57 protein-coding genes and 1 tRNA gene (2 of these 58 running past the window's edge) are annotated in these 55,791 nt (G+C 63.5%); 31 read left to right on the top strand and 27 right to left on the bottom strand.

The window, feature by feature from the left end; all coding sequences use genetic code 11:
- The 4 genes in view from CGLAUT_RS01095 to CGLAUT_RS01080 are tightly spaced (at most 32 nt apart) and all read left to right on the top strand, a layout consistent with a single transcriptional unit that may run on beyond the window.
- Window positions 1-398, top strand: partial view of a long-chain-fatty-acid--CoA ligase gene (locus CGLAUT_RS01095; RefSeq protein ID WP_095659102.1) — the 3' end only. 1,300 nt of this gene lie to the left of the window's left edge; 398 of the gene's 1,698 nt are visible here — the last part of the coding sequence; its start codon lies beyond the left edge, outside the window; it ends in the stop codon at window positions 396-398.
- A 32-nt stretch (window positions 399-430) separates the two neighbouring features.
- A complete protein-coding gene (locus tag CGLAUT_RS01090; protein ID WP_095659101.1) occupies window positions 431-2,149 on the top strand; it encodes a long-chain-fatty-acid--CoA ligase in 1,719 nt (572 codons plus the stop codon).
- Window positions 2,150-2,158: 9 nt separating this feature from the next.
- The gene (locus CGLAUT_RS01085; protein WP_095659100.1) at window positions 2,159-2,488 is read left to right on the top strand and encodes a nucleotidyltransferase family protein; all 330 of its coding nucleotides are present in this window, start codon (window positions 2,159-2,161) and stop codon (window positions 2,486-2,488) included.
- Window positions 2,485-2,817: a HepT-like ribonuclease domain-containing protein gene (locus CGLAUT_RS01080; protein WP_095659099.1), complete on the top strand. Its 333-nt coding sequence runs from the start codon at window positions 2,485-2,487 to the stop codon at window positions 2,815-2,817. Before CGLAUT_RS01085 ends, CGLAUT_RS01080 begins: the two co-directional genes overlap by 4 nt.
- Here the strand turns inward: CGLAUT_RS01080 and CGLAUT_RS01075 are convergent.
- A complete protein-coding gene (locus tag CGLAUT_RS01075; RefSeq protein WP_290185757.1) occupies window positions 2,794-3,837 on the bottom strand; it encodes a UDP-N-acetylmuramate dehydrogenase in 1,044 nt (347 codons plus the stop codon). The two genes, CGLAUT_RS01080 and CGLAUT_RS01075, sit on opposite strands and share 24 nt — an antisense overlap.
- A 15-nt stretch (window positions 3,838-3,852) precedes the next feature.
- Between CGLAUT_RS01075 and CGLAUT_RS01070 the strand changes: the two genes are divergently transcribed.
- From CGLAUT_RS01070 to CGLAUT_RS01060, 3 genes are read left to right on the top strand one after another with little or no spacing between them, the layout of a single operon-like run.
- Window positions 3,853-4,344 carry a DUF2505 domain-containing protein gene (locus CGLAUT_RS01070; protein ID WP_290185755.1) on the top strand — a complete coding sequence of 164 codons (492 nt, stop codon included), beginning with the start codon at window positions 3,853-3,855 and terminating at the stop codon, window positions 4,342-4,344.
- Window positions 4,345-4,353: 9 nt separating this feature from the next.
- On the top strand, window positions 4,354-5,166 hold the full coding sequence (locus CGLAUT_RS01065; protein WP_290185753.1) for a class I SAM-dependent methyltransferase: 813 nt from the start codon (window positions 4,354-4,356) through the stop codon (window positions 5,164-5,166).
- Between the two features lie 5 nt (window positions 5,167-5,171).
- The gene (locus tag CGLAUT_RS01060; protein WP_290185751.1) at window positions 5,172-5,957 is read left to right on the top strand and encodes an LmeA family phospholipid-binding protein; all 786 of its coding nucleotides are present in this window, start codon (window positions 5,172-5,174) and stop codon (window positions 5,955-5,957) included.
- On the opposite strand, the gene CGLAUT_RS01055 is transcribed toward CGLAUT_RS01060, so the two are convergent.
- The 7 genes from CGLAUT_RS01055 to CGLAUT_RS01025 all read right to left on the bottom strand — a co-directional run bounded on the left by CGLAUT_RS01055 (window position 5,945) and on the right by CGLAUT_RS01025 (window position 12,323).
- Entirely contained in the window at window positions 5,945-6,259 is a 315-nt protein-coding gene (locus CGLAUT_RS01055) for a DUF2516 family protein (protein ID WP_095659094.1), read from the bottom strand. The genes CGLAUT_RS01060 and CGLAUT_RS01055 overlap by 13 nt on opposite strands.
- 14 nt (window positions 6,260-6,273) lie before the next feature.
- Complete coding sequence (locus CGLAUT_RS01050) at window positions 6,274-6,873, bottom strand: CGLAU_01105 family protein (protein WP_290185750.1); 600 nt, start codon at window positions 6,871-6,873, stop codon at window positions 6,274-6,276.
- Window positions 6,874-6,889: 16 nt separating this feature from the next.
- Complete coding sequence (locus CGLAUT_RS01045; RefSeq protein ID WP_290185749.1) at window positions 6,890-8,170, bottom strand: DUF445 domain-containing protein; 1,281 nt, start codon at window positions 8,168-8,170, stop codon at window positions 6,890-6,892.
- A gap of 91 nt (window positions 8,171-8,261) precedes the next feature.
- A complete protein-coding gene (locus CGLAUT_RS01040) occupies window positions 8,262-8,633 on the bottom strand; it encodes a hypothetical protein (protein WP_290185748.1) in 372 nt (123 codons plus the stop codon).
- Window positions 8,634-8,704: 71 nt separating this feature from the next.
- A complete protein-coding gene (locus tag CGLAUT_RS01035; protein ID WP_095659090.1) occupies window positions 8,705-9,454 on the bottom strand; it encodes a succinate dehydrogenase/fumarate reductase iron-sulfur subunit in 750 nt (249 codons plus the stop codon).
- A complete protein-coding gene (locus CGLAUT_RS01030; RefSeq protein WP_095659089.1) occupies window positions 9,454-11,526 on the bottom strand; it encodes a fumarate reductase/succinate dehydrogenase flavoprotein subunit in 2,073 nt (690 codons plus the stop codon). The genes CGLAUT_RS01035 and CGLAUT_RS01030 overlap by 1 nt, the downstream gene beginning before the upstream one ends.
- Window positions 11,527-11,549: 23 nt before the next feature.
- Complete coding sequence (locus CGLAUT_RS01025; protein WP_095659088.1) at window positions 11,550-12,323, bottom strand: succinate dehydrogenase cytochrome b subunit; 774 nt, start codon at window positions 12,321-12,323, stop codon at window positions 11,550-11,552.
- Window positions 12,324-12,599: 276 nt separating this feature from the next.
- Here CGLAUT_RS01025 and CGLAUT_RS01020 point away from each other — a divergent pair, with 276 nt between their 5' ends.
- Both CGLAUT_RS01020 and CGLAUT_RS01015 read left to right on the top strand, forming a co-directional pair.
- The gene (locus tag CGLAUT_RS01020) at window positions 12,600-13,064 is read left to right on the top strand and encodes an SRPBCC family protein (RefSeq protein ID WP_095659087.1); all 465 of its coding nucleotides are present in this window, start codon (window positions 12,600-12,602) and stop codon (window positions 13,062-13,064) included.
- Window positions 13,065-13,225: 161 nt separating this feature from the next.
- The gene (locus CGLAUT_RS01015; RefSeq protein ID WP_290185746.1) at window positions 13,226-14,095 is read left to right on the top strand and encodes an NAD(P)H-binding protein; all 870 of its coding nucleotides are present in this window, start codon (window positions 13,226-13,228) and stop codon (window positions 14,093-14,095) included.
- Between the two features lie 221 nt (window positions 14,096-14,316).
- On the opposite strand, the gene lpdA is transcribed toward CGLAUT_RS01015, so the two are convergent.
- On the bottom strand, window positions 14,317-15,729 hold the full coding sequence (gene lpdA / locus CGLAUT_RS01010) for a dihydrolipoyl dehydrogenase (RefSeq protein ID WP_198304963.1): 1,413 nt from the start codon (window positions 15,727-15,729) through the stop codon (window positions 14,317-14,319).
- Window positions 15,730-15,816: 87 nt separating this feature from the next.
- On the opposite strand from lpdA, the gene CGLAUT_RS01005 reads away from it, so the two are divergent.
- From CGLAUT_RS01005 to CGLAUT_RS00945, 13 genes are all read left to right on the top strand, one after another.
- Entirely contained in the window at window positions 15,817-17,217 is a 1,401-nt protein-coding gene (locus CGLAUT_RS01005) for an alpha/beta hydrolase (protein ID WP_232507140.1), read from the top strand.
- Between the two features lie 189 nt (window positions 17,218-17,406).
- Window positions 17,407-18,558, top strand: a complete 1,152-nt coding sequence (locus CGLAUT_RS01000) for an alpha/beta hydrolase (protein ID WP_290185743.1) — start codon at window positions 17,407-17,409, stop codon at window positions 18,556-18,558.
- A complete protein-coding gene (locus CGLAUT_RS00995) occupies window positions 18,555-20,507 on the top strand; it encodes a prolyl oligopeptidase family serine peptidase (RefSeq protein WP_290185741.1) in 1,953 nt (650 codons plus the stop codon). Before CGLAUT_RS01000 ends, CGLAUT_RS00995 begins: the two co-directional genes overlap by 4 nt.
- Window positions 20,508-20,592: 85 nt before the next feature.
- Window positions 20,593-22,089, top strand: a complete 1,497-nt coding sequence (locus CGLAUT_RS00990) for an HNH endonuclease signature motif containing protein (RefSeq protein WP_095659083.1) — start codon at window positions 20,593-20,595, stop codon at window positions 22,087-22,089.
- A gap of 213 nt (window positions 22,090-22,302) precedes the next feature.
- Window positions 22,303-23,556: a M1 family metallopeptidase gene (locus tag CGLAUT_RS00985; RefSeq protein ID WP_290185739.1), complete on the top strand. Its 1,254-nt coding sequence runs from the start codon at window positions 22,303-22,305 to the stop codon at window positions 23,554-23,556.
- Window positions 23,553-24,770 carry a hypothetical protein gene (locus tag CGLAUT_RS00980; RefSeq protein ID WP_290185737.1) on the top strand — a complete coding sequence of 406 codons (1,218 nt, stop codon included), beginning with the start codon at window positions 23,553-23,555 and terminating at the stop codon, window positions 24,768-24,770. Before CGLAUT_RS00985 ends, CGLAUT_RS00980 begins: the two co-directional genes overlap by 4 nt.
- 28 nt (window positions 24,771-24,798) lie before the next feature.
- Window positions 24,799-25,797, top strand: coding sequence for a dTDP-glucose 4,6-dehydratase (rfbB, locus tag CGLAUT_RS00975; RefSeq protein ID WP_290185735.1), 999 nt, complete (start codon window positions 24,799-24,801; stop codon window positions 25,795-25,797).
- Between the two features lie 10 nt (window positions 25,798-25,807).
- Window positions 25,808-27,142 carry a sugar nucleotide-binding protein gene (locus CGLAUT_RS00970; RefSeq protein ID WP_290185734.1) on the top strand — a complete coding sequence of 445 codons (1,335 nt, stop codon included), beginning with the start codon at window positions 25,808-25,810 and terminating at the stop codon, window positions 27,140-27,142.
- Between the two features lie 78 nt (window positions 27,143-27,220).
- The gene (locus CGLAUT_RS00965) at window positions 27,221-27,583 is read left to right on the top strand and encodes a hypothetical protein (RefSeq protein WP_290185732.1); all 363 of its coding nucleotides are present in this window, start codon (window positions 27,221-27,223) and stop codon (window positions 27,581-27,583) included.
- A 4-nt stretch (window positions 27,584-27,587) separates the two neighbouring features.
- Window positions 27,588-28,472, top strand: a complete 885-nt coding sequence (gene rfbA / locus CGLAUT_RS00960; protein ID WP_095659079.1) for a glucose-1-phosphate thymidylyltransferase RfbA — start codon at window positions 27,588-27,590, stop codon at window positions 28,470-28,472.
- Window positions 28,473-28,477: 5 nt separating this feature from the next.
- The gene (locus CGLAUT_RS00955; protein ID WP_095659078.1) at window positions 28,478-29,290 is read left to right on the top strand and encodes a glycosyltransferase; all 813 of its coding nucleotides are present in this window, start codon (window positions 28,478-28,480) and stop codon (window positions 29,288-29,290) included.
- A gap of 11 nt (window positions 29,291-29,301) precedes the next feature.
- Window positions 29,302-30,003 (top strand): polyprenyl-phospho-N-acetylgalactosaminyl synthase PpgS, encoded by a 702-nt coding sequence (gene ppgS, locus CGLAUT_RS00950; RefSeq protein WP_095659077.1) that lies wholly within the window; start codon window positions 29,302-29,304, stop codon window positions 30,001-30,003.
- Window positions 30,000-30,353: a DUF2304 domain-containing protein gene (locus tag CGLAUT_RS00945; protein ID WP_095659076.1), complete on the top strand. Its 354-nt coding sequence runs from the start codon at window positions 30,000-30,002 to the stop codon at window positions 30,351-30,353. Before ppgS ends, CGLAUT_RS00945 begins: the two co-directional genes overlap by 4 nt.
- A gap of 10 nt (window positions 30,354-30,363) precedes the next feature.
- Here CGLAUT_RS00945 and CGLAUT_RS00940 read toward each other — a convergent pair whose 3' ends face one another.
- Window positions 30,364-31,212: a GDSL-type esterase/lipase family protein gene (locus CGLAUT_RS00940; protein ID WP_095659075.1), complete on the bottom strand. Its 849-nt coding sequence runs from the start codon at window positions 31,210-31,212 to the stop codon at window positions 30,364-30,366.
- A 141-nt stretch (window positions 31,213-31,353) separates the two neighbouring features.
- Here CGLAUT_RS00940 and CGLAUT_RS00935 point away from each other — a divergent pair, with 141 nt between their 5' ends.
- On the top strand, window positions 31,354-33,003 hold the full coding sequence (locus tag CGLAUT_RS00935; RefSeq protein WP_290185727.1) for an AMP-binding protein: 1,650 nt from the start codon (window positions 31,354-31,356) through the stop codon (window positions 33,001-33,003).
- Window positions 33,004-33,092: 89 nt separating this feature from the next.
- Here CGLAUT_RS00935 and CGLAUT_RS00930 read toward each other — a convergent pair.
- Together CGLAUT_RS00930 and CGLAUT_RS00925 are read right to left on the bottom strand one after the other, a co-directional pair.
- Window positions 33,093-33,165, bottom strand: a tRNA-Thr gene (locus tag CGLAUT_RS00930).
- Window positions 33,166-33,248: 83 nt separating this feature from the next.
- Window positions 33,249-34,469 (bottom strand): DNA polymerase III subunit delta', encoded by a 1,221-nt coding sequence (locus CGLAUT_RS00925; protein WP_290185725.1) that lies wholly within the window; start codon window positions 34,467-34,469, stop codon window positions 33,249-33,251.
- A gap of 37 nt (window positions 34,470-34,506) precedes the next feature.
- Between CGLAUT_RS00925 and CGLAUT_RS00920 the strand changes: the two genes are divergently transcribed.
- Window positions 34,507-36,033, top strand: coding sequence for an adenylate/guanylate cyclase domain-containing protein (locus CGLAUT_RS00920; protein ID WP_290185723.1), 1,527 nt, complete (start codon window positions 34,507-34,509; stop codon window positions 36,031-36,033).
- A 4-nt stretch (window positions 36,034-36,037) separates the two neighbouring features.
- On the opposite strand, the gene topA is transcribed toward CGLAUT_RS00920, so the two are convergent.
- Window positions 36,038-38,878, bottom strand: coding sequence for a type I DNA topoisomerase (gene topA, locus CGLAUT_RS00915; RefSeq protein WP_290185722.1), 2,841 nt, complete (start codon window positions 38,876-38,878; stop codon window positions 36,038-36,040).
- 158 nt (window positions 38,879-39,036) lie between these two features.
- Between topA and CGLAUT_RS00910 the strand changes: the two genes are divergently transcribed.
- Together CGLAUT_RS00910 and CGLAUT_RS00905 are read left to right on the top strand one after the other, a co-directional pair.
- Window positions 39,037-39,675: a DedA family protein gene (locus tag CGLAUT_RS00910; protein WP_290185720.1), complete on the top strand. Its 639-nt coding sequence runs from the start codon at window positions 39,037-39,039 to the stop codon at window positions 39,673-39,675.
- A 59-nt stretch (window positions 39,676-39,734) separates the two neighbouring features.
- Window positions 39,735-40,706: a YwqG family protein gene (locus CGLAUT_RS00905; RefSeq protein ID WP_290185719.1), complete on the top strand. Its 972-nt coding sequence runs from the start codon at window positions 39,735-39,737 to the stop codon at window positions 40,704-40,706.
- Between the two features lie 59 nt (window positions 40,707-40,765).
- Here CGLAUT_RS00905 and CGLAUT_RS00900 read toward each other — a convergent pair whose 3' ends face one another.
- On the bottom strand, window positions 40,766-40,969 hold the full coding sequence (locus tag CGLAUT_RS00900) for a cold-shock protein (RefSeq protein WP_042409175.1): 204 nt from the start codon (window positions 40,967-40,969) through the stop codon (window positions 40,766-40,768).
- A gap of 154 nt (window positions 40,970-41,123) precedes the next feature.
- Between CGLAUT_RS00900 and CGLAUT_RS00895 the strand changes: the two genes are divergently transcribed.
- Complete coding sequence (locus CGLAUT_RS00895; protein ID WP_290185715.1) at window positions 41,124-43,475, top strand: DEAD/DEAH box helicase; 2,352 nt, start codon at window positions 41,124-41,126, stop codon at window positions 43,473-43,475.
- Here the strand turns inward: CGLAUT_RS00895 and CGLAUT_RS00890 are convergent.
- The 7 genes from CGLAUT_RS00890 to ssd form a co-directional block, all read right to left on the bottom strand.
- Window positions 43,472-43,765 (bottom strand): Rv3654c family TadE-like protein, encoded by a 294-nt coding sequence (locus CGLAUT_RS00890; protein ID WP_095659066.1) that lies wholly within the window; start codon window positions 43,763-43,765, stop codon window positions 43,472-43,474. The two genes, CGLAUT_RS00895 and CGLAUT_RS00890, sit on opposite strands and share 4 nt — an antisense overlap.
- Complete coding sequence (locus CGLAUT_RS00885; protein ID WP_095659065.1) at window positions 43,766-44,035, bottom strand: hypothetical protein; 270 nt, start codon at window positions 44,033-44,035, stop codon at window positions 43,766-43,768. It abuts the gene before it with no gap.
- Window positions 44,036-44,203: a DUF4244 domain-containing protein gene (locus CGLAUT_RS00880; protein ID WP_095660957.1), complete on the bottom strand. Its 168-nt coding sequence runs from the start codon at window positions 44,201-44,203 to the stop codon at window positions 44,036-44,038.
- A 126-nt stretch (window positions 44,204-44,329) separates the two neighbouring features.
- Complete coding sequence (locus tag CGLAUT_RS00875; RefSeq protein WP_095659064.1) at window positions 44,330-44,890, bottom strand: type II secretion system F family protein; 561 nt, start codon at window positions 44,888-44,890, stop codon at window positions 44,330-44,332.
- Window positions 44,887-45,657 (bottom strand): type II secretion system F family protein, encoded by a 771-nt coding sequence (locus tag CGLAUT_RS00870; RefSeq protein WP_095659063.1) that lies wholly within the window; start codon window positions 45,655-45,657, stop codon window positions 44,887-44,889. The genes CGLAUT_RS00875 and CGLAUT_RS00870 overlap by 4 nt, the downstream gene beginning before the upstream one ends.
- On the bottom strand, window positions 45,657-46,793 hold the full coding sequence (locus tag CGLAUT_RS00865) for a TadA family conjugal transfer-associated ATPase (RefSeq protein WP_095659062.1): 1,137 nt from the start codon (window positions 46,791-46,793) through the stop codon (window positions 45,657-45,659). Before CGLAUT_RS00865 ends, CGLAUT_RS00870 begins: the two co-directional genes overlap by 1 nt.
- Complete coding sequence (gene ssd, locus CGLAUT_RS00860) at window positions 46,790-47,818, bottom strand: septum site-determining protein Ssd (protein ID WP_290185711.1); 1,029 nt, start codon at window positions 47,816-47,818, stop codon at window positions 46,790-46,792. Before ssd ends, CGLAUT_RS00865 begins: the two co-directional genes overlap by 4 nt.
- Window positions 47,819-47,940: 122 nt before the next feature.
- On the opposite strand from ssd, the gene CGLAUT_RS00855 reads away from it, so the two are divergent.
- The 3 genes from CGLAUT_RS00855 (at window position 47,941) to CGLAUT_RS00845 (ending at window position 50,337) form a co-directional block, all read left to right on the top strand.
- A complete protein-coding gene (locus CGLAUT_RS00855; protein ID WP_290185709.1) occupies window positions 47,941-48,744 on the top strand; it encodes an HAD family hydrolase in 804 nt (267 codons plus the stop codon).
- Window positions 48,745-48,919: 175 nt separating this feature from the next.
- The gene (locus tag CGLAUT_RS00850; protein WP_095659059.1) at window positions 48,920-49,516 is read left to right on the top strand and encodes a phage holin family protein; all 597 of its coding nucleotides are present in this window, start codon (window positions 48,920-48,922) and stop codon (window positions 49,514-49,516) included.
- Between the two features lie 74 nt (window positions 49,517-49,590).
- Entirely contained in the window at window positions 49,591-50,337 is a 747-nt protein-coding gene (locus CGLAUT_RS00845) for an alpha/beta fold hydrolase (RefSeq protein ID WP_232507136.1), read from the top strand.
- On the opposite strand, the gene CGLAUT_RS00840 is transcribed toward CGLAUT_RS00845, so the two are convergent.
- From CGLAUT_RS00840 to nth, 4 genes are all read right to left on the bottom strand, one after another.
- Complete coding sequence (locus CGLAUT_RS00840) at window positions 50,318-51,523, bottom strand: MarP family serine protease (RefSeq protein WP_290185706.1); 1,206 nt, start codon at window positions 51,521-51,523, stop codon at window positions 50,318-50,320. The genes CGLAUT_RS00845 and CGLAUT_RS00840 overlap by 20 nt on opposite strands.
- 75 nt (window positions 51,524-51,598) lie before the next feature.
- Entirely contained in the window at window positions 51,599-52,324 is a 726-nt protein-coding gene (locus CGLAUT_RS00835) for an NUDIX hydrolase (protein WP_095659057.1), read from the bottom strand.
- Window positions 52,324-52,914 (bottom strand): TlpA family protein disulfide reductase, encoded by a 591-nt coding sequence (locus CGLAUT_RS00830; protein WP_095659056.1) that lies wholly within the window; start codon window positions 52,912-52,914, stop codon window positions 52,324-52,326. Before CGLAUT_RS00830 ends, CGLAUT_RS00835 begins: the two co-directional genes overlap by 1 nt.
- 6 nt (window positions 52,915-52,920) lie before the next feature.
- Window positions 52,921-53,775 (bottom strand): endonuclease III, encoded by an 855-nt coding sequence (nth, locus tag CGLAUT_RS00825; RefSeq protein ID WP_095660955.1) that lies wholly within the window; start codon window positions 53,773-53,775, stop codon window positions 52,921-52,923.
- Between the two features lie 311 nt (window positions 53,776-54,086).
- Between nth and glxR the strand changes: the two genes are divergently transcribed.
- Window positions 54,087-54,770 (top strand): CRP-like cAMP-activated global transcriptional regulator GlxR, encoded by a 684-nt coding sequence (glxR, locus tag CGLAUT_RS00820; protein ID WP_095659055.1) that lies wholly within the window; start codon window positions 54,087-54,089, stop codon window positions 54,768-54,770.
- A 34-nt stretch (window positions 54,771-54,804) separates the two neighbouring features.
- Here the strand turns inward: glxR and CGLAUT_RS00815 are convergent, their stop codons facing one another.
- Window positions 54,805-55,617: an MBL fold metallo-hydrolase gene (locus tag CGLAUT_RS00815; RefSeq protein ID WP_095659054.1), complete on the bottom strand. Its 813-nt coding sequence runs from the start codon at window positions 55,615-55,617 to the stop codon at window positions 54,805-54,807.
- Between the two features lie 10 nt (window positions 55,618-55,627).
- Window positions 55,628-55,791, bottom strand: partial view of a RidA family protein gene (locus CGLAUT_RS00810; protein WP_095659053.1) — the 3' end only. The gene runs 307 nt beyond the window's last position; only the last 164 of its 471 coding nucleotides appear in the window; its start codon lies beyond the right edge, outside the window; the stop codon is at window positions 55,628-55,630.

The raw sequence follows: 55,791 nt of genomic DNA, 5'->3' as shown, positions 1-55,791 counted from the left end.
ACGAAGACTGGTTCCGCACCGGCGACATGGCCGTGATGGAACCCGACGGCTACGTCCGGTTGGTCGCCCGCATCAAGGAGATCATCATCACCGGCGGCTTCAACGTTTACCCGGACGAAGTCGAGGGGGTCATGCGCCAGCACCCGGATGTCACCGATATCGCAGTGGTTGGGCGCCCGCGTAACGACGGCTCGGAGGACGTCGTCGCCTGCGTCACCCTCCGCGACGGTGCCATCCTGGACCCGGATGGGCTCAAAGATTTCGCGCGCCAGCGGCTCACCCGCTACAAGGTGCCGCGTACCTTCTACCACTTCGAGGAGCTTGAGCGGGACCAGACCGGCAAGATCCGCCGCCGCGAGGTGCGTGACGCGCTCGCGAAGGACCTTACGCAAGCGTAGGTTTCAGCGTTGTATGGCGTAGTGTGGGGCGCATGACTGCGCCCGACCCGAACGTGACCCAACCCTGGCTGGAGTACTACTCCGAGTGGACAAAACCGCCGCTGACCTACGGCGATCGCACCCTGCCGCAAATGTACGAGGAGAATCTCTCCCGCAATGCGAACAAGCCCGCAACGCGCTTCTTCGGCCGCTCACTGACCTACGCAGAGCTGGACAAAGACATACGCCGCGCGGCAGCCGGCCTGAAGGCCTTCGGCGTTCGCCCGGGCGACCGCGTCACCATCATGCTGCCAAACTGCCCGCAGCACGTGGTCGCCTACTACGCAGTGCACATGCTTGGCGCCGTCGTGGTCGAGCACAACCCGCTCTACACCGCCAACGAGCTGCGCCCGCAGTTCAAGGACCACGCAGCCCGCATCGCCATCGTCTGGGACAAGACGGCAAGCACACTTGAACAGTTGCGCGGGGACACACCGCTGGAAACCCTCGTCAGCGTGAACATGACCAAGGCTATGCCGCGCCTGCAGCAACTCGCTCTGCGCATCCCGTTCGGCAAGCTGCGCGAGGCTCGCGAGGCCCTCACTGGACAGGCACGCAACACCGTTCCGTGGGAGGCGTTGATCAGCACCGCCATTGGCGGCGACGGTGATGACATCGCCGCCCCGGATTCCATCACCCCGGATTCCCCCGCGCTCATCCTCTACACCTCCGGCACGACCGGGGCGCCGAAGGGCGCGGTGCTCACCCACACCAACCTCATCGCGAACCCCGTGCAGGGCGCGGCGTGGGTCAAGGAACTGCAGACCGAGAACCAGCGCATGCTAGCTACCCTGCCGTTCTTCCACGCCTACGGTCTCGCCTTTTCGCTCACCCTGCCCGTACTCATCGGCTCGGAGCTCATCCTGCTTCCGTCGCCGCAAATGGACTTGGTGATGAAGGCGCTGAAGAACGACAACCCGACCTTCGTCCCTGGCGTGCCCACGCTGTTCGAGCGCATCGTCAGCACCGCGAAGGAGCAGAACGTCGACCTGTCGAAGGTGCAGATCGGCTTCTCCGGAGCCTCCTCGCTGCCGGCGAAGGTCATCGAGGACTGGGAGGACCTCACCGGCGGTTACCTCGTCGAGGGCTACGGCCTCACCGAGACTGGCCCGATCCTGATCGGCAACCCGCGCTCCGCGGATCGCCGCCCGGGCTACATCGGCATTCCGTTCCCGGACACCGAGATCCGCATCGTGAACCCCGAGAATCCGGACGAGCTCATGCCCTACGGCGAGGCAGGTGAGATCATCGCCCGCGGCCCGCAGGTCTTCGCCGGCTACCTCAACAACGACGAGGCCACCGAGAAGGCGTTCCACAACGGCTGGTTCCGCACCGGTGACATGGGCGTGATGGAAGAAGACGGCTTTATCAAGCTGGTCAGCCGCATCAAGGAGCTCATCATCACCGGCGGTTTCAACGTCTACCCGGCCGAGGTAGAGGACGTTATGCGCCGCCACCCGGATATCACCGAAGTCGCAGTCGTTGGCCGGCCCCGCGAGGACGGTTCCGAAGACGTCGTTGCCTGCGTCGTGCTCGAGGACGGTGCCGCCCTCGACCCAGACGGTCTCAAGGAATTCGCTCGCGAGAATCTCACTCGCTACAAGGTCCCGCGCACCTTCTACCACTTCGAGGAGCTCAACCGCGACCAGATGGGCAAGGTCCGCCGCCGCGAGGTCCGCGACTCCCTCCTCGCTCGCCTCGCCGAGCACTAAGCTTGAAGCATGATGCGCACGCAATTGAGCCCTGAATCCCGCGCCTCGAGGGAGCTCGTTCGTGCGCACCGCAGCGAGCTTGAGAAGCTTCTAGAGAAGTACCAAGCGCAGAATCCAAAGTTCTGCGGCTCCGTTGCGCGGGGGACCGCTGACAGCGAATCGGACATCGACATCATCGTGCAGATGGATCCTTCGCTAGGCAACGTATTGATGCGCGCTTCGGGACTCATGGAGGAGACTCGCAAACTACTGGGCCGCGACGATATTGACATTTTTCCGGAGCAGCTGCTCAAGCCCGAAGTAGCTCGATCCGTCCAGGAAGATGCGGTGGACGTGTGAGTAGGGATACGCCGAGTAGGGTGCGGGACGCGCTGGACGCGATTGAGAAGTGCTGTAACTATTCTCAGCTGGCGAAAACCGACCCAAGGCTCACTGCTATGGCAGAGGATGCCATCGAACGTAACCTTCAAGTACTTGGGGAGTCCTTAAACCATTTGCCAACGGAAGTTACTGATCAGTTCCCAGAAGTACCGTGGGCTCAGATTAGAGGCTTCCGAAACTTGTTGGTCCACCAGTACTTCATCATCGATACCTCAATCATCGAGGACATCGTTGCCAACCATTTGCCCCTATTAGAGGACGCGCTACGGCAGGTTGTTCAGCCCTAAAGCCACCCACACCGGCTCGGGGTGCAGCTCAACACCAAATTGCTTATCGACGCCCTCTTGGACCCGCCTCGCCAGAGCCACAATGTCGTCGGCGGTGGCGTGTCCACGGTTGGTCAGGGCGAGCGTGTGCTTCGTCGATAACCGTGCTGGAGCCTCTTCCCCCGGGAACCCCTTGGGGAAGCCGGCGCGCTCAATGAGCCACGCTGCCGAGAGCTTCTCCATTGCCTCTTTGGTGCCGTCACCGCCGGCAACCGCGAAGCGGGGCATGTTCTCCTCACCGACCTTGGCCTCGATCTCATCGGCCAAAGCGGTAGGCACGACAGGGTTGGTGAAGAACGATCCGGCCGACCAGGTGTCGTGGTCCGCCTCGTCGAGCACCATGCCCTTTGCCCGGCGCGTCTCCAGCACGGACTTGCGGGCCTCCGCCAGCGAGACCTGCTCGCCGCCAAGGTGGCGCAGTGGGATGGACAGCTCGGTCGGCGTGAGCTGAAGCTCGATTTCGAGCACGACGGCGCGGGAGGTGAACTTCAGGTTGGAGTAGCGGTACGCCAGATCCAGCGCAGAGGCGGGTACCCACTCGTCGGCGCCAGTCTCGCGGTTGTAAAGACGCACGCGGGTGAGCACGTCCGAGATCTCGGAGCCGTAGGCACCCACGTTCTGGACCGGGGTGGCACCGGCCGAACCGGGGATGCCTGAGAGCGCTTCGATGCCGCCAAGCCCGTGCTCAACGGCGAACACCACAACATCGTCCCAGGTGGTGCCTGCCGAGGCGCGCAACAGGCCGTCGACAAGCGAAATGCCCTCATTGCGCACGAGCACTGCCGTGAGGTCGAGGGGACCCTCCGCAACCACCAAGTTCGACCCTCCGCCGACGACGAGGAGTGGCTGGCGATCGGCGTCGAGCTGCGCGACGGTTGCGGCGAGTTCCTCGGCCGTGGTGCAGCTGGTGGTCTCGCGCGGGGTGCCGCCAACGCGCAGCGTGGTCAGGGAGGCGAATGATGAGTCTTGCACCTTCACCAAGGTAGTCTGTTGGGCATGACTGTACGTAGCGAAACCACCGTTACCATCAACCACCCTGCCGAGAAGGTCGCCGAGGCTTACGCCTCCGAGGCGTACTGGGCCCACATTGCGGAGACCCTCTCCCCCGAACCCGGCCAGCTACACGAGTTCACTGGCGACACGGCGACCCTGTTCGAGATTCTGCCGAAGTCGATCATGCCGGAGGCAGCGCAGGCACTGATCTCGCAGGACCTGAAGCTCAAGCGCGTGGTGAACATTGGCAAGCTTGCCGGCGGCTCGGCGACCCACACCTTCACCGGCGACGTGAAGGGCACCCCGGTGGACTTCTCCGGTGAAATCGCGCAGTCCTCCGACGGCGAGACCACTACCCTTACCTACGACAACGAGGTCAAGGTGGACATCCCGTTTATGGGTGCTGCACTGGAGCCGAAGGTGGCCGAGGCGCTTGAGGAGATTGTGTCGAACGAGGCCAAGCTCACCGAGCAGTGGATCTCTGACAACCTCTAGGTAATCGGTGTGCCGCACCACCACAATCTGCGTTCGCAGGCTGGCGCGGGAAGGCCGTACGGCGTAATCACCCGCGGTACGACCGGTTACAACCGCCTGCGGCGCTCAGACCGATGGACCCGCTTTCACCCGCGGGTCATTTCTCTTTTGCGGGGCGTTTCAGCACCGTTGGCTATCGACGTTGGCTACGGCGCCTCCCACACCACCACCGTGGAATGGGCGCGGTGGCTGCGCCAGGTCAACCCGGCTACCGAGGTGGTGGGATTGGAGATTGCCCCAGAGCGCGTACTCGATCCGCGCGACGGAGTGCGGTTCGAGCTTGGCGGGTTCGAGCTAGCCGGATACTCGCCGCATTTGGTGCGCGCGTTCAACGTGCTGCGGCAATACGACGTGGCAGAGGTTGCCGACGCCTGGGAAGCAGTGACGTCGCGGCTGGCGCCAAGGGGGCTCTTTGTTGAGGGCACCTGCGACGAGCTGGGAAGGCGCGCGGCGTGGGTGCTGCTGGATGCAAACGGGCCGCAAACGCTAACGCTGTCATGGGACCCCCACGACGTGGAAAAGCCGAGCGATATTGCAGAGCGCCTGCCCAAGGTGCTGATCCACCGTAACGTGCCCGGGGAGCGGATCCACGCGCTCCTGCAGGACGCGGATGCTGCATGGGCCGGAGCCGCCGGATGGGCACCGCACGGGCCGCGGGTGCGCTGGCGCGAGGCACACGCCGAGTTGGTTCGGCAGGGCTGGCCACTCGAGCCGCAACGGCGCAGGCTGCGCGACAATTCGCTCACGGTAGATTGGGAGGCCGTCGCCCCAACCGTACACTAGAGCGCATGCAAACCGTTTGGAAGGTCGTTGTCGGCGTGCTCGCCGCCCTGCTCGTGCTCCTGCTTCTCGCTGAGGCGGGTTTGCGAATGTACCTGGCAAATCAGATCACTGCAGGCTTTGCCCAGGACGCAAGTGCCACGGCGGCGGACACTGCGGAGCCGGATGTTTCCTTCGGCGCGCAGCCGGTCACCCTCGGACTGCTGAACGGCCGGCTTCCGCATGTGACGGTGAACGCCCCGTCGACCCTGCTTGTCAACGGCGATCAGATCACCGGCAACCCCGCCGCCACCGTCGACATGGACAACGTGAAGGTCAACGATGGCGAAGCGATCGCAGAGACCTTCACTATGACCACGGAGCTGCCAAACGACTTCCTGCGCGCGATGATCAATCAGGAGATCCAAGGCCAGATTGGCGAAAACCGTTGGCTCAACAACGTCATCACCGTCTCCGAGGTGAGCACCAACCCGGAGGCCGGCACGTTCACGATCGAGTTCACCTCCGGCGCAGCCGGCATCGAGCTGCGACCGTTGAATGAGAACGGCCAGCTCGCCTTCGAGGCCGCCAGCACGCAGCTATTCGGGTTCACCCTCCCCGACGAAGTCGCCGTCGCGCTGAGCGATGCCATGGCCGAAGGCATGCGCCAAGAAGTCACCGGGTCGCTGCAGGTGCGCGACATGACTGTCTTGCCGGGAGGGCTGCAGGTTGCCATGACCGGCAATAACGTCAACTTCGAGGAATTGCAGCAGGGCGCGCCCGCAACGCAGGCGCTGCCCGCCTACCAGCCGTAGTTGCCGCGCAGAATGTTGTTGATCTGCGGGCGGACATCAAAGAAGTAGATTCCCACCGCCACCGCGGCGAACCAGGCGATGAACGGCAGACGCAGCAGCAGCGCAATAGTCGACACCGCCAGGATCGCCACCCACGCCATCTTCGACTGTCGGCCGGCCGCCTCGAACGCGTCGGGGCGCGTCATTGCAGCCATCACCACGCCGGCGATACCGGCTACCCCGACCGCCAGAAACATCAACCACTGCGCGTACGCAGGGATGCTCGTGATCAGCCTGATCGTTTCCAGCGTGGTGGAATCCATGGGGTTTCAGCCGCCTACTTCTCGGTCTTCTCGGTGTCAGTCTCGACGATTTCACCGTCGATGATATCGGCCTGCGTCGCAGCCTCCGTATTCGGAGTGTCCGCGCCGGAGAACTGGGACTGCACGCGCTCCACCATCTGGTCGAAGCGGGCACGCAGATCGGCGACAACGTTGCCGTCCGCACTGCTATCCAGCTTGTCCAGCTGGTCATTGAAGGATGCGCGGATGTCCGCCACGGTGCTGCTCAGCTTTGCCTTGGAGTCCTCGGTGAACTGCAGGTCGCGCTCGCGCAGGGAGTTGAACACCTTCTCCGCCTCGTTGGTGAAGTTGGTGGCGATGGAACGCACCTCACCCTCGGTGGATGCAGCGTTCATGGTCTCGCGCGCGCTGTCTGTCGCGGTCTTGAAACGCTCCGGCAAATCCTCGGCGAACTTGCCAATCGCGGCGCCCAGTGCGGAACCGGCAGCGAGCAGTGCGTCGCCGGCCTCGCGCAGGTTCTGGCGGGCCTCCTTCGGCTCGGCCTCGGAGTTGGTTCCCGCCTCGGACTTCGGCGCGTCCACCGCATCCTCGTCGTAGTTGCCGGTCACGTCGTGCTTCGGGGTGTAATCGGACATTGCTGCCTCCTTAAAGTTAAAAGAACAGAAGTTGAGACACAGTGTAAATAACTAAGCCCGCCAGTGCACCGACGATCGTGCCGTTCAAGCGGATGAACTGCAGGTCTTTGCCCACCATGAGTTCGATTTTGTCCGCGGCCTCGTCGCCGTCCCACCGCTGAATCGTCTCGGCGATGATGCCCACGATCTGGTCGGCCCCGTTCTCCGCTGCAAAGAACACGGCCTTCTCCAGGTTTCGCTCGGCGGTCACGCGTACCTCAGGGTCGTCGACAAGCTTGCGGCCCCATTCAGCAATCGAAGCAGTTGCTTTGCGACGGATGGTGGAATCGGCGTCCAACGCGGCGTCGATAAGCGATTGCGAGAGTTGCTCCCACATGCCTGAAGCTGCGGAGACCACCGCATCCGAACCCATGATGTCCGCCTTGAGCTCCTCGACCCGTGTGATCATCTCACCGTCGAACTGGAGGTCTTGGGCGAACTTGTTGATGGTGCGGCGGATCGCGAGGCGCGCCTCGTGGTTCGGCCGAGTGTCCACCTCGCGCATGAAGTCGACGAGCTCGCGGTAGACGCGCTCGCCTACGAGATCCCTGGCGAACTGCGGGGCCCAGCGCGGCATCCGCTCATCGATAGCGGTGACGATGCTGTCCTCCATGTCACCGAGCTTCTTGCGGGCCCAGGCGATGATGTCATCGACGATGGGCTCGATCTTGCCGTCGGCGATGAAGCCTTCAAGCATGCGTCCGAGCGGCGGACCCCAGGTCGGTTGCCCTACTCGGTCGATGACTTGAGTGTTGATGAAGGCTTCGGCGTCTTTCGGGTCGATGCCTTCAACCATGCGGGCAGTGAACTTGCCTGCCTCTTCGCTCACGCGTGCGGCGTTGTCCGGCTGTGCCAGCCAGCCGCCGAGCCTCGCCGGAATCTCGGCCTGCATGGCCTTTTCTGTGATCGTTTGGGCGTTGAGGAAGTTCTCGCTGACGAATTCGCTCAGCGCATCCGCGACGTGATCCTTCTTTCGCGGAATGATTGCGGTGTGCGGGATCGGAATACCCATCGGGTGGCGGAACAGGGCGGTGACCGCGAACCAGTCCGCGAGACCGCCCACCATGCCGGCCTCTGCGGCTGCGCGCACGTAGCCCACCCACAATGGTGCGGTGCCCTTGGACTGCCACCAGGAGCAGGCGAGGAAGAGGACCGCCATGACACCGAGCAGGCTGGTGACAAAGATCTTATGGTTGCGCAGCGTTGCGCGGCGCTCAGCTTCGTTCGCCGGCGTTGGCATGGGGGGTCGGTGAGCCATGAGTCCGATTAAAGCAGGTGGGTCCAACAAGAAAAATCTCCCGGCCGCGCGCGCGGTGCGAGGCGGGGAGATTAACCGAAGCGGCGGGAAGCTAGTTCACGCGGCCAGTCTGCTTGCGGTAGTTCTTGTAGTCCTTGCGGCCGATGGACAGCAGGATAAATGCGAGCACCAGGGTGATGGCCATCTCGGCACCGCCGAGGATCATCAGGATCCGGGACGCATCCTCGGTCTGTGCACCCCAGCCAACAATGTGCGCACCAGCACCCCACACGAGGATGCCAAGGCCGAAGAGCGAGGCCAGGATCAGGCCCATGGAAACCCACGTGGTCTTGCGCGACAGGGAGGAGTGCGGGGCACCCAGGGAAACCGGGTCGTAGCCCTCAATGTAGGAGTCGTGGAGCTGGGTCTGGTAGCCCGGGAACGACTCCGACTGGATATCTGCAACCGCGTTCTGGGAAGCCATGGTGTATTCCTTCAGTTTCCTAGTGTGTCCTGGGATATTTCTCTCTACCGCAAACTATACGCTGCGCCGGGTTACGCGTCGCCGCCGCGGGTGGATGCGCGGAAGCGCTCCGCGTTGACCGCGCCGACGGCGTCGAGCGGGATGCCAGCCGGGCAAACGTCGGCGCACTCGCCGTAGAGCGAGCAGTGGCCGAAGTTGGTTTCCAGCTCGTCGACCATCTTGCGGGCACGGCGTGCGCGCTCCTGCTTGCCCAGCGGCAGCAGCTTGAGGTGCTTGAGCTTGGCGCCGGTGAACAGGTGCGCAGCACCGTTCGGGCAGGCGGCAACGCAGGCGCCGCAGCCGATGCAGGCCGCGTAGTCAAGCGCGAGCTCGGCATCGTGGTGGTTGACGTGCAGGGTGTCAGCGTCCGGCGCGGTACCGGCGTTGACGGAGACGTAGCCGCCCTGCTGCATCACGCGGTCGAGCGCAGAACGGTCAACGGCGAGGTCCTTGATCACCGGGAACGCGCCGGAACGGAACGGCTCGATCTTCAGCGTATCGCCGTCCTTGTAGTTGAACAGGCGCTGCAGGCACGCGGTGGTGTTCTGGCCAGCGCCGTGCGGGCGGCCGTTCACGGTCAGGCCACAGGTGCCGCAGATGCCCTCGCGGCAGTCGTGCGCAAAGGTGAACGGCTCCTTGCCAGCCTCGACGTAGGAGTTGTTGACGTGGTCGAGCAGCTCCAGAATCGACATCTGCTCCACGGCGTCATCGACCTGGACGGTCTCAAAGTGTCCGTCAGTATCGGGTCCGGCCTGACGCCAGATCTCAAGTGTCAGTTTCATTACTTGTAGTTCCTTGCCTGAAGCGGGATCGAATCGAAGTACAGGGGTTCTGCGTGGCGGATGAACTCGCCGTCTCCTGCCGGCTCCCACGCCGACACGAAGCACCAGTTCTCATCGTCGCGCTCTGCCTCACCGTCGTCGGTGAGGTGGTCGGTGCGGTAGTGAGCACCGCACGACTCGTCGCGGTCGAGGCCGTCGACACACATGAGCTCGCCCAGGTTGATGTAGTCGAGCAGTCGGATTGCCGCCTCGAGGGTCTGGTTCATGTCGTTCGGCGAACCCGGGATGTGCAGGTTGGTCCAGAATTCGTTGCGCAGCGCGCGGATCTTCTCGATGCCCTCCTGCAAGCCCTCCGGGGTACGGGCCACACCACAGTGCTCGTAGAGGATCTCGCCGAGCTTCTCGTGGTAGTACTCCGGGCCGTGCGGATCTGGACCGTCGATGCGCATCAAGCGCTCGATCATGTCCTGGGTGCGGGTGACTGCCTCGTGCACCTCCGGCGCCTCAAGCGGGAGCTGCTCCTCGCCGAGGTGGTTCGCCAGGAAGTTCGGGATGGTAAACGGCAGGGTGAACCAGCCGTCCACGGACGCGGACAGCAGCGAGTTCGCACCGAGACGGTTTGCGCCGTGGTAAGTCCAGGAGCACTCACCGGCAGCGAACAGACCGTCGATGGAGGTCATCTCATTGAAGTCGGTCCACAGGCCGCCCATGGTGAAGTGGACGGTCGGTGCAATACGCATCGGCGCCTTGTACGGGTCCTCACCAGTGGAGTCCTCGTACATCTCGAAGAGGTTGGAGTAGCGCTCGCGGATAGTGTCTTCACCGAGGCGCTCGATGGCGTCGGTGAAGTCCAGGTACGCGGAGTTCTTCAGCGGGCCCACGCCGTAGCCGGCGATGAGCTGCTGTGAGATTGCGCGGGAGGCCACGTCGCGGGGCACGAGGTTACCGAACGCCGGGTAGCGACGCTCCAGGAAGTAGTCGCGCTCCTCCTCCGGGATCTGCAGTGGGTCGCGGTCGTCGCCCTTTTCCTTCGGGGTCCAGATGCGGCCGTCGTTACGCAGCGACTCGGACATCAGCGTCGTCTTTGCCTGCCACTTGGCGTTGACCGGCAGGCCGGTCGGGTGGAACTGCACGAAGCACGGCGACGCCAGGTAGGCACCGCGCTCGTAGGCGCGCATCATTGCCGATGCGTTCGAGTTCTTCGCCAAAGTGGTCTTGTGGTACACGTTGCCGTACCCGCCGGTGGCGAGGATGACAGCGTGGCCGGTGAACGGGGTGATCTCACCGGTGATGAGGTTACGGGTGACGATGCCCTTGCAGCGCTTCTTCCCGTCCTCTTCCGTGACAATCAGGTCCATCAGGTCGTTGTGGGTGAAGATCTCAACGTTGCCCAGGTGGATCTGACGCTGCAGTGCCGACGCGGTGGACAGCTGCAGCTGCTGGCCTGTTTGGCCACGAGTGTAGTAGGTACGAGACACCTGAACACCACCGAAGGAACGGGTAGCCAAGGTGCCGCCGTACTCGCGTGCGAAAGGAGCGCCGATGGCGTTCATGTGGTCGATCACGCGCACGGACTCAATTGCCAGACGCCAGCAGTCGGACTCGCGGCAGCGGTAGTCGCCACCCTTCACGGTGTCCTTGGTGTGGCGGTAGGCGCCGTCGTTATCCACCTTCTTGCCGCGGGCGGAGTTGACGCCACCCTGCGCGGCGATGGAGTGCGCACGGCGCGGCGCGTCGTGGTAGGTGAAGGCCTTGACGTTGTAGCCCAGTTCGCCGAGTGCGGCAGCAGCTGCGCCGCCGGAGAGACCGGTGCCCACGACGATGACAGTGAACTTGCGGCGGTTGAGCGGCGACACCAGCTGCATGTGGTCCTTCTGCCACTCCCACATGTCGCGCATGCGAACCTCGTCGCGGTTCGGCTCTGCGCTGGCAAGGATCTCGCCTAGGGTCACGCCGGAAACAGCGGACTCAGGCTGACGGAATTCCGCCTTGACGCCGGCACCCTGGGAAGCGGTAGCTGCCTGCTGCTCAGCGCCGGAGGAACCCGTGTTTGGGTTAATAGAGGTAGTCATAATTTTTCTCCTAGTTCAGCCTTCTACCGGGCGAAGTCCGGCACCCAGCCGAGTGCAATGGCGATAGGCATCACGATGTTGCCAACCACAACGATGAGCGGGAGGACGTATGCGAGCACGATCATAAGGCCGCGGCCGCGCTCACCGAGCCAGCCAAGGTCGGACACTGCAAGGTACACACCGTGGGTCAGGTGCAGGGCGAGAGCGACCATGGCCAGCACGTAGAACAGGGTCACAAACCAACGCTCAGGCGCGAAGGTGTTCAGCAGGTTGTGACGCACCGCGCCGTGGATGAAGTCGTCAGCAGCGACTACCTCGCCGAAGGTCATGTCCAGCAGGTGGAAGATGAGGAACAGCAGCAGGATGACGCCGGTGGCCAGCATCCAGCGGGTGGCGGTGGACTGCCAGCCGCCCATGAGGTTGGTGCGCTTGAACTTGCCGCGCGAGCGCGACGAACGTGCGCGCAGAGCAAAGGCGCCCCAAATGTGCAACGCCAGGCAAGCGAGCAGGATGATGCGCAGGATCCACAGGAAACCTTCGCGCGGGAACAGCGGCTCACCGATCGTGCGCAGGAACTCGCCGTACTCGTCGATCGGCGCCGTGCCGTCGGCGTTGAGCGGCATGAAGATTTTCAGGTTGCCCACCATGTGGCCAAGCACGAACAGGCCGAAAATCAGGCCGGTGATGGCCATGGTGAGCTTGATAGCCCAGGTCGGGAAAGACGGCCGCTCGCGCAGCGCCTCTTCAGTGATTTTTCCGTGACGAATGGATTCACGGTTAGCGTTTTGAACAGTCATGGCACCTCCAGTGTCGCTCTTACTCTAAGGAAGCGATCCGCTCTACACCTACTTTCTCGAGGTCGTTACAACCGCGTCTTCAGGCCCGCTTCGCTACGCCGGTGAACAGATAGGCAACTCTCAGCCGGTTGTTAGGGCATTTCGCAAATTGGCCCCCGCGGTGTGATCTTGAACACCCTGTGGGAAGCTGACCCCAATCTGTGTCATCCTTTCGGTGGTAAGTAGGCCCTAACCAGGCAAAGACGATGTCGGCGATTTCTCTGTATCGTGGGGCGCATGGCTATCACCAAAGAAACGCAGAACTCCGCAACCCGTCAGATCGATGCTCCTGCAAAGGAGATCTTCGACATCCTTTCCAACCCGCAGCGCCACAACGAGACCGATGATTCCGGCATGGTCGTCTCGACGGATCACGGCGAGCGCATTAAGGCCGTCGGCGACACCTTCACCATGAACATGACGAAGGAAGACGGCGATTACCAGACCAACAACGAGGTCTTTGCATTCCAGGAAGACCGTGTCATCGGTTGGAAGAACACCGAGAACACCACCGCAGACGTGAAGGTCGGCGCCAAGTGGCTCTACGAGCTCGAGCCGATCGACGCAGACAACACCACCGTCAAGCTCACATACCAGCGCGATGAGCTCGAGGAGAACCTGCTCGGCATGACCGAAAAGTTCGACGATGACTTCCTCGCCAAGTCGCTGGACAAGCTCGCCGAGGCAGTTTCGGGGAGCTAATTCGCTTTACGACGATTGCGTCGTACTCGGCCGGCCTTCGGGCCGGTTTCTTAGGTTGAGTAGCAGGATGTGTGTCTGATCATCACGGTCCGAGTTGCTCCGCCCCGTCAAGTTCGGGCTTGAAGATCCCAACTGGCGACTGTGATCGAAAGGAAGTACCCGTGCGAATCGCTGTGACAACGCCCCAGGGACACGTCGGCAAGCATGTGACCACAATGTTAATCAGGGCAGGTCTCCGTCCGGTGTTGTTAGCTCGCAACCCAGAGAAGATTCCCTCCAATATTGCTCAGTTTTCTGAGGTTCGCCAGGCCGATTCCCTTGATGTTCAGCAGGTCGCTGCGGCTACTAAGGACGTGGACTCGATTTACTGGGTGAACCCGAGTCCGGTTTCGGCTGATCCCCTAGGTGAACATGCTAAAGCTGCAGAAGCCTTAGTGAATGCTGTTGCAACCAACCGCATTGGCCGGGAGGTCTTCCAGAGCAGTGTCGGAGCGGAAAAACGTAAAGGCGTCGGAGAGATCGATGGTTTAGCGCATACCGAAGTAGTTCTCGGCAGTCTAGATACTGACGTGACTATCTTACGTTGTGGATACTTCTTTACGAATCTTCTACTGGACGTTGAATCGGTCCGCGCTGGACTACTATCCACGATTATGCCGCTTGATCAGGCACATCCGTGGGTGGCTCCGCGGGACATTGCAGAGGTTGCCGTCCATACCCTGCTGAACCCGGATTGGCATGGCCATAGAGTGCAGGCGGTCCATGGCCCTGAAGACATGTCGTGGAACGATGTGGCGAGCATTGTTTCGGAAGGTGTGGGGCATGAAGTGTCAGTGCAGCGCATTAGTGATAGCGAGATGCGCCAGCGGCTGTTCTCGGTAGGTATGCCGGAACAAATGGTTGATGCTGTGATGGGTATGAGTATTGGAGTACGTGATGAGTTTCAGCCTGAGCAACCAAGAACCATCGTGACATCCACTCCGACAAGGCTGTCGGGGTGGGTTAGGGACGAGCTGGTGCCAATCCTCTAGCATTCCTCTTGACGTGCGCACTGTTCGACGAGTCCATCCACTCGGCTCTTTCTAGCTGGCGGCCTCTAGGACCGCAGATTCGAACCGTTCTTGCTCATCACCATCGCTAACACCGGTAACACGTCGACCTGTGGCTTTAAACCGGCTTTTTTCATGCCTCATCCATTGAAAAACCGCCCCAAGCCAATCGGCTTGAAGCGGTTGTTCGAGAAACCCGTGGGTTACAGGTTGATCATGTGGCCTTCGACGCCGTGCGCGATCTCCTTGAGCACCTCGGACAGGGTCGGGTGGATGTGGATCGAGCGTGCGATCTCACCAGCGGTGAGGTCGAAGCGCTGTGCGAGCACGACCTCCGGCAGGAGCTCGGACACGTTGGCACCGACGAGGTGGCAGCCGAGGATCTCACCGAACTCGGCGTCGGCAATGAGCTTGCCGAAGCCCGCAGTTTCGTTGAGGCCGACAGCCTTACCGTTCGCCGTGAACGGGAAGGTGGCAACCTTGATGTCGCGATCCGGCCACTTCTCCTTGGCCTGCTCCTCGGTGTAGCCCATGGAGGCGACCTGCGGGTTACAGAAGGTGGCGCGCGGGGTCATCATGTAGTCCTCGATCTCGAGGGTTTCAGCATCCGCGATGGTCTCCGCGGCAATGATGCCCTGTGCCTCAGCCACGTGCGCGAGCTGCAGCTTCGCGGTCACGTCGCCGATGGCGTAGATATGGTCGACGTTGGTGCGCATGCGGTCATCGATCGCGATGGCGCCCCGGTCGGTGAGCTCCACACCGGTGTTCTCTAGGCCATAGCCCTCGACGCGCGGGGCGAAACCGACGGAGATCATGACACGGTCGACAGTGAGGGTCTGGGTGTCGCCGGAGTCGTTCTTTTTTACGTCGACTTCCACCGAGTCCCCGTTGTCGCGCACCGCGGTAGTGGCGTGGCCGGTGAGCAGCTTCACGCCGAGCTTCTTGTAGCGCTTCGCAATCTCCTTGGACACATCTGCATCCTCGTTCGGCAGGACGCGGTCCATGTACTCCACCACGGTGACGTCAACGCCGTAGTTCGACAGCACGTAGGCGAACTCCATGCCGATCGCACCCGCGCCGACGATGACCATCTTTTCCGGCGCCTCTGGGTTGAGGATCTGCTCTTCGTAAGACACAACGTTGTCGGACAGCTCAATGCCCGGCAGGGTACGCACCACAGAACCGGTTGCGATGATGCAGTCGTCGAAAGTGACGGTCATGCCCTTGTCGTCGCCGTCAGTAATCTCAATGGTCTTAGCGTCCTTGAACTCGCCCAGGCCGTTGATCTCCTGGATCTTGTTCTTCTTCATCAGGTAGTGGACGCCACCGACGATCTTCTCGGAGACTTTGCGGGAACGCTTGTGGGCATCCGTGAAGTCGAACTCCACATCGCCCTTAATGCCGAAGGTCTTTGCCTCGTGGTTGAAGATCTCGGCCACTTCAGCATTTTTAATCAGCGACTTGGAGGGAATACAGCCCACGTTAAGGCAGACACCGCCCCAGTACTTCTTCTCAATCACGGCAACCTTCTTGCCGAGCTGAGCTGCGCGGATTGCGGCGACATAACCACCCGGGCCAGCGCCGAGGACAACAACTTCAAAATGTTCTTTACTCACGCCCCATAGGATACGTGCGTCCCGTCGTTTAGGTGCAGGCAATTAGGTACGGAATAGATTTCTAGACCATCTGGCATTATGTACGCCATGAAGATCACGCGCCCAGCCCTAATCACCGCGACCGCACTGACAGTGGCCGCAGCTGCGATACCGTTCGGTGCCCAGGCTGACGAGTCAACGACCACTGCCGCAACCGCCTCCGCGATAGCTTCTGCTACTCCCTCTGCGGCGAAAACCGCAGCGACGACGACGGTGACACAGACGGTTGAGGTCGCGGCGACTCCCGAGGTTGCCCCGGAGGTCGACGCGATTGGTTCCATCCCGGACGGTGATCAGGCGGGGTTGCCCAAGGTGATCGACACTGCGCTGCGGCCTGAAGCCTCCGGTCCTGAGCTGCAAAATATGCCGGGGGCAAACGCCCCGAAAGCAGATCGGGCCTCGACCCCGCAGAACGTGAAGCCGCTCACCGAGGCGCCGAAAATGTACGGCCAAACAAAAGACGGCAAAAAGCGCGACCAGGGTTGGTACGAATGGATCACCAAGCTTCCCGGCGGTGAGGCGGTGTCGGTGTACTCCGAATCGATGGGCCGCGACATCCCCGTTGCGCTCATCCGCGCGACAGATGCCAACGGCAACCCGATTGCCAATGCACCGACGTATTACTTGCTTAACGGCGCAGGTGGCGGCGAGCAGAACGCTGACTGGATCTACAGCGCTTTTGCCAACGTGCGCGACACCCTGGCCAACGAGCCGGTCAACGTCGTGGTGCCGATGGAGGGAGCGTTCTCGTATTACGTGGATTGGCTGACTGTCCCGGAGGAGAACGACTACTTCAAGGGCCCACAGATGTGGTCGACCTTCCTCGGTACGGAGTTGCCGAACTCGATCGAGCCCTACATGCAGGCAAACGACAAGCGCGCCGTGTCCGGATTTTCTATGTCTGCGACATCGTCGCTGCTGGTTGCTGAGCACAACCCGGGCCGCTACGCCGCTGTCGGTTCCTTCTCCGGCTGCGCCGCAACCTCGACCGCGCTGCCGTCGTTCTTCGTGGGTCTAACGGTGAATCGTGGCGCCCAAGGCACGCAATCGGTTACCCCGGAGAACTTGTGGGGCCCGCGCGGGTCGGAGTACAACCGCTACAACGATGCTCTGGTGATGGCGGACAACTTGAGGGACACCGGTATCAAGGTCTACCTGTCTTCCGGTACGGGCCTGCCTGCCGAGACCGATATGTTCGGCTACCTGCACAACGAGCGGAAACTGAAGCCGCTCGCGGCAGCCCAGAACTCTTCCACCTTGAAGGTCGAGGGCGGCGCGATCGAGGCAGCGATGAACGCCTGCACGCACGACCTCAACACCAAGCTGACCGCGATGGGTGTGGACGTATCGTTCAATAAGCGGCCGACGGGTACGCACTCGTGGTCGCTGTGGCGAGACGATCTCGCTGTTTCTTGGGATCAGGTAATTAAGCCGGCACTAGGCCTGTAGCTCAGAGCTCAAAATCAGAGCTCAAACTTTAAAACAGTCCGAGCCCGTAGGAGATGGTGGACGAGGTGGACGAGCCGAGGTGGATGAGCTGACCGAGGGCTTCGTTGACCTGAAGCTGAATCTGTTCGATTGGGTTCATGCGCATCATTGTTACACATGTGGCGCAAGTTGACCGTAAGATAGCCGATCATGAGCATGAAGCGCACCGTCCGAGCCATCCTCGCCACTGCTGTCACCATCGCCTTGGGCGCTGCCCCCGCCGCAAACGTTGCCAACGCGGCGAACGTGACCCCGGCGCAGGTGGCGGGCAACACCCCGGTCGGCACGATTAAACCATGGGATGCACCGAGCTCCCCACCCACCTATGTGCGCACGGGTGGCCCGCAGGAGTGGGTGCAGCAGGTTGACCACAAGAACGTGTTGTCCTACATGGTTCATTCCCCGTCGATGAACCGCGACATCCCGATCGCCGTTGTGCCAGCGACAGATGAGAACGGCAACCGCGTGTCCAACGCTCCGACCATCTACCTGCTCAACGGTGCGGGCGGCGCGGAGCAGAACCAGGACTGGCTGAAGATGGCGCCGGTGCGTGACTTCTTCTCCGGAAAGCGCGTCAACGTAGTCATCCCGCAGGCCGGCGCGTTTTCGTACTACACCGACTGGCTCGATGACACGCTGAACACCCCGTACCTGAAGGGTCCGCAGAAATGGGAGACCTTCCTGACTAAGGAGCTCCCGGGACCGATCGAGCGCACGCTGGGCGCCGGAAACCAACGCGCGATCGTCGGCTTTTCTATGTCCGGCACCTCTTCGATGGTGCTGCCGGCGCACAACCCAGGCTTTTACGACGCCGCGGCATCGTTCTCGGGCTGCCCGGCGACCAGCTCTCCGCATGCTTACACCTACGCTCGCCTCACGGTGAACCGCGGAGGCAACCCGACGTTCCAGGATGTCACGCCGGAGCGGATGTGGGGCCCGATGGGCGGCGAGTACAACCGCTACAACGACGCACTCGTCAACGCCGAGCAGCTGCGCGGCACGGCGCTGTACTTCTCTTCCGCAACCGGCCTGGCGGGTCGCTCGGACCAGGTGAGCTACCTCGTGGGCCAGGGCCTGCCGGAGGCGCTTGCGCCGATCGGCGCGGCTCAGCTGCAGGTCGAGGGCGGCATCATCGAGGCAGCCATCAACCAGTGCAACCACGACATGCGCGCCAAACTCGACTCCCTTGGTATCCCGGCGCACTACGAGTTCCGCAACGCCGGCACCCACTCGTGGCCGTACTGGCTCGAGGACATGGAGCGCTCCTGGTACACCACCATCGGCCCCGCGTTCGGCCTGTGAGGGAGATAGCTCCCTCGCTTCTCGACGGGATCTTGGACCCCGCAGCCCTTGCCTGGGCTGCAGAGTGGTCGGACGCCACAGAACACGCATATGCAGCCCCCGAGCTGCGTGCCCGCATCCGCGAAGCCCTCGACACGGATGACCGCATCGCCTACGTTTCCCGGCGCGGTGAGCACCTGTACAACTTCTGGCGCGATGCCGCGCATCCCCGGGGCCTGTGGCGTCGCACCACGCTTGACTCCTACCTCGGCGGTTCTCCTGAGTGGGACGTGCTCCTAGACGTCGACAAGCTTGCCCTCGATGAAGACGAAGATTGGGTGTGGAAGGGTGCGACAGTGCGCCCCCTGGCGTACGACCGGGCACTGGTGCGGCTTTCCCGCGGCGGCGCGGATGCGGTGACGGTGCGCGAGTTCGACCTCGCATCGCGCCGGTTCATGGGCGAGGCTGGCGGATTCCTCATCCCCGAGGCGAAGACCGATGTGAGCTGGGTGAACCTGGACACGTTGCTCGTCGGTACCGATACCGGCGAAGGCTCGCTCACCGACTCCGGCTACCCCGCCCAGGTCCAGCGCTGGACGCGCGCGGGCGAGCGCGAAGAGGTCTTCCGCGGCGAGCGCTCCGATGTGGCGGTCGGCGCGGGCGTGGACCACACGCCGGGTTTTGAGCGCACCATCTTCTCTCGCGCGCTTGACTTCTACAACGCGCGTGTGTGGGTCGACGGCGTTGAACTTGACCTGCCCACCGACTGCACCCCGTATCTCCACCGCGAGTGGCTGTTCGTGCTGCCGCGCACCCAGTTCTCCGGCGTCGGCGCAGGGCAGCTCGGCGTGATGAAACTGGCTGATTTCCTAGCTGGGTCTCGCGAGTTTCGCGTGCTGGTGGATGACGCGACCGTCGAAAATCTGAGCTTCACCCGAAACTTCCTGCTGGTGACCACCCTCAAAGACGTGGCTACGCACATCACCCGCATCGAGCTCGGCGCATGGGAGGGCCGTGAGCTGCTCGACGGTTCCTCGACCGCCCACGTCGTCGCCACCAGCCCCCTCGACGGCGACGAGGCATGGATCTCAGAGTCCAGCTTCACCTCGCCCAGCACACTGTTGCTTGCCGACGGCCAGACCGTGGAGCCCGTCCGACGCGCTCCGGCATTCTTCGACGCGGCTGGGCTGGAGACGCGCCAACACTGGGCGACCTCGGCGGACGGCACGCGGATCCCGTACTTCATCACCGGGGACTTCTCCCGGGGGCCGCGCCCGACGTTGGTCCACGGATACGGCGGCTTCGAGGTGTCGCTCACTCCGTCTTTTTCCAACGTGCGCGGCATTGGGTGGCTGGAAAAGGGCCACTTTTTCGTGCAGGCGAATTTGCGCGGCGGCGGCGAGTTCGGTCCCGAGTGGCATTCACAGGTGGTGAAGACCAACCGCCACAAGGTGTGGGAGGACCACCGCGCGGTGCTGGAGGATGTCGCGGCGCGGGGGTACGCGGAGCCGTCGCAAATCGGCGTTCGGGGTGGGTCGAACGGCGGCCTGCTTACCGCCGGCGCGCTGGTGCAATACCCGGAGCTGTTCGGGGCTGCGGTGGTTCAGGTGCCGCTGACAGACATGCTGCGCTACCACACGCTTTCCGCGGGCGCGTCCTGGATGGCGGAGTACGGCGACCCCGACGACCCGGTTGAGCGCGCCGCGATTGAGCGCTGGTCGCCGCTGCACAACGTGCGTTCGCGCAGCGAGGTGGCCTATCCCCCGGCCTTGGTGACCACCTCGACCCGCGACGACCGCGTGCACCCGGCGCACGCCCGCACGTTCGCGCAGGCGCTAGACCAGGCTGGCCAACCCGTCGATTATTTCGAAAACACCGCTGGCGGCCACGCGGGCGCCGCGGACAATGATCAGATCGCGCGGGTGGAGTCGATGGTCTTCAATTGGCTTGAGGTGCATTTGGTGCATTAACGCAGCTCACAGACTTGTCGGGTGCGTGTTATAGAGTGCTGGCCAAAGCGCTAGTCGAACACTTTCGAACAGGCCGGGAGGGCACATGCACACACAATTTTTCCTCACCGAGGACACCGATGATCCGCTCGCCGCTGGCGCGCGCACGATCATCGCGGGTGAATACGCGATCTTTTCGCGGTTTGCGCGGGAGGATTTGGTGTCCTTCGATTTCGACGAGACCGTGCGAACCTACATGGCCGCCACAGGCAAGACGAAGCGGGTTGTTGAGCACGCGATCTTCGCCTACAACCGGCTCTACTCGCTGCCGAGGCTGCGGGCGTTGCAGGACGAGCGTCGCCTCCTCGATCTGCCCCGCCTGAGCGCTGCCGATGACGCGCTGAACCGTCTCGGCCCGGATCCAGACCCAGCGATACTGGCGGCAGTCGACGAGCTGCTTGTGGGCATCTTCACCCCGAAGCGAGCTCGGCAGCAGTTGCCTGGCCCAGCAACGGTGTCCCAACGGGTGAACGCACTCCTGGGGCAGATGAATCCGGCTACCGACTGCAACACGAAGAGGCGCAAAGAGCGGGAAGACAAGAAAGCGCAGCGACCGGAGGAGACCACCTCGCTCGAGTTCTACGAGGTGACGGAGGACGGCCAAGAACGCGCGGGGGTGCAGATCGACACCGACCAGGCTGTGATGACCTCGTTCAAACTGCGGATCGCTCTCATGGCAAAAGAGGCGGGGATCTCACTAGCAGAAGCCGTAGAGGAGGTGTTGACCGGAACCGTCCCAGCATCGAAGGTGGTGCTGTACGGCTACACGCCGCTCAACCACGACGGACAGCGCGACCCCGGCGCGCCAATCTATCTCCAGGGCGAAGGCTGGCTTGGTGGGGACGCGGTCGCGACCATCGAGGAGTGGATGGAGCACACCCCCACTCAGATCGTCGACTTGAATGAAGTGCGCGAGCGCGTCGGTGGCGGCTACGCGCCCACGGAGGCGATGCGTGCCTTCGCGGTCGCTCGCGATGGAGTCTGCATCTTTCCTGGTTGCAACGTTCCTGCACAGCGGTGTCAGCTAGATCACCGCATCCCCTTCGAAGATGGCGGCGCGACAACGCCGGATAACCTTTTCAGCCTCTGCCAGCACCACCACAACGAGAAGACGGACCGCCGCGCGTTCTACATCCCCGACCCCGTCTCCGGCGACATCATCTGGCTGTTCGCTGACGGCACCTACCAGGTCACTGAACCGAGCAGCTTATTCACACAACAGATCACCCCGGTTGCGCCGAGGTGGGCGGAAACGATGGGTGCACGCAAGCGTCGTAAAGCGAAAAATGCCCAGTTTTTTGCCACTGGCCACCGGATCCTCGATGACTACCTGGTCCACCGCAACGCCGCACGCTGCGCGCAGGAGATTGCGGAGTTGGAGGCGGCGTTCAAGATGACGTTCGAGTTCCCGATGGACAAGCTGCCGGAGGAGCTCTTCCCCGACGGGCTTGATGGTGCGTTGGCGAAGCGGCCGGTCGAGCGCCTCGGGGATCTGCAGAAGCCGTGCGAAGAGAACCCAACAGTAGAATTCGTTGCGTTATGACGAATGTTGCGCAACCGCATCCCAGCGACCCCGGGCTGCCAGAGAACGCCATCGCCGGCTTCACCTGCGACATTTCGGTGGTCAACGGCAACGGGGCGATCGTTTCGCGGAACTCAATTTTCAATTATCAGCTCGGCGGTGAATTCTGGGGGACGACCAACAGCCGTCTTGAAGACAACTCGTTTTTCGGCGGCGCTACCCTTACTCGACAGCATGAAGAAGAACCTCCGCCTCCGCTCCACTCCCATCCCGGGCCACCGCGACACCTACACCGGTGTCGACTTCAACCTGGGCTTCCACGTCACGCACTACGACTTGGATATGGATTACAAGGTCGGCCCGAACCGGCTCGACGCCACCGCCACGCTCACGCTGACGCCGTGGCGCGAGCTCGACCACATGACGCTCGACCTAATGGACGCGCTGCGGGTGCGCCGCGTCGACGCGACCGTGGGCGGCGTGAAGCGTTTCCGCCAATCCCAGAACAAGCTGCGGATCACGTTTGCTGAACCGGTGCCCGTGGACACCGAGTTCCGCCTCTCGATCCGCTACTCCGGCACCCCGCGCCCGCGCCGCACCTCGTGGGGCATGCTCGGCTGGGAGGAGCTGACAAACGGCGCGCTCACCGCCAACCAGCCCAACGGCGCGCCGACCTGGTTCCCCTGCGACGACACCCCGGATGAGAAGGCCACCTACAGCATCCGCGTTCGCCCCGATCAGCCGTACCAGGTGATCACCACCGAAACGCAGCGCCCGATCGCGACGTACCTGGCAACCATCAACGTCGGCGAGTTCACGTACCACGACCTCGGCCCCATCACCGGCGTGTGGCTCCCACGCGGTGTCGCAATGGGTGATTTCGCCCTCCAGCAGCAGATGGTCGACTTCTTCACCGCCGCGTTCGGCCCCTACCCCTACGAGCGCTACACGGCGGTGGTCCACGATGAGCTCCTCGAGATCCCCCTCGAAGCCGCAGGCCTTTCCATTTTCGGCCGCAACCATACGCGCGGCAACGAGCGCCTCATTGCGCACGAGCTCGCTCACCAGTGGTTCGGCAACTCGCTCGGCCTCGCGCAGTGGAGCGACATCTGGCTCAACGAAGGGTTCGCGTGCTACGCGGAGTGGCTCTGGGCAGACTTCAGGGGCATTTCGCTTATCGACGACTCGGTGCGTGCCCATTACCTCGAGCAAACGCCCCACCATTGGATACTTGCGGACCCAGGGCCGAAGGACATGTTCGACGATCGCGTGTATAAACGCGGTGCACTGCTGGTGCACGCGCTACGTCGCGAGGTCGGCGATGTCGCGTTCTTCGCGGCGCTGAAGACATACACCGCCTGCTCGACCCACGGCGTCGTGGAGCCTTTCGACCTTGTCAACGCGCTGAAGACGCACGCCCCGAACGCGGACGTCGACCGTGTGATGGACATGTGGCTCAACCACCCAGCGTTACCGGAGTGCCCGTGAGAAACCTTTCCCTAGCCACCCTGTTTTCGGCGCTCGCCGGTTTCGTCCTTGTCGTCATCGCGGGTTGGGCCCTCGACATCGAAACGGAGTTCCGTTACTTCAGTGCGTACTGGGGGTTGTTCTTTGCTAGCGCCGGCTTGATCGACGGCATCACCCAGGAGACCACCCGCGCCGTGGCCTCCGCCAGGGAGACTGGCGTGAAAGGCACAGCGAGTCCGTGGCGCTTTGCGTCGGTCGCTGCCGCGATTGTTGTCGCAGTCGGGACCCCGGTGGCCATTGTGGCCATGCATTCGCTGGTGCCAATGTCGCCCGGCATGGCAACGTCCCTGCTCATCTTCGGCCTGGTCAGCTACACCTTCCAAGCAGTGCTTTCCGGCATCCTGTCCGGGGCACAACTGTGGAATCAGTACGCGAGCCTCGTCGCGCTGGATTCCGGCGTGCGCCTCGTGCTCGCACTGTTGGCATGGGCCTTTGGCTGGGGGCTGACCGCGTTCCTGCTCATCACCGTGGCCGGTGCGGCAAGCTGGATGGTCATCCTCGGTGCATCGAACACCGCCCGCACCCACATCCGGGTCGCGCTCGATGTCGACCGCCGCGCATTTGTCCGCCGCGTTGTCTCCGCAATGCTCGCCTCCGGTGCATCCGCTGCGCTGATCACCGGCTTTCCCACCGCCGTCTCCGCGGCGTTCCCGGACAACAATGCGGACATCTCCATCATGGTCGGCGCGATGAATAACGCGGTGATTCTTACCCGCGCCCCAGTGCTCGTGCCGCTGCAGCGCTTCCAATCCGCTCTCGTGGTCCGTTTTGTTGAGCACCGTGACCGCATCTACCAGGCGCTCCTTGCCCCGGTCGGCGCGGTGCTCGCACTCGGGGCGGTGGGCTTCGTCGCCGCTTGGGCAATCGGGCCGTGGATCCTCAAACTCGGATTCAAACCGGAGCTCTTCGTAGACGGACGCACGCTCGCCCTGCTCACCTTGGCTTCTGCTTTTATGGGCATACTCATGATCACGGGTGTCGCGGTGCTCGCGTTGGAGCAGCACGTGTGGTACGTAGCAGGCTGGGTTGTGGCTTCGATCGTCGCTTTCGCGGTGCTCTTCACCAGCCCGTGGGCAGTTGCCACTGCGGTCGTCGTCGCGCTTTACGTCGGCCCGCTTGCCGGCGCGGTGGTCCACGTCGCGGGCCTTGCCCGAGCGCGCGTAGAGGTCGCGTAAAGGTCGCGTAAAGGTACAGTAACCTGCCATGGGAACAATGCTGGTCACCGGCGGTGCCGGGTTCATCGGATCAAACTTCGTGCGCATGGCCTGCGAGCGCACCGACGACCACATTGTCGTCGTCGACAAACTCACCTACGCCGGTAATACGGCGAACCTGGACGGGCTTGACGTCGAGTTCGTCCAGGGTGACATCGCAGAGCCTTCGCTTATCGACGGCCTCGTGGCCAACGCGGACACCGTCGTCCACTTCGCGGCCGAGTCGCACAACGACAATTCGCTGCGCGATCCCTCGAGCTTCGTGCATTCCAACTTGATCGGCACGTTCACGCTGCTTGAGGCGGTGCGCAAGCACGACGTACGTCTGCACCATATCTCCACCGACGAAGTCTTCGGCGACCTCGCCGTGGATTCCCCGGAGCGCTTCACCGAGACCACGCCGTACAACCCGTCCTCGCCGTACTCTGCGACGAAGGCGGGTTCTGATCACCTTGTGCGCGCGTGGATCCGCTCGTTTGGGATCCAGGCGACGATCTCGAACTGCTCGAACAACTACGGTCCCTACCAGCACATCGAGAAGTTCATCCCGCGCCAGATCACGAACATTCTCGACGGCCGTCCGGCGAAGCTCTACGGCACCGGCGAACAGGTCCGCGACTGGATCCACGTGGACGACCACAACGACGCTGTGTTCGCGATCCTCGAGCGCGGCCACATCGGTGAGACCTACAACATCGGCGCAGACAACGACCACATCACCAACAAGCGCGTCATCGAGCTGATCTGCGAGCTCATGGACGGCGAGTTTGTCCACGTGGCGGACCGCCCGGGCCACGACCAGCGCTACGCCATGGACGCCACGAAGCTGCGCACCGAGTTGGGCTGGGAGCCGAGCTACACCGGCACCGGTGTCGACGGCCTGCGGGAGGGACTTGCGCAGACAATCGCGTGGTACCGGGAAAACGAATTGTGGTGGAGGGGCGTGAAAGAGTCCGTCGAAAAGCAATATGAGCTCCAAGGCCAGTAAGCTCAACCGCATGCACGAAACTCCAATTGAAGGCCTTGTTCTGTACGACCTGACCGTTCACGAAGACAACCGTGGCTGGTTCAAAGAAAACTGGGTGATGGGCCAAGGCCTGAAGCCGGTGCAGAACAATGTCAGCTTCAACCACGTCGCCGGCACCACCCGCGGCATGCACGCAGAGCCGTGGGACAAGTGGATTTCGGTGGCGAAGGGCCGCATCTTCGGCGCTTGGGTGGACATGCGCGAAGGCTCGCCGACCCGGGGCCAGAAGTTCAGCGCGGAGATCGGGCCGGACACTGCGGTGCTGGTGCCGCGCGGCGTGGCCAACGGTTTCCAGACGCTTGAGGACGAGACCGCCTACGTCTACCTGGGCAACGCCCGCTACAACCCGGACGGCGATTACGCGTTTTGCTCCTACAAAGAGATTGACTGGCCGCTGGAGCCGACGCAACTCTCTGAGGCCGACAAGAACCACCCGCCGTTCGCCGAGGCTCCGCTGGTGCCGGCGCGCCGCATTCTCGTGACCGGTGCGGACGGGCAGCTGGGTCGCGCGCTGCGCAAGCAGTGGGACGACAAGCGAGCGGATTTTGTCACTCACGAGGAGTTCGACATCACCAACCCGCCGGAGCTGGATTACACCCAGTACTGGGCGATTGTGAACTGTGCGGCGTACAACGACGTCGATACCGCGAACCACGAGCGCACGACGGCGTGGTCGGTGAACGCGGATGGCGTGGCGTCGCTGTCGCGCATCTGCAAGATTAACGATCTGACGCTGGTACACATCTCCTCCGACTACATCTTCGACGGCACCCAGGAGATTCACACCGAGGACGAGGTGGCCAGCCCGATCAACTCGTACGGCGCGTCGAAGGCGGCCGGCGACACCGCCGCACGCGTGCCGCGCAAGCACTACGTGGTGCGCACCGCGTGGCTGTTCGGCGAGGGTTCGAACTTCATGGAAACCATGGCCGGCTACGCCGAGCGCGGCGAGTCGCCCGACGTGGTCAACGACCAGCATGGGCGTCCGACCTGGGCGGAGGACCTCGCCCGCGGCATCGTCCACCTGCTGGATACGAACGCGGAGTACGGCGTGTACAACCTGACCTCCGACGGCGATACCGCGAGCCGCGATGAAATCGCGATGGCGGTGTTCACCGGCATGGGAAGCGACCCGGCGAACATTCGCTCGGTCACCCGCGAGGAGTACATCGAGATCGCCGGCCCGCAGGCGGATCGCCCGGCCAATTGCACCCTGGATCTGACCAAGATCAAGGCGACCGGTTTCGAGCCGACGAACTGGCGCGCAGCGCTCGCACTGTACTTGGACGCGCGTTCGGCGAAATAGGTGTACTTTTAGGGTTTCCTTCCAGGCCAAACTGTGGAAAATTAGGAGGAAGTCATTTCCAGGCGAAAAGGAGTTGCCGTGTTCCGCACCACCCGCAGACGCATTGCGTCGGCGCTCGTCGCAAGCGCGATGGTCGCCACCGTGATCAGTAGCAACGTCGGGGCGGAAGCCTCGTCGCAAAGGACCGACCCGGATCGCCCGACGGTGGTGGTGACCAAAACCATCACCCCGACGGTGACCGCTTCGACGACACCTACCGAGGGCCCGACCGATGTCATGCAGGCGTTCTCTTCGCGCGACTTCTCCAACGTGTCCACCCCGTCGGTCCTGTTGTTCGTAATTGGCGTCATTTCCGGCGCGATGACGCTTTTCATGGAGCTCAACTCGCCGGAGACGCAAGCCACCCTCAACGAGCTCCGCTCCCGGATCCTGCCCTTCTAAGCGCATGAAGGGCATCATCCTCGCGGGCGGATCGGGCACTCGCCTATACCCAATCACCAAAGGCATCTCGAAACAATTGATGCCGATCTACGACAAACCGATGGTCTTCTACCCGCTGACGACCCTGATCAGCGCGGGGATCCGGGAGATCCTGGTGATCACGACCCCGGAAGACCGGCATGCGTTTGAGCGTTTGCTTGGAGACGGCTCCCAGCTCGGCCTCATGATCGATTACGCCGAGCAGCCCTCCCCCAATGGACTGGCGGAAGCCTTCATCATCGGCGAGGACTTCATCGGCGATGACACCGTCGCGCTGGTGCTGGGCGACAACATCTTCGAAGGCTCTGAGCTCACGGCCATCCTGGGCGACATTCACCACGTCGACGGCGGCACGATCTTCGCCTACGAGGTCTCCGATCCGAAGCGCTATGGCGTGGTGGATTTCGATTCCTCGGGCACCGTGCTTTCCATCGAAGAGAAACCGGAGAACCCGAAGTCCGACTTCGCGGTGGTGGGCTTGTACTTCTACGACAACGACGTGGTGGAAATTGCCAAGCACATCCGCCCGAGCGCGCGCGGTGAGCTGGAAATCACCGAGGTCAACGCGGCGTATCTCACCCAAGGCCGGCTGAAGGTGCACCGCCTGCACCGCGGCGACGTGTGGCTGGATACCGGCACCATCGACTCAATGAGCGAGGCCAGCGCCTATGTCGAGGTGATCCAGAAACGTACCGGAAACGTCATCGGCTCCCCCGAGGTCGCGGCGTTCCGCCAGGGTTTCATCGACGCCGAGCAGCTCGAGCGCCTCGCCGAACCGATGATGAAGTCCGGCTACGGCGCCTATTTGCTGGACGTTGTTCATGACTACCACCGCGGACAGGAATTCTGACACCCATGCCCTCCCTCGCCGTCCTCATGAGCCTCTACCGCAGCACCGACGCGGGCGAGCTTTCCCTGGCTTTAGAGTCCGTTACCGCGCAGACCCGCCCCGCAGACGACATTGTCATCGTCTTCGACGGTCCGGTCTCGGAGGCCGTGGAAACGCTAGTGCAGGGGTTCGTCGATAAGCAAAAAGCTGCTCGAACCGTGCGCCTTGAGGCGAACGTTGGCTTGGGCAAAGCTTTGAACGCGGGCCTGGAGACGATTGAGGCCGACTATGTTGCGCGCCTGGATTCCGACGATGCGGCCAAGCCCGAGCGGTTTGCTGCCCAGCTTGCATACCTCAAGGCTCATCCCAAAGTCGCAGCTCTCGGCACGGCAGTCGAGGAGTTCGAGCATTCGCTTGGCGACGGCGGCGCGATCCGTCGGCTGTCTACAAACCCGAACGAGTACGTGAAAATAAATTCGCCGCTTAATCACCCCTCAGTGATGTTTCGCACGGAGGCGGTGAAGTCGGTTGGCGGGTACCAGCACGTGCCGTTCATGGAGGACTACGACCTGTGGGCGCGCCTCATTGCCGATGGCCATGAGTTGGCGAATTTGGAGGAGCCGCTGACGTATCTGCGGGTCAGCGAGGATCAGATGCGTCGGCGCTCGAGCGGTGAGACGAGAGCCGCCGAGCGGACCATGCAGCAAAACCTGGTGCGCTACGGGCTTGTGTCGAAACCGCGGGCGGCGTTCAACCTTGCGGCGCGAAATGCGTACCGCGCGCTGCCAATTGGCGTGACAAAGCGTGTGTACTCGCACCTATTTCACCGCGAGGGGTAACGTTGTGCGCGATGAACACGTCGCGGCGGGAATTTAGTGACACCTGGCTTGTAATCCCTTGTTACAACGAGGGCCAGGTGATCTTCGACGTGATCACGGAAGCCCGCAAGACGTTTCCCAACATCGTGGCCGTGAACGACGGTTCGAAGGACGACTCGGCTGAGGCGATTCGCGCCTCCGGCGCGCATTTGGTCAACCACCCGGTGAACTTGGGCCAAGGTGCGGCGATCCAGACCGGCGTGGAGTACGCCCGCACGCAGCCCGGCGCACAGTATTTCGTAACCTTCGATGCGGACGGCCAGCATCAGGTCAAAGACGTGAAGGCGATGATCGACCGCTTGCGCACCGAGCCCTACGACATCATCGTTGGCACGCGCTTTGCCGGCCAGGACAACTCGCAGGTGCCCTGGATCAAGCGGGTGGTGTTGCGGACGGTGGTGTTCCTCTCTCCGCGCACGCGTCGGCTGGGGCTGTCGGATGCCCACAACGGGCTGCGCGTGTTCAACAAGAAGGTCGCCGACGAGATGGACATCCGGATGAGCGGGATGAGCCACGCCTCGGAGATCGTGAACATGATCGATCAGAAGGGTTGGCGTGTGACCGAGCAGCCGGTGGACATCCTCTACACCGAGTACTCAATGAGCAAGGGGCAATCCCTGATCAATGGCGTGAACATCTTGGCCGACGGCCTCGTGGCAAGGAGGCTCAAGTGATTCAGCTCGTCCTCATCACCGCCATTGTCGCGGTAGCGATTTACTTCTTTATCAACCGCAAGAAGGCGAACGCCAAGGCGTGGGTGAAGATCGGGTTCGTGGGCCTCATGCTCGCAGCGTTCTGGGCGATCCTGCGGCCAGACGACGTCACGATCGTGGCGAACTGGCTCGGGGTGGACCGCGGCACCGACCTCATGCTCTACGTGCTGATCGTGGCGTTCTTCTTCACCACGATCTCGACCTGGACCCGGTTTCGGGAGCTCGAGCTGCGCTACGCCCGTCTTGCTCGCGCGGTGGCGCTGCAAAACGCCGAAGTCGCGCCGGATGCAGCGCCGCGCGAGGAGCCTTAGCCCCCTCGCTTTAGGAGCCAGCGATGACGTTGGCCACGTGGGCGTGGCCGCGCTGGTTGACGTGGATCGGCAGGTTGCCCGGGCCGCCGTAGAAGTCCACGAGACCCGCCCACATGCGCATGTGATCCGGCGCGCACATGTTGTTGTTCCAGGTGGAAGGCTTCAGGTCGAGGAACTCGGCACCGGTTGCCTGCGCGAGGTCCACCTGCGCCCACTGGATCGAGTCCTCCCACTCGCGCACTGCCGGGAACGGCGTGAAATCAGAGGCGTTAGGCGCAACGTGGAACAGGCACACGTTGTCGCCCGAGGTGATCTTCGGGTACCCGACGATCTGGATGCGGGCATTCGGTGCGGCAGCCCGGATGCGCTGGATTTGTGGCGCCATCGCGGCGACCCAGTCGCGGCGGAAGGCGGCGCGATCGCGGCCATCGTTGTGGTACGTGTCATTGAACCCGGTGGAGATAATCACACGCTGGGTGTTGGGGTTGAGCCCGCCGTCGTTGACCGCGCGGGTTACTTGGGAAGAGAACTGCGGACCCTTCTGAATGGACACGGTGCCGGTGCAAGAGTAATCCCACGCCGGCAGGCCGAGTTTGCCTGCGGCTTGCTTGCCCCAGTTGGTGGGTGAGGTCGGGCACCACTTGGTCACCTCGGAGGAGCCGCGGGAGTCCAGGCCGAGTTTGCCCGCTGCCCACTGTGGTGCATTCGGGTCGGAGATTACCGAGTCACCGAAGATGACCAGGTTGTGCTGCTGGGCTTCGGCGGCCGGTGCCGCGAGACCAACGACGGTCAGTGCGGCGGCGAAGACGGCAGCAGCTTTGCGACGAAACGCGCGAGACGCTGTGAACGATTGGGTCATTGTGCAACTTCCTTTTCCGGTACTCGTGGCGGACGTAGCTATGGGATACTTTGAACGCACTAAAGGTGTTACGGAAATGTTACCCGATAGGCAACTTTCGTCAACGCCTTTCACAATCGGCACATAGGTTACATTGAAGCAATGCGTCCTACTGAACATCCTCTCTTTCTCCTGAGGTCTTTCGCCCGGTTCGTGCCCGCAATCACCCGCGCCGGCATCATCAGCACCGAAGGCGGCCCCAAGGCTGCGCTTGCCCTGGCCCCAAATCTGGCACGCTACCGGTTCACCACCGCCCGCGAGATCGAACAGGGTGCCGCCGCCTCGCCGGAACGCACCGCGCTGATTGACGACGATGGCGTGCTTTCCTACCGCCAACTGCGCGCACAGTCACGGTCCCTGGGTAAGTGGCTGGTCGCCCAGCAAGCAGATCGCGGGCTCGACGAGCTGCGGATCGGCGTCATGGCCCGCAACGGCCGCGGCATCATCCTGCCGCTCGGTGCGAAGGGCTACGCCGGCGGCCACATCTTCCTACTCAACATCGGCTCCTCGCCAGAGCAGCTGCGCGGCATTTTCGACGAGAACAAGATCAACGTCTTGTTCATCGACGACGAGTTCGCGGATCGACTGCCCGCAGACCTCGAGGCCACTGACGACATCACCATCGTGCGCGCATTCACCGAGGGTGAGCGCGAGGGGCTTTCGATTGCGGACATCGTCAAGCAGCCGGACGTCGATAAGCAATTGCCCCGCTACCCGCAGCACGGCAACCTTGTGCTGATGAGCTCGGGTACGACCGGGATTCCGAAGGGCATCGTGCGGCCCGAGCCGCGCTTGCCGCTGGTGCTTGCCGGCTACCTTGAGGCGATCCCGTGGCGCTCGGGCGACACCGTGCAGCTGTCGGCTTCGATCTTCCACACGTGGGGTTGGTCGGCGCTGCAGGTGGCGCTGGCGACGCGCTCGACGATCGTGACAAGGCGCGTTTTCGACGCCGAGGCCTGCTACAAGCAGATCCAGGACTACCGTTGCGACGGGCTGGTTTCCTCGCCGATCTTTTTCAAGCAGATGCTCGACCTGCATGCCAACGATCGCTTCGATACCTCGACGCTGCGCTTCTTGGCCACCGCAGGTAACGCCGTGAGCCCGGGCTTGCTGCGCCGCACCACCGAGCGTTTCGGCCCGATTCTGGCCAACATCTACGGCTCCACCGAGCTCGCGCTCGCCGCGGCGGCCTCGCCGGAACAGATGCAGGCCGACCCGACGATGGTGGGCAAGGTGCCGCCCGGCACGGTGCTGAAGCTTTACGACGACGAGGGCAACGAAGTCCCCACCGGCACCACCGGCCGTATCTTCCTGCACAACGAAACCGCGCTGAAGGGCTACACCAACCCGAATACCCCGATGGTGACCATCGACGGGTTGATTGAGATGGGCGACCTCGGCTACTTCGACGAGCAGGGCTTCTTGCACGTGCAGTCGCGCAGCGACGACATGATCATCGTCGGCGGCGAGAACGTCCACCCGCAATCGGTGATGGAGGTGCTCGAGGACATGCCGGGCATCGACGACCTGTACGCGCATGGCGTGGACGATGACGAGACGTTCAAGCGCATCGCGGTGTGGGTCGTGCGCAAGCTTGATGACGACGGCGAGCGCCTCAGCGCCGAGTCGGTGCGCGAGTGGGTGCGCTCCCGCCTTGCAGATCACTCCATCCCGCGTGACGTGCACTTCCTTGATGAGTTGCCGCGCAACGCTGTTGGCAAAGTCGTACCGAGGTTCCTCCCCGGGATCTAAACTTGCCGCGAGTCTGCGCCGATTGCCCTTGCGTTTCTAACCACAAAAGCCCCCGCCTGTTTACTCAGGTTACGGGGACTTTTTCTCTGAGCCACCTGCGAGAATCGAACTCGCGACCTTCTCATTACGAGTGAGATGCTCTGCCGACTGAGCTAAGGTGGCCGGTCACGTCCACAGCTGTACAGCAGCGGCCCATACCGGTTACAAAGCTTAACCCACAGACGAGGATGCGAAGAAATGCCCAGCTAGGACACAGCGCAAGCTTTGCGGATGTGCCCCAACATCCCGTTGAAGGCCACTGCAGGATCCACGTTTTGGTGCAAGCGTTGCCTGCACTGGGCGATCGCGTCCAGGCACGCGACCAGACCGTCTTGGCTCACGCGGTTCGCGATCTCGCCAGCCAGTCCTTCAAAATCCGGGTGGGTCAGCCCAACCGTCGAGCGAACCTCGGCCCCGGCTTGCGTCACCAACGCGTCGCGGTACACCCCGGCAAGATCCACTAGGACGAGGTCGAGCACGTCGCGCTTGCGGCGCGTCCCGCGCAGGTGCTGTTGGTGCTCCAGCTCCTTGAGCGCCGAGGCGGACCCGGACATCGCTTTGGCAACACCCTTGCCCTTCGCGCCCATGCCCAACGCCTCTTCAAGCTTGGCGCGTTCTTGGGCGTCGGCCTCCGCGTAGTCGTCGATCGCCTCCTTTTGGGCGTCAGTGACCAACGACGCAGCAGCTTGGAACGCTTGCGCGCCGAAGAAGACGTGCTCGGCGAGCTGGATGGAACGGGCGCGGCGCACTTGCACGGACTCCGTCGTCACGAGTTTTCGTGCCCGGCCGATGTGCCGCAGTGAAGTCGCAGCCGCCAGACGTGCATCCGACTCAGACGCGCCTTCCTCTTCCACGAGCACGCGCACCACCTCATCTTCGGACGGGGCTGGGATATAGAGGTGGCGGCACCGCGAGCGCAGTGTCTGCGAAATGTCTTCCGGGTCGGTCGATGGAGCGCAAAGGATTATCACGGTGCCTTCCGGCGGCTCCTCCACCGTCTTCAGCAGCGCGTCCGCGGCCCGTGGGTGCAAGCGGTCGGCGTTTTCGATGATGACAATGCGGTGGTCAGCGACCGTCGGCAAGCGTGCTGCTTTTGCGACGATCTCCTCGCGCACAAAGTCGACATTGATCACCAGGGCCTGCGGCACCACCAGCACCACGTCGGTGTGCGTGCCGGCGAGTGCGTCCCGGCAGCCTTTGCAATGCCCGCAGCCGAGCTCCTTAGGGTTCTCGCACACCAGCGCCGCGGCGAAAGCGAGCGCCGCGTTCGAGCGGCCGGAACCGGGCGGTCCGGTGAACAACCAGGAGTGCGCGAGCGCCCGCGGATCCGCTCCCTCAACACCCCGACCCGCAGCCGCAGCCGCGAGGATCGTGTCGCGCACGTTGGGGGTGTCGGCGAGGCGTTCGGCGACGCTACGGGTAGTCACAACCCGCAAGCGTACTCCCGCACTAAGGTGATACACCATGGAACGACTCTGGCACGGGTTCAAGTGGCTGTGGGGCACATCGTGGCCTCTCTATGCCGCATCCGTGCTTGGCACCAACGTAGTCGGTGCCGTCGCAATCCTGCTTTTTGTGCGCTTTTTCATCCCGATTCCGGAAGTCGAGCTGCTGAGCTTCCAGGGGTCCGTGTTCGGGTTGATCAGCATGATCTACCTCGTGCTGGCCGTGGTCTTGGGAATTGTGGTGACGTTTCTGCTCTTCCGCCCGGTGCTGGAATGGCAGTTAGAGCCCGATGAGCACGACCCGAACATGGTGCGCAACCTGGTGCTTCGCATTCCGGTGCTGCAAACCGGCATCGTCGTGGTGGTTTGGGCGATCGGGATCGCGATCCTCACCGCCGCCGCCTGGCAGGTCAGCGGGCAGCTCGCGCTGGTGATGTTCGTCGCCACCTCGCTGGCGTGCTTCGTTGTCGCGGTGCTCACCTACTTGCAGGCGGAGCGCCTCGTGCGCCCGGTCGCCGCCACAGCGCTCGCACGCCGCTTCGAAGACGCCACACTTGAGCCGCCGATCAAGCAGCGCCTGTACATGACGTGGTTTACCACCTCGGGCGTGCCCCTGATCGGCATCATGCTGCTGTTTATCGCACAGGCGAACAGCTTTTTCACCCAAACCCCCGGCGAGCTCATCCCGGCGGTGTTCGCGCTCACCATCACCGCGCTGATCACCGGCTCGCTGGGCACCGCGTTCGCGGTGATGAGTGTGGTCGACCCGATCAAGGAGCTCCAAGACGCCATCAACCGCGTGCGCCGCGGCGAGCGCAACACGCAGGTGGACATTTACGACGGCTCCGAGATCGGCGTCCTCCAAGCCGGCTTCAACGAGATGATGCGCGGCCTCAACGAGCGCCAGCGCGTGCGCGACATCTTTGGCCGCTACGTCGGTGCCGAAGTGGCGCAGAAGGCCCTGGAGGAAAAGCCAGAGCTCGGCGGCGAGGACCGCCGCGTCGCCGTGCTCTTCGTCGACGTCATCGGCTCCACGACGTTCGCCGTGCACCACACCCCCGAGGAGGTCGTTGAGGAGCTGAACCGGTTCTTCGAGATCGTCGTGGACGTGGTGCACCGCAACAAGGGCGTGATCAACAAGTTCCAAGGCGACGCCGCCCTCGCCGTCTTCGGCGCCCCGGTCTCGCTGCACGACGCGACCTCCCATGCCCTGCAGGCAGCGCGCACACTGCGCCATGAGCTCAGCGGCCTCGAGCTCCAGGCCGGCATCGGGGTGGCTGCGGGCCACGTGGTTGCCGGTCACATCGGCGGCTCCGACCGCTTTGAGTACACCGTAATCGGCGATGCCGTCAACGCCGCCGCGCGCCTCACCGAGCTGGCCAAGGAGACCCCGGGCAGGGTGCTCACCAACGCCGCAACCCTGCGCGCGGCCAACGAGGTCGAGCAGCAGCGCTGGACGCTGATGAAGTCGGTCGAGCTGCGCGGGCGCAACAAGATGACCCAGCTCGCCCGCCCGGTCCGCTCCACCATGGCGGACCGCTACTAGCCCACTACTTGCGGCGGGCTTTCACCACCCGCTTGGTGGTTTTGCGGGCCTTTTTGGTTGCCTTTTTCGTAGCCTTCTTGCCACCGTCTTCAGCCTCGCGAGCACGGCGCGCCGAGAGCAACTCGTTGGCGCGCTGGTCCGTCATCGTCTCCGGGGTGTCGCCGCGCTGCAGCGAAGCGTTGGTCTCCCCGTCGGTGACGTACGGCCCGAAGCGGCCGTCCTTGATGCTCATCGGCTTGCCGGTGACGTCGTTGTCCCCCAGCATCTTCAGCGGCGCGGCAGCCTGCGTCCGGCCGCGGCGCTTTGGCTCAGCGTAGATGCGGCGCGCCTCTTCGAGGGTGACGGTGAAGATCTGCTCCTCGTTGGCCAGCGAGCGCGAGTCACTGCCCTTCTTCAGGTACGGCCCGTAGCGGCCGTTCTGCGCGGTGATCACTTCGCCGTCGGCCGGGTCAACGCCCACCTCGCGCGGCAGCGACAGCAGCTTCAACGCCTCGTCGAGCGTGACCTCGGACGGCTCCATGGAGCTGAACAGCGACGCGGTGGCGGGCTTGAGCTGCTCGTCCACCAGCTGCTCGATGCGCTTTTCTTTCTGCGCCTGCGCAGTCTTGGTGTCCCAGTTCTTCTTCCGCTTGCCCTCTTCGGCGCGCTGGGCGTCTTCCGCCGCGCGCTCTTCAGCGACGACCTCCTCGGCGCGGGTCTCGGCGGTGGCACGCTCGTCGTCACGCACCAGCTCCGTCACGTACGGGCCGTAGCGGCCCTCCTTGGCCACAATCGTGCGGCCGTTGTCGGGATTCTGGCCCAACTCACGGCCGGACTGCGGGATAGCGAAAAGCTTCTCCGCCATTTCCAGGGTGATCTCGTCCGGGGTGACCGATTCCGGCAGGTTGGCGCGCTGGTACTCGGGTTCGCCCTCGGTGGTCTTCCCCACCTCGCGCTCGATGTACGGGCCGTAGCGGCCCACACGGACGTGGACAGGGCGGTCAGACGAGTCGTCGAAAAGCTTGAGCGAGTTGGCCTCGCGGGCATCGATGGACTCCAAGTTGTCCTCGATCATGTGCTTGAGCCCGCCCCGGCGCGCGACCGCTTCCGCGATGTTGTCGGATGCCTCGGCATCACCGAAGTAGAAGCTGGTCAGCCACTCGGTGCGGTTCTCGTTGCCGTGGGCGATCTCGTCGAGCTCGTCCTCCATCGAGGAGGTGAAGTCGTAATCCACCAGCGCGTCGAAGTTGTTTTCCATCAGCCCCACCACGGAGAACGCGACCCAGGTGGGCACGAGCGCGTTGCCGCGGGTGACTACGTAGCCGCGGTCCTGGATGGTCTTGATGATGGAGGCGTAGGTGGACGGGCGGCCAATGCCCAGGTCCTCCATCTTCTTCACCAGCGAGGCTTCGGTATAGCGCGCCGGCGGGTTCGTGGTGTGCTCGTCCGCGGTGATCTTGGAAACACCGAGCGTGTCGCCCTTCGCCACCTGCGGCAAACGCGTCTCCGAATCCTGCGAATCCGAGTAGGCGCGCAGCCAGCCCGGGAAGGTAATCGTGCGACCGGTGGCGGCGAATTCGGCGCGCTCGCCGGTTTTCGCGGTGCCCTCCAGCACAATCTTGGTGGAGTTGCCGCGCGCATCTTCCATCTGCGAAGCCACAGTGCGCTGCCAGATCAGCTCGTAGAGCTTGAACTCCTCCGCATCCAGCGATCCCGCCAGCTGGCCGGGGGTGGCAAAACGCTCGCCGGCCGGGCGGATTGCCTCGTGCGCCTCCTGCGAGTTCTTCACCTTGCGCTCGTAGACGCGCGGGGACTTAGACACGTAGTTGTCGCCGTAGAGCTCGGTCGCTGCCGAGCGCGCGGCGGTAAGCCCCTGCTGGGACAGCGCCGTGGAGTCCGTACGCATATACGTGATGTGGCCGTTTTCATACAGCCGCTGCGCAATGCGCATCGTGCGCGCGGAGGTGAAATGCAGCTTGCGCCCCGCTTCCTGCTGCAGCGTCGACGTCATGAACGGCGCGTACGGGCGCCGCGTGTACGGCTTCTCCTCCACGTCGGTCACCGTCATGTCCGCACCCTCAAGGTTGTCGGCCAGGGCATGGGCAGTTTGCTTATCGACGACTACCGCGTCGCCCTTTAGACGCCCTCGGTCATCGAAATCGCGGCCCTGGGCAACGCGCGTGCCGTCGATAGTGACCAGCTTTGCGTCGAACTCTGGCGAGGCTTTCAGCGATGCGGTCAGGTCCCAGTACTCGGCGGAAATGAAGGCCATGCGCTCGCGCTCGCGCTCCACGATGACGCGGGTGGCCACGGACTGCACGCGGCCGGCGCTAAGGCGCGGCATGACTTTCTTCCACAGCACCGGGGAGACTTCGTAGCCGTAGAGACGGTCGAGGATGCGGCGGGTTTCCTGCGCATCGACGAGGTCCATGTCCAGCTCGCGGGTGTTTTCCGCGGCCTCTTTGATGGCGGACTCGGTGATCTCGTTGAACACCATGCGCTCCACCGGCACCTGGGGCTTGAGCGTTTCCAGCAGGTGCCAGGCGATGGCCTCGCCCTCGCGGTCCGGGTCTGTGGCCAGCAGGAGCTTGTCGGACTGCTTGAGCTTGTCCTTGAGGTCGGAGACCTTCTTTTTCTTGTCCGGGCTGACCACGTAAATGGGGCTGAATCCGTCCTCCGGGTTCACGCCGAGCTTGGCCCACGGCTCTTTCTTGTACTTGGTTGGAATGTCCGCGGCGCGGCCGGGCAGGTCGCGGATGTGGCCCACCGAGGCCTCCACGATGTAGTCATCGCCCAAGTACTTCTGAATCTTCTTCGCCTTGGTCGCCGACTCCACGATGACGAGAGTCTTGCCATTTGCAGCCACGCTCGGGTGACACCTCCCACTTTCCGCTCCGGCGCATGTGCACCGCTTGCACCGGATTCAAACTTCCTTATTTGTATCAGAGACTTAACCGATCTCACCCCCTCTATGCCTACAATCGCTTTCTAGTTCTGCCTGAGAAAGGAGATGGCGCCGCCGCGATGGACATGAGTTTCCTCGATCCAGTCATCGAGTTTTTGTACGCGCTGATGGAATTGCCCATCTTCTACCCGCTTGTCAGCCTCCTGATTATTGGTGACGCGCTGATCCCGTTCATCCCATCAGAAACGGTGATTAACCTGGCCGCGGCGTTCTCCGCGTCCCAGGGCGTGCCCAGCGTGTGGGGACTGATCGTGGCTGCGGCCATCGGCGGCATCATCGGCGATAACCTGTGTTACGCCTTCGGCGGCAAGCTCATTGGCTACGTCGAACGTCTCGACCCCGAATCCAAATCCGGCCAAGCGATTGCGTGGGTGCGCCGCAACATGAAGCGCAGCGCCGGAGTGACCATCATCGTCGGGCGCTTCATCCCCTGGGCGCGCTGGGTGGCCACCATTGTCTTGGCATCGGTGCGCTACAGCTGGTTCGCGTTCGTGTTCTACGACACGATCGGCGTGGTGATCTGGGCATTGCTGTCCGCCGGCATGGGCTACCTCGGCGGCTCGCTGCTGTCCGAATACCCCATCCTGGCCATGATCGCCGGTGTGCTGCTCGGCTCGCTGGTTGGCCTGCTTATCCAGCGCGCCCAGTCGCGCTTCTTCGAATGGCGCGATGTGCGCCGCGGGTTCTCCGCGCTCTGAGTCCCCCCTGATTTCCCCCGTAATTTCTCCGTCTCAGGGATTTATTAGTATTGGGCGGCATGACTGAGCCAACTGAGCCAACCGAATCAACGCCTCCGCCACTGCCCTGGAACTACACGCTGTTCGACTTCGACACCGACACCACCCGTCCGGTGATCGACCTCGACCTCGCCCCCGAGCGCCCAGACACCCCGACTACGTCGAAAATCGGCGGCACCCCGTACCTGCCCGAAAGCCACCCCTTCCCCGAAGATGAGGCCGGGCCGATGCTGTTTATCGCCCAGTTCAACTTCGACGAACTGCCGGAACTGCCGGACTTCCCCACCACCGGAATCCTGCAGCTGTTCGTGCGCAATGACTCACTGATGGGCCTGGACAGCCCGCCGCTGGCGCGCTACATCGAGCACGTGGACGCGCCGCACACCGGCTCGTTGCCGTCCTACGAGGACTACCCCGGTCCGATGGAAGACCCAGAAGAGGGCATGCCACTTACCGGCACGCTGACCAGCATGACACCGACGTTCAACTGCAAAGACGCCTGGGAAATCGGCAGCGAATCCGGGCACGTGTTCTTGCGCCGCGGCGAAGAGTTCATGACGTTGCACGCCACCAACGAGCACATTGTTGTCCGCCGCGGCACAGACACCGGCGTGCCGCAGGTCCAGGAGCTTGAGGCGCGCACCCGCTTCCCGGATGGTGTATGGCTCAACCCCACACAAGTGCAGGAAAAGATCGCATCGCTGGTCGCTGAGGTGGAAGCCGACGGCTTTGCGGTAGACGAGTCGATGCAGGAGCGCATCGTAGACGCGCCGTTTGGCTTCGGTTTTGTGTTCGCGCTTGGCGGTTACCCGTCCTTCGTGCAGCTTGACCGGCGCCCGCCGGGCGATCCCACCATCTGCCTCGCCCACATCGGCTCCGACGAGGAAACCATCATGTTTGAAGATTATGGCGCGGCGAACTTCTTCATCCACCCAGATGATCTGCGCACCCGCGACTTCAGCCGCGTGACGTTCAGCTGGGACAGCGCATAAACAAATCAACGGCACCCGGTTTGGGTGCCGTTTTCTACCGGTTCTACAGCGCCTGCGAGTTAGATCGCGCGCACCTGCTGTGCCTGCGGGCCCTTCGCACCCTCGCCGATTTCAAACTCCACCTGCTGGTTCTCCTCCAGCGTGCGGAAGCCCGAGCCCTGAATCTCGGAGTAGTGGACGAAGACGTCGGAAGAGCCGTCGTCCGGGGCGATGAAGCCAAAGCCCTTTTCGGCGTTGAACCACTTAACGGTGCCGGTTGCCATGTGAATGTGACCTTTCAAAAATGTACGTTGAGATGCACAATCCTCGCGAGCACCGTGAACGGGCGCACACAAAATCTGTGACCGTCCACTAGTGTGCCACGAAACGGGTGAGACGGCACGACGGAGCGCAAGGATGTGACCTACGTTGTATGCCATGGATGGCAGTGGATTTTTCGGCGAAGAGCTCCTTACCTCACTTCGCGCCCGCTTCCCCACCTCCACCATCACGCACGTGGAAACGGTGCCCGCCTCCCCCGCCCACTACGGCGAGTGGCCCCTATGGGTTGCGCCCAGCTTGAAGCAAGTGCTTATCGACGCCTCCATCACCCGCCCTTTCACACACCAAACGCAGTGTGCCGAGCTGGCGTGGCAAGGACGCGATGTGGTCATCGCAACGGGGACGTCGTCGGGCAAGTCGCTCGGCTACCAGCTTCCGGTGCTGTCTCGGCTGGCCGCCGATCCGACGGCGTGCGCGATGTATCTCACGCCCACGAAAGCGTTGGGGTCGGATCAGTTGCAGGCGACCTTGGGCATGGTCAAAGGGGCGTCGATAAGCAATGTCCACCCTGCTCCCTACGACGGTGACACGCCCGCCGAGGCCCGGCCCGGGATTCGCGAGCACACGCGGTACGTGTTCACGAACCCGGACATGCTGCACGCGGGGATTCTCGCTGGGCATGCACGGTGGGCGCGGCTGCTGCGAAACCTGGAGTATGTGGTGGTGGACGAGTGCCATACGTACCGCGGTGTGTTTGGCGCGAACGTGGCGCTGGTGCAGCGGCGGCTGCTGCGCATCGCCGCAGCGTACGGCGCGCACCCGACGTTGATCTTCGCGTCTGCGACGGCGGCCGATCCGGCCGGGCAGGCCTCGCGGCTGTGCGGGCGCGACGTGGTGGCGGTGACTACCGACGGCGCGCCGACCGGCGAACGCACGATTGCGCTGTGGGAACCGGGGTTCATTGAAGACGCGGAAGGCGAGAACGGGGCGCCGGTGCGTTACGCGGCGACCACCGAAGCCGCAGGTGTGATGGCGAAGCTGATCGCCGACGGTGCGCGCACCCTGACCTTCGTGCGCTCCCGGCGCGCTGCGGAAACGGTGGCGATGCGCGCGCAGGAGGAGCTGGTGCTGCAGGGGCGGCCCGATTTCGCGAAGCGCGTCGCCTCGTACCGGGCGGGGTACCTCGCCGAGGATCGCCGTGCGCTTGAGCGGGCTTTAGATGAAGGCGAGCTGCTTGGCATGGCGACCACAAACGCGCTGGAGCTGGGGATCGACGTGGGTGGTTTGGACGCCGTAGTGATGGCGGGGTTCCCGGGCACGGTGGCGTCGTTTCGCCAGCAGTCGGGGCGCGCGGGTCGGCGCGGGCAACATGCGGTGGTGGTGATGGTCGCCCGCGACGACCCGATGGATACCTACCTGGTGCATCACCCGGAGGCATTGCTGGGCAAGCCGGTGGAAAACAGCGTGTTCAATCCGCACAATCCCTACATCCTGCGCGGGCACATGTACTGCGCGGCCGTCGAACGCCCGCTGACACGCGGTGACGTCACGGCGTTTGACGCTGACGAGGTCGTCGCTGAGCTGACTGCGGGTGGTTTCCTGCGTCAACGCGGCGATCGGTGGTTCGCGGTGCCGCAGCTCGAGGGCGATCTGCGCCCGGAGACGGCGCATGCAGCGGTGTCGCTTCGCGGCGGTGCTGGCCAGGAAGTGGCGATTGTGGACGTCACCGACGGGCGGCTCTTGGGCACCGTTGATGCGGGCAAAGCGATGAGCCAGGTGCACGACGGTGCCGTCTACCTGCACCAGGGCGAGTACTTCGTGGTGCAGGAACTCGACCTGGACGACTACGTTGCGCTGGTGGTACCGGAGCAGCCCGACTACTCCACCCAGGCCCGCTCCACCACCGACATCACCCTGCTGGGCGAGCCGAGCGAGTTGGTAAACCCGTCGCCGGGGTTGTGGGTGGCCAGTGTGGATGTCGAGGTGATCGACCGGGTGACCGGCTACGTGGTGCGCCTTGCCGACGGCACCGTCAGCGAGCACATCCCACTCGACCTCCCCGAGCAGCGTCTGATCACCCGCGCAGTCGCCTACACCATCGACCCGCTTGCGCTGGAAGCGATGGGCATTGCCGCGGGCGAGGTATCCGGCGCGCTGCACGCCGCCGAGCACGCCGCGATCGGACTCTTGCCGCTTTTGGCCACGTGTGACCGGTGGGACATCGGCGGGGTTTCCACCGCCCTGCACCAAGACACGCTGCTGCCGACCGTGTTTGTCTACGACGGCCACCCCGGGGGCGCAGGATTCGCCGACGAAGGATTTGCCCGCTTTCACGAGTGGATCACCGCCACGTACGAAGCAGTGCGCGCGTGCGGTTGCGACGACGGCTGCCCGTCGTGTGTGCATTCGCCTAAGTGCGGCAACGGCAACCAACCGTTGGACAAGCACGCCGCGCTGAAGTTGCTCGGTGCGCTTGTCACTATGACGGCGGGTGAAGACGCGAACTAAGCGGGACCAGCGCGGGCGGTGGCTTCCGCACGACGGAAGCTGACAGTGACGCGCACATCCCCGTCAACTATGTCGCAAGATTGAGCCGCGGCACCGTTAAGCGCAGCAGTGCGTGCCGCCACGTCACAAGCATCAGCCCCCTGGTAAAGCGCGGTCGCTGCGGACACCGCAGACAGGTCCGCTGCGACCTGGCTCCGGTGCGAGTCCGCCACTTGAGCGCCGACAGCAGCGACCCCTACTGCGAGCGCAATGACGGAGGCGGCGATGCCGGCGGACGTGACCGTGCTCATCTAAAACTCCACCGGATAGATTGCAGACGCCTGCATCGTGCCAATCGCCGCCGGTACCGACGCGGTGACAGTCACCAGGCCAGCTTGCTCTACGACGCTGACGCTGCCGCGAGGCGGCTCATACGTCACACCGATCGCAGCAGCGCGTGCTGTCGCACCTGCGATGTCCACCGCCGAAATGTACGCTGCTATGGTGGCAATGCCCGCCACGATCGCGGCGGCGACAGTAACCAGTGTCGCTAGCGAGAGCGCTGTTTCGATGGTGGTCATTTACGGACGGTTGTTCAGCGCGTCGGTGATTACTTTCTCGATCGCGGTGGTGACACCGTTGCCGTTGACCACGAGGTAGAGCACCCCGGCCAGCGCGGCGGCAGCCAGTGACCCAAAGGCGTATTCAATGGTCGACATTCCCTCGTCATTGCCGAGTTTGGCAACCATGCGGGAGCCGGCGCGCAGCGTGGATTCGTATGCGGAGATTGCGGTGAGTTGGATGCGGTTCATGGTGGTTTCCTTTTCGTGAGAAGTTGTTGTGGGTTGCTGTTGTGAGTTGTTGTCGATGGGTTGCTAGTTGAGCATTTCGCTGCCCAAGCTGATCACCACGGGAGCCAGCCCGAGGGTGAAAAACGCGGGCAGGAAAAATGCGGTAAGCGGGATTGCAATGAGGACCCCGGCACGTTCTGCTTTCGCGGTGGCGCGGTCTGCGGCTTCTGCTTGGAGACGCTCCGCAATCCGCACGCACCCAGCTGAAAGCGAGGTGCCGGAGGAGTTGGACAAAGTGACAAGACTGGCCAGGTCGGCGCCGCCAGGGACGCTGGCGAGTTCCGACCAAGCGCGCTCGGGTTCGGCCCCGAGCGCCAACAACGCGGCAGTGGTATGCCATGGATGTGCCTCCCCGGCGTAGGTATCTGCGACTGCGGCGGCCGCATGCGGCGGGGGCAACCCCGCCTGGGCGCAAGCGGCGAAGAGGCGGAGGTCACTGGCACATCGGTTGAGGTTGAACCCCTGCGGACCATCGCGGGGGTTCTTGGTCCGCTCGGGTCGGCGCGCAGGGAGTCGATGCTTAGGCGCGGTGGGTGGCAGCGCAATCGCCGCGGCGAAGAGCAACGTGGTGAGCGTCGAGATCATGCGGCGGCCCTCCGGATGATCTCATGGGACACCAGGACTCCTGCGCAGACTAACGCAGTCCCGACAACGAGCAGCACTGCCCCGATCCCAGATCCGGTGAGGTAATCAATTGGGTTAGCACCCATTGCACTCCCCATCGCGATCCCCGCCAATGGGAGCAACGACAGCACCGTCGCGGTGGTCTTCGGGCCAGCCAGCGCAGCGTCAGTGGCGGTCCGGTGCCGCACGGCGTGATCGATTTCATCGCGGGCGTTGGCGAGCAGGCCTTTGACGGGGATTCCACGGGTAGCGGAAAGTGCCCACAGGGAAGCAACGCGTTTGAGCTCGGGAGTTATCAGTTCGGGGACCGCGCTGCCACTTGCGGAGGCGTTCGCGATGTTTAGGGCATCACGGCGGATGGAGGAGGTGTCATTGCTGAGGCGGTCCGCGGCGCGTCTCGCCGCATCAGTGAACGTCGCTCCAGCGCCAACACTTTCAGCGAGGTGGCCAATGTAATCTGCGGCGGCGCGAGTCCCGGCTGCTGCGTCGCGATCCTTTCTGCGGCTGTTCACCATGTGCACCGCTGTCGCAGCAGCGAGCGCGGCCGCGATGACCACACCCGCTTTATCGAAAGCAAAGGCGGCGATGGCCACCACAGCGACGGTGGCGGGAATCCACGCTGGATTCCGGTTTCCGAGAGCGGCGGCGCGGATACGAATCATCGGACGCGGGGGCTGCATGAGCGCAGCACCTGCCAGGCAGCATGCAGCGAGGGGGATACTGGCCATCACAACTCCTCGTACCCTTCAGCTGGGCCGGTGGTTGCATCCCAGACCACGCGGGCGTTCACTGGCTGGCCCTCAAGTACGCCGATTTGCTCCACGCGACGTTGGCCGTCAGGGTGGCGTTTCACCACGACGATCAGATCTACTGCGGCCGCTAGTTGGGCGTGGAGCCCGGCTCGGTCGAGCCCGCCGAGCGCGGCGAGTGCCTCGAGGCGCGCGGGGACCTCCCCGATGGAGTTCGCGTGGAGTGTGCCGCCGCCCCCATCGTGGCCGGTGTTGAGCGCGGCGAGCAGGTCGATGACCTCCGCCCCGCGAATTTCTCCGACCACAATGCGGTCCGGGCGCATTCGCAGCGCCTGACGGACCAGGTCGGCGACAGTGATCTCGCCAGCGCCGTCCGTGTTTGCCCCGCGGGTGCTTAGGTTCAGCACATGCGGATGAGCCGGGGTGAGTTCGCGGGTGTCCTCGATAGCGATGATCCGCTCAGCAGGATCGACCTCAGCTAGGAGCGCGGACAACAGCGTGGTCTTACCTGAACCGGTGCCACCGACAACAAGGACGCTTTTTCTTTCCCGGACGCACTTGCACAGCAGTGCGGCACGCTCGGCATCGATCGCTCCACGGCGCTGCAGATCTTCCAAGCTAGCGGTGGCAGTGCGCAGCACGCGCAGCGAGATGCAGGTGCCCGGCTGCGACGTGGGAGCAACCACCGCGTGGAAGCGCAGCAAGGTGCCGTCTGGGCGGGTGAGGTGGCCATCGCAGTAGGGGTGGGCGTCGTCAAGCCTGCGCCCGCAATTGAGCGCAAGGCGGGTAGCGAGTCGGCGAACATCCGCGTCGGTTGCGAAGGGGCGATCGGCAACTGGCTCGAGGCCTCGACCTCGATCGATGAAGATCTCATCCGGCCCGTTGACGCAGATGTCGGTGACTTCGCCGCCCAGCAAGAGCGTTTCGAGGGGGCCAACTCCGGTCGTATCTTCGCGTAGCCTGCGCATCATGTCGAGTACGTCGATATCACTGATCACTACCGCTTCCTCGCGGATAAGGTGGGCAAGGCGCTCAGGGCCGGGTGGCTCCGGCTCGTCGGCGATGCGGCGTTGGACGCGCTCGAGAATTGCGATGTCGTTCACTGGGTTGGTCATCTCGCACCTCGCGTGGCCTCGGCGAGCACCGCGTCGGCAGCGTGGGCAAGCGGCCGGGGCAACCTCGCTGGCAACCCTCCGCGTTCGATGGTGCGTGCCAGACCGCGGCAGGTGCGCAACCTGGCGAGCACTCGGGATCCCGTTACGCGTTCAAGCTCACTCTGATTCAGCGACGCCCACGCGCAGTCGCGCACGATGAGGCCGTGGGCGATGCCGGCTGCATCGCACTGGGCAACGATTGCCGCCGCTGCGGCAGCCGGGCGCAGCTGTGCGGGCACAACAATGCCCGCGAGATCGCAACGAGGAGGGATTGCGCTGACAGGGGCGTCGATCACCGTCACCCCGTCCGACGCGCAAGCGGCCACGGCAGCGTCGACGTCCTCGGCGCGGAGTGGGAACGGATCGACAATCGTGGTGCGGGCGACCGTGAGCACCGCGACCTGCGCGTCAGTTGAAGGCAGCGCACGCAGCAAATCCCCGCGAGCAATGACCCCCTCCCCGAGTTCGATCTCGCCCCAACGAGCACCCGGTACTTCCTCAATCCCCAGTAATAGATCGAGACCCCCGGAACGCGGATGCGCATCAACAAGCACGCTGCCTGCACCCGCGCGGGCACTCACAGCCGCTGCAAGGGTGGACACGCCGGCACCACCCGCGGCACCGACCACCGCGATGACCGCACCCGCAGCCGCAGGATCCGGTTCACCGCGCAGTGAAAGCGCTCCGAGGGCGCGAAGCAAATCAGCGGCCTGGGCGGGCAGCACAAACGCACCGGGTGGTGCTGCGCCCGGAGACGCGGTGATGACAAAGGTGGTTGGGGTTGGGGTGGGCGGACCCAAGGAGCCGTCGATAAGCGAAGCGAATGCTTTTGGCTGCATGCGAGCGAGCTGCACCTCATCGCTGACCTCAACCACTGGCCTTCCGCAGGCGGCGGCTATGTGCAGGGCCTCCGGGTGCAACAACGGATCATCGACCGCGACGAGAATCGGAGCCGGGCGTGGATTTGTTAGTTGCGTTTGTGTCATGCACTTAGCGTGCACGAACGAAACATAAACGGCAAGGGCCCGTCTCCAAACTGTGGATAACTCGGCCGTTTCGGAGATTTGTCACTAATTCTTGTGTGGATAACGGTCTACACTGCTGATGTATGGCCACCCCGAAAATTGCGGCGTTTTTCGACCTGGACAAGACGATCATCGCGACCTCGTCCGCGTTCGCCTTTGGCAAGCAATTTTTCAACAACGGCCTGATCACCCGCCAGGAAGCGATCGACATGTACCTGACCAAGGCGTCGTACATGCTGGTCGGCCAGTCCAGCGAAAAGATGGACACCACCCGCGACGCGCTCGCACAGATGGTGCAGGGCTGGTCTATCGAAGAAATACAGCGCATCACGACGGAAACGATGCGCACCGTTGTCACCCCGGCGATCTACGCCGAGGCCCGCGAGCTAATCCAAGAGCACCAGGCCCGCGGCCACGACGTGATCATCATTTCCGCGTCAGCGTCGATCCTGGTCGAGCCGATTGCGCACGAGCTTGGGGTGAACACCGTCGTTGCCACAGAGATGGAGATTGTCGACGGCCAACTCACCGGCGAGGTGACGCGTTACCTCAAAGGCCCTGCGAAGGCGGTGGCAGTCCAGCAGTTCGCCGACGAGCACGGCTACGACCTCGAGGCCAGCTTCGCATACTCCGATTCGGCGACGGACATTCCGATGCTGGAGTTAGTGGGCAACCCAGTCGCGGTGAACCCGGACCGGGCACTGCGTAAACACGCGCTCAGCGAGGGGTGGGATACCCGCAGCTTCAAAGACCCAGTGCCGCTGATTCAGATGCCGAATGCCCGCGAAGTGGGCATTGGTGCCGGCGTGGTTGCGGGCGTGACCGCGATTGTGGTGGGCGGAGTGCTTATCTCGCGGGCCCTGCGAAAGGAGAAGCGCTCTGCGTAGTAGCAGGCGACGAAGAAACCGGGGGCACGTTCCGGGCATGTTCTTAGGCAAGTTGGGCAGAACATGGCTACTGTTGAGTGCGATATCGCTCCGCGTCGCTGCGCTCGAGCTGCCACGAAGCTGGCAAACCACGCAGAGATGGCGAAGCCGCGCAACGTGAGGAAGGTTTAAAACAGTGAGCAACGAAGGTCTCTACACCAGCGGTTCCACAGCCGTGTCCGCGAAGGTGGACTCCATTCCGCTGCGCGACACTGGTGTGACGCAGCCAGGCCAGGATTCCATCGGCACCCTGATTTCCAACGCGACCGAGCAGGTGTCCACTCTCGTCCGCGGCGAGATCGAGCTGGCCAAGGCCGAGGTGGTCGGCGAGGTGAAGAAGGGCGCGATTGGTGGCGGCATGTTCGCAGTCGCGGGCGTGATCGCTTTGTACTCCACCTTCTTCCTCTTCTTTGCGCTGGCTGAGATGCTGGCGTCCTGGATGCACCGCGGCTGGGCGTTCCTCATTGTCTTCTTGATCATGCTCGCGCTCGCAGGTCTGATCGCGTTCCTGGGCTTCCGCAACCTGAAGAAGATCAAGGCACCGGAGCGCACCGTCCAGTCCGTCAACGAGCTGCGCAACCTGGTTCCGGGCCAGGCGCAGCAGAACCTGGCAAAGGACGAAAGCGGTCTCTACACCACCTCGCCGGTGGCCGCACCGGCTGGCACGGGCGCAGCACGCACCGTGCCGGCGGATCGCCGCGGCGGCTCCACCGCAGTCAACACCGACAAGTAGACGCCGCCTCTCACGCCCGCGCCCTTAGACCGCTAAGGACGCGGGCGTTTTCCAATGCTGAAGGGACCAACCAAGTGGCGCCCCACCCGCCTAACGTCGTCGAGCTTGAGGGCGACTTCAACCACCGGATGCTGCACACCCGCGGCACCCGGCTCCACGTTGCGGAGGCTGGCAATCGGGGTGACCCACTGATCCTGCTTATCCACGGCGCTTTCGGGGGGTGGTTCGACTTCAAAGATGCCATCGCGCCGCTTGCGGCCCATGGCCTCCACGTCGCGGCCCTTGATGCCCGCGGCTTCGGGATGTCCGACAAGCCCCCGCACCGCGCCGGCGACACGTTGCAGATCCTCTCCGGTGACGTGGAAGGCGTCATTCGCACCCTCGGCCACACCCGCGCGGCCGTCGTGGGTGCAGACACCGGGTCAGTAATTGCTAAGGCAGCGGCGAAGCGCCACAACGAGCTGATCCACCAGGTGATCTCACTCCCCACTTCGAGCGGGTTCCCTGCCGCCTTAACCAGGCTGCCAGCGCCGCTGCTCAGCCTAAGCGAGCGCGCACTCGACTCGATCTGGCGGGCCAACTTTGTGGCAGAAACCAGCGACGCATTTCACGCATCACAGGACTTTCAGGAGCACCTGGCGCTGCGCCTCGCAGCCCGCCGCATAGACAACGCGCTCTCACACATTGTCGCCGCATCGCGGTTGCGCCCCTTTACGGCTCAGGACAGCGACTTAGACGGGCCGATTGCGCAGCTCGCGCTGCCGCATGTGGAGGACCCGACGGCGTTTGTCATGGCCGTCGTCAAGCTGCTGGACCTGTAGCCGCGCCGACGCAGGCCTGGGTGTCGACCGGGTCGACCAACTCGGAGATCTCCCCCACGCGCTCCTGCACCTGCTGAGTCGTGAGTGCATAGCCGGTGTCGGTGGAGTCCAGCGACGCGCCGAAAATCATGCCGACGACCTCACCCTCCGGGGTGAGCAGCGGCCCACCAGAGTTGCCCTGACGGATTACGCCGCGGATGGTGTAGGCCTCGCGTTGCACCCGGCCCTGGGCGTAGATGTCGGGACCGGAGATGTTCATTCGGCCGCGAATGCGCGCTGGCGCCGCCTCGAACGGTCCTGACAGCGGGTAGCCCATTACTATCGCGTCATCGCCGTTGACCAGCGTGTCCTCATGCCACGCAAGCGGATCGATGCCGAGGCGCTCCGCACGCAGCACGGCGATGTCCACGTCTGGGTCGTAGAACACCACATCGGCGCGCTTGACTCCCACCACCGTGTTCAGCGCCACCGAGTCCGTGCCAGCGACGACGTGGGCGTTGGTGAGCACGTAATCATCCGCGATGACAAAGCCGGTGCCCATGAGGCGGCGCTGGCACGAGCCCGAATCGCCCATGACCTGGACCACTGCCGGCCGGGCGGTTTTGACCACAGCTTGGTCCAACACGTCCGGGTCCGGAGCGTCCACGTGGCCGCCGCGCGGGGAGCCGAACGGGGAAACCAGAGGCGGCAAACCTGTCTCATCCAGCATGACCGCAAGCCGTGCGGGAAGCTGGCTCAGGTTCGGCGGCGCCACCGCGTCAATGCCATAGAGCACCGACGAATTACGGATTGCGTCACCGGTCTTGCCCGGCAAGGCAGACGCCAGCGGAATGGAGATGAACCAAACCACCAGTGCAGTGGCCAGCGCCTGAAACACTGCGCCCACAGCGGAGTCAACGATCTGAGTGGAGCGGCGGCGCACGTTGTTGCGCAGCTGTGCGCCAGCAGCCGCCCCCACAACGTTGCCGACGCCGACGAAAAGCACCACTAAGGTGACCAGGATGACCACGCGCAGCGACTGCGCGTCGGCCGCACCCATTGCCAACGGTGCCAGCGCCAGCCCGACGACCAGGCCGGCGACAACACCAACTGCGGAAAGAATCGAAGACAGCGCACCTTGACGCCAGCCTCCGATCACGGCAATAACGATCAGCAGGATGAGGGCTGCGTCGAGAACGATCTGCACGCCGCCGCCACCTCCTCTACGTTTCGCTTGTCTGGGGCTCCGGATCTTCGGGCATCCGGGCTAGCTTACCCCCGGTTAGTGCTGCTGCTCCCCGTTGCAGGACTGCGCCAGCGTGTCTTCAAGGCTGTGCACCGTGTCCTCGTCATAGGAACGCGCCCACCCGCCGAACTCCAAGACCACACTGAGCAGCACCCCGGTAAACCCCCACACCAGGTAACAGCCCACATGAAATGCGGGCCCTGTCCAGCCCCGCCATCCCACGGTGATGCGGTTTTCGGGCGCAACCAGCTCTCGGAGCGGCGCGAAGAATACGTCATCGGTCTCCACCTCGCTGGCCGGGTACACCTCGCCCGGATCGGCAGCGTAGGCGAGCACGGGGCGCACCCGTTTGCGCGAACCGCCGGTCGTGACCGCGTCGAAAACCCCAAGTGGGGTCACGCGGTGGCGCTCGAGGCCAGTCTCCTCTGTGGCCTCACGCAGCGCTGCGTCGACAGGACCGGAATCGCCCGGGTCGATCTTGCCGCCGGGAAATGCCATCTGCCCGGAGTGGCTGCGCAGTTTGGGGTGCCGGTGGGTGATCAGCACCGCCGCATCGTCCGGGACGGTTGCCGCATGCGGATCGCCGGTGAACACGATCAGCACAGCAGCTTCATCTTCACGGTCGCGCTGTGGAACCCGCGAAGCCAACATCTCGCGCACCCGACCGGAGTGCTCAGATGTTCCCAGCTGAGCGATCAGCGGGCGCAGCCACTGTGGCGCCGCATCTGGGCGCAGATCTACATCGCCGGTAGCGCGCCCCATCAGGAGAGCGCCCCGTCGACAGCCGCCTCGAGCTCCTCCAGGGAGTTGAATGCCTGCGGGAACATACCCACCGGTTCGCCGCCCTGGTACACCAGCGTGATCGGCACCACTCCGGGCAGCCCCTGCAGGCCCGCAAAGCGATTCGTGTCGTCCTGGTAGCTGGGAAACGACACGTCCAGCTCATTCATCATCGCGACCCCGTTTGTCGCGTTTGCGTCGGCATGCACCCCGACCACGCTGTACTCCGGGTGCGCGTCGGCAAGCGCCTGGGTAATCGGTAGCTCGCGTTGACACGGCTCACACCACCACGCCCAGAGGTTCACCACGGTGATGTCGTTGAGCTCACCGGGCACGTCTTCGCCGCCGAGGCACGGTAGATCGATGCCCCCGACGCCACCTGCGACGCAATCCGCGCGCTGGTCCGCATTCGGCACAAACGTGATTTGCGACGGCCCCACCGCCGATTCCGAAGGCGCGGCGTCCGAGGCCGCGTCGTCTTCACCGCCGCGCAGCAGCACAAACGCGCCCGCAAGCACTAAGACCGTGACCACGGCCACCGCCACGACGCTCCAGATCGCCGATTTCTGCACGCTTGCTTACTCCTTCTCGCTTTCAGCGTCGGGCATGCCAACCAGACGCAGGATGTGCTCGCGCTCCTCCCCCGTCACCAACGCGGCCGCCTCCGCGGGCTCAGCCGGGCCGACGAGGCCGAAACTAGGACAATCGAACGCGATCGGGCAGGCGCCACACGCGGCCTTTCGGGCGTGGCAGACGCGACGCCCGTGGAAGATGATCCGGTGGGAGAACATCGTCCATTCCTTCTTCTCAATCAGCTCCCCCACGGCGTGCTCGATCTTCACCGGGTCCGTCTCCTCGGTCAGCGCAAGTCGCTTCACCAGACGTTGAAAGTGCGTATCCACGGTCAGCCCCGGAAGCCCGAATGCATTGCCTCGCACCACATGCGCAGTTTTGCGCCCCACTCCCGGCAGCCGCACCAGATCCTCCACCTTCACCGGCACTTCCCCGCCGTACTCGCTCACCAGCATCTGGCCCAGCCCGATCAGGTTCGCCGCCTTCGACCGGAAAAATCCCGTGGGGCGGATCAGCTCCTCAACCTCGGCCTGATTCGCCTCCGCGTAGTCGGCCGCGGACGGATATGCGCGAAACAGCGCCGGGGTGACCTGATTGACCCGCACGTCGGTGGTTTGCGCCGACAACACCGTCGCCACCAACAGCTCAAGCGGGTTCGTGAAGTCGAGCTCCGCATGGGCATCAGGAAAAGTCGCCGCCAACGTGCGGTTGATGCGTCGCGCGCGGCGCACCCTCCCAAGGTCGGTCTCCGTCCCCTTCGCAGCCGGGTGGGTGCCTGGTCGCCGGAGCTTTCGCTTGCTTATCGACGCCCCGTTGTCCGCCCTACCGGTCCCCGCAGGCGTTTCTGAATTTTCAGGCATGCCGATCATGCTAGCCCGTAGGATGGACACCATGAGTTTCCTTTTAGTGGCGCTAGTGCCTCTGGGTGTCGGGTTGTTCACCGTGGGTATGGAAGGAATCGAGCGCACCGTCGTGGGAACCGGAGCTATCGCTGGGATAGGATCTTTAGCCGATTAGCTCTCATGGAAAAAATTGTGATGGTAGTCTCGCTAACGTCAGAGCGAGATGTGATGAAATCACAATTTCATGCCCCGAGTGAGAAAAACCACGCAGTACCCGCACGTAGTTAGCGTGATGCTCACTCCCCTCATGGGGCGCGCGAGGAGGTTCAATGGAAGGCGTGCAGGAGACCCTTGCCAGAGCGGGCATTTTCCAGGGGGTTGACCCTACTGCGGTAGGTGCCCTCATCGAGGACATGGAGACCGTGACGTTCCCTCGCGGAACGACGATCTTCGACGAAGGCGAGCCAGGCGACCGGCTCTACATCATCGTCTCCGGCAAGGTGAAGCTCGCACGCCACGCTCCCGACGGCCGCGAAAACCTGCTCTCCGTGATGGGCCCGTCCGACATGTTCGGCGAACTCTCCATTTTCGATCCCGGCCCGCGCACCTCTTCCGCTGTCTGCGTCACCGAGGTCACGGCGGCAACGATGGACTCGACGATGCTCAAGCAGTGGATCGATGAGCACCCGGAGATCTCGCAGCAGCTGCTTCGCGTCCTTGCTCGCCGCCTGCGCCGCACCAACGCATCGCTCGCGGACCTTATCTTCACCGATGTCCCCGGCCGTGTCGCCAAGACCCTGCTCCAGCTGGCAAACCGCTTCGGCACCCAAGAGGGGGGCGCGCTGCGTGTCAATCACGATCTGACGCAGGAAGAAATCGCCCAGCTGGTGGGCGCCTCCCGCGAAACTGTGAACAAGGCGCTTGCAACCTTCGCTCACCGCGGTTGGATCCGCCTCGAGGGCAAGAGCGTGCTCATCGTGGACACCGAGCACCTCGCTCGGCGCGCACGCTAGCGGGGCGCCCCGCTAGCTGTACTGCGGCCGCTGCTTATTGCTGCTGTTTCAGGTAGCGAAGCGTCACCCGGGTGGATTGCTCTGCCGCGCCGCGCAAAACCGGGTCGACATCGTCATAGATCGCGTCCACCAGGGTGTTGATGTCCACGTCCTCGCCATACTTCGCGAGTGCCTCCCGGATCTGGTCGAGGCGTAGGTTTCGACGGTCGATGTACTTGCGAGCGTACGCAGACAGATCCGCTCCTTCTGGGCCGTGGCCCGGAAGCAGGGTGACATCCTTGCCGTCGGTTTGCAGCCGCTCCAGAGTGGCCAGATAGTCACCGAGGTCACCGTCGGTCTCAGAGATCATGGTGGTGTGGCGGCCAGCGATCGTGTCGCCGGTGAGAATCGCCTCCGGCGCCCCCGACTGATCTCTGGTCGGGTAGACGTAGAAGCACACCGAATCGCGGGTGTGACCCGGGCTAGCCACCACTTTCAGCGTCGGGGTGATGCCGTCGACGCTGATCACTTCGCCGTCGGTAAGCGGCTCCGCTCCCAAGCAATACTGCGGATTGAAAGCGCGAACCGGCGCTCCTGCAAGCTGGCGGAAGCGCTGTGCACCATCTGCATGGTCGTGGTGGCGGTGCGTGAGCAGCACCAGAGCGACTTTCTCGGCGCGCGCCTGAAGCACGTTGAGATGCCCCTCGTCGGCAGGACCCGGATCAACAACGATGCTGAACTCATCCTCGGGTGCACGAATCACCCAGGAGTTCGTGCCTTCAAGCGCCGCGTAACTCGGGTTCGGTGCCAAGACGACGGCTGCGGAAGCCGTCACCGGGCGAAGCTGACTGTAGGCGGGATGTTCCATGACCACTACTTTAGCTGCCTGCGGCGCGCAGCTCGACGACAAGCTCGATCTCAACGGGCGCATTCATTGGCAGCGCGGCAACCCCGACGGCGGAGCGAGCGTGCTCGCCAGCCTCTCCGAAGATCTCCTGCATCAGTTCCGAAGCGCCATTGACCACCGCCGGCTGACCAGTGA

It is taken from the genome of Corynebacterium glaucum (assembly GCF_030408855.1).
In the GTDB taxonomy this organism is placed as follows: domain Bacteria; phylum Actinomycetota; class Actinomycetes; order Mycobacteriales; family Mycobacteriaceae; genus Corynebacterium; species Corynebacterium glaucum.
Note: the sequence above shows the minus strand (reverse complement) of the source record. Positions and strands in the feature narration are given on the sequence as shown.

Excerpts from the sequence above, each read along its gene's own strand:
- CGLAUT_RS01020 (WP_095659087.1), top strand. The coding sequence starts at position 12,600 with ATGGCTATCACCAAAGAAACGCAGAACTCCGCAACCCGTCAGATCGAT.
- CGLAUT_RS00900 (WP_042409175.1), bottom strand. The coding sequence starts at position 40,969 with ATGGCAACCGGCACCGTTAAGTGGTTCAACGCCGAAAAGGGCTTTGGC.
- rfbB (WP_290185735.1), top strand. The coding sequence starts at position 24,799 with ATGGGAACAATGCTGGTCACCGGCGGTGCCGGGTTCATCGGATCAAAC.
- rfbA (WP_095659079.1), top strand. The coding sequence starts at position 27,588 with ATGAAGGGCATCATCCTCGCGGGCGGATCGGGCACTCGCCTATACCCA.
- CGLAUT_RS00905 (WP_290185719.1), top strand. The coding sequence starts at position 39,735 with ATGACTGAGCCAACTGAGCCAACCGAATCAACGCCTCCGCCACTGCCC.
- CGLAUT_RS00835 (WP_095659057.1), bottom strand. The coding sequence starts at position 52,324 with ATGGGGCGCGCTACCGGCGATGTAGATCTGCGCCCAGATGCGGCGCCA.
- ssd (WP_290185711.1), bottom strand. The coding sequence starts at position 47,818 with ATGACACAAACGCAACTAACAAATCCACGCCCGGCTCCGATTCTCGTC.
- CGLAUT_RS00910 (WP_290185720.1), top strand. The coding sequence starts at position 39,037 with ATGGACATGAGTTTCCTCGATCCAGTCATCGAGTTTTTGTACGCGCTG.
- CGLAUT_RS00895 (WP_290185715.1), top strand. The coding sequence starts at position 41,124 with ATGGATGGCAGTGGATTTTTCGGCGAAGAGCTCCTTACCTCACTTCGC.
- CGLAUT_RS00875 (WP_095659064.1), bottom strand. The coding sequence starts at position 44,890 with ATGATCTCGACGCTCACCACGTTGCTCTTCGCCGCGGCGATTGCGCTG.
- CGLAUT_RS01090 (WP_095659101.1), top strand. The coding sequence starts at position 431 with ATGACTGCGCCCGACCCGAACGTGACCCAACCCTGGCTGGAGTACTAC.
- CGLAUT_RS00920 (WP_290185723.1), top strand. The coding sequence starts at position 34,507 with ATGGAACGACTCTGGCACGGGTTCAAGTGGCTGTGGGGCACATCGTGG.
- CGLAUT_RS01060 (WP_290185751.1), top strand. The coding sequence starts at position 5,172 with ATGCAAACCGTTTGGAAGGTCGTTGTCGGCGTGCTCGCCGCCCTGCTC.
- CGLAUT_RS01030 (WP_095659089.1), bottom strand. The coding sequence starts at position 11,526 with ATGACTACCTCTATTAACCCAAACACGGGTTCCTCCGGCGCTGAGCAG.
- CGLAUT_RS00865 (WP_095659062.1), bottom strand. The coding sequence starts at position 46,793 with ATGACCAACCCAGTGAACGACATCGCAATTCTCGAGCGCGTCCAACGC.
- CGLAUT_RS01035 (WP_095659090.1), bottom strand. The coding sequence starts at position 9,454 with ATGAAACTGACACTTGAGATCTGGCGTCAGGCCGGACCCGATACTGAC.
- glxR (WP_095659055.1), top strand. The coding sequence starts at position 54,087 with ATGGAAGGCGTGCAGGAGACCCTTGCCAGAGCGGGCATTTTCCAGGGG.
- CGLAUT_RS00955 (WP_095659078.1), top strand. The coding sequence starts at position 28,478 with ATGCCCTCCCTCGCCGTCCTCATGAGCCTCTACCGCAGCACCGACGCG.
- CGLAUT_RS00815 (WP_095659054.1), bottom strand. The coding sequence starts at position 55,617 with ATGGAACATCCCGCCTACAGTCAGCTTCGCCCGGTGACGGCTTCCGCA.
- ppgS (WP_095659077.1), top strand. The coding sequence starts at position 29,302 with ATGAACACGTCGCGGCGGGAATTTAGTGACACCTGGCTTGTAATCCCT.
- nth (WP_095660955.1), bottom strand. The coding sequence starts at position 53,775 with ATGCCTGAAAATTCAGAAACGCCTGCGGGGACCGGTAGGGCGGACAAC.
- CGLAUT_RS00990 (WP_095659083.1), top strand. The coding sequence starts at position 20,593 with ATGCACACACAATTTTTCCTCACCGAGGACACCGATGATCCGCTCGCC.
- CGLAUT_RS01040 (WP_290185748.1), bottom strand. The coding sequence starts at position 8,633 with ATGGCTTCCCAGAACGCGGTTGCAGATATCCAGTCGGAGTCGTTCCCG.
- CGLAUT_RS01045 (WP_290185749.1), bottom strand. The coding sequence starts at position 8,170 with ATGGCTCACCGACCCCCCATGCCAACGCCGGCGAACGAAGCTGAGCGC.
- CGLAUT_RS00870 (WP_095659063.1), bottom strand. The coding sequence starts at position 45,657 with ATGGCCAGTATCCCCCTCGCTGCATGCTGCCTGGCAGGTGCTGCGCTC.
- CGLAUT_RS01000 (WP_290185743.1), top strand. The coding sequence starts at position 17,407 with ATGAGCATGAAGCGCACCGTCCGAGCCATCCTCGCCACTGCTGTCACC.
- CGLAUT_RS00985 (WP_290185739.1), top strand. The coding sequence starts at position 22,303 with ATGAAGAAGAACCTCCGCCTCCGCTCCACTCCCATCCCGGGCCACCGC.
- CGLAUT_RS01050 (WP_290185750.1), bottom strand. The coding sequence starts at position 6,873 with ATGTCCGATTACACCCCGAAGCACGACGTGACCGGCAACTACGACGAG.
- CGLAUT_RS00970 (WP_290185734.1), top strand. The coding sequence starts at position 25,808 with ATGCACGAAACTCCAATTGAAGGCCTTGTTCTGTACGACCTGACCGTT.
- CGLAUT_RS00940 (WP_095659075.1), bottom strand. The coding sequence starts at position 31,212 with ATGACCCAATCGTTCACAGCGTCTCGCGCGTTTCGTCGCAAAGCTGCT.
- CGLAUT_RS00880 (WP_095660957.1), bottom strand. The coding sequence starts at position 44,203 with ATGGTTGCCAAACTCGGCAATGACGAGGGAATGTCGACCATTGAATAC.
- CGLAUT_RS01055 (WP_095659094.1), bottom strand. The coding sequence starts at position 6,259 with ATGGATTCCACCACGCTGGAAACGATCAGGCTGATCACGAGCATCCCT.
- CGLAUT_RS01085 (WP_095659100.1), top strand. The coding sequence starts at position 2,159 with ATGATGCGCACGCAATTGAGCCCTGAATCCCGCGCCTCGAGGGAGCTC.
- CGLAUT_RS01005 (WP_232507140.1), top strand. The coding sequence starts at position 15,817 with ATGAAGATCACGCGCCCAGCCCTAATCACCGCGACCGCACTGACAGTG.
- CGLAUT_RS00890 (WP_095659066.1), bottom strand. The coding sequence starts at position 43,765 with ATGAGCACGGTCACGTCCGCCGGCATCGCCGCCTCCGTCATTGCGCTC.
- CGLAUT_RS00885 (WP_095659065.1), bottom strand. The coding sequence starts at position 44,035 with ATGACCACCATCGAAACAGCGCTCTCGCTAGCGACACTGGTTACTGTC.
- CGLAUT_RS00935 (WP_290185727.1), top strand. The coding sequence starts at position 31,354 with ATGCGTCCTACTGAACATCCTCTCTTTCTCCTGAGGTCTTTCGCCCGG.
- CGLAUT_RS01025 (WP_095659088.1), bottom strand. The coding sequence starts at position 12,323 with ATGACTGTTCAAAACGCTAACCGTGAATCCATTCGTCACGGAAAAATC.
- CGLAUT_RS01070 (WP_290185755.1), top strand. The coding sequence starts at position 3,853 with ATGACTGTACGTAGCGAAACCACCGTTACCATCAACCACCCTGCCGAG.
- CGLAUT_RS00855 (WP_290185709.1), top strand. The coding sequence starts at position 47,941 with ATGGCCACCCCGAAAATTGCGGCGTTTTTCGACCTGGACAAGACGATC.